Origin of the sequence: Micromonospora sp. NPDC092111 (assembly GCF_044755745.1) — a bacterium.
GTDB lineage: Bacteria > Actinomycetota > Actinomycetes > Mycobacteriales > Micromonosporaceae > Micromonospora.
On the sequence record NZ_JBIVRQ010000021.1, the window covers coordinates 1 to 54,556 of the forward strand.

The 54,556-nt window shown below is 74.0% G+C and carries 59 protein-coding genes, 1 tRNA gene and 1 pseudogene; 40 read left to right on the top strand and 21 right to left on the bottom strand.

The window, feature by feature from the left end; translation table 11 throughout:
* Window positions 1–423: 423 nt before the first annotated feature.
* Window positions 424–1,857, bottom strand: a complete 1,434-nt coding sequence (locus ACIQG9_RS27045) for a hypothetical protein (protein ID WP_400407719.1) — start codon at window positions 1,855–1,857, stop codon at window positions 424–426.
* A 145-nt stretch (window positions 1,858–2,002) separates the two neighbouring features.
* On the opposite strand from ACIQG9_RS27045, the gene ACIQG9_RS27050 reads away from it, so the two are divergent.
* Window positions 2,003–2,380, top strand: coding sequence for an NADH-quinone oxidoreductase subunit A (locus ACIQG9_RS27050; protein WP_400407721.1), 378 nt, complete (start codon window positions 2,003–2,005; stop codon window positions 2,378–2,380).
* Window positions 2,381–2,433: 53 nt separating this feature from the next.
* On the opposite strand, the gene folP is transcribed toward ACIQG9_RS27050, so the two are convergent.
* On the bottom strand, window positions 2,434–3,303 hold the full coding sequence (folP, locus tag ACIQG9_RS27055; protein ID WP_400407723.1) for a dihydropteroate synthase: 870 nt from the start codon (window positions 3,301–3,303) through the stop codon (window positions 2,434–2,436).
* Window positions 3,304–3,460: 157 nt separating this feature from the next.
* Between folP and ACIQG9_RS27060 the strand changes: the two genes are divergently transcribed.
* The 4 genes from ACIQG9_RS27060 to ACIQG9_RS27075 are packed head-to-tail and all read left to right on the top strand — an operon-like array spanning window position 3,461 to window position 5,855.
* The gene (locus ACIQG9_RS27060) at window positions 3,461–4,138 is read left to right on the top strand and encodes a DivIVA domain-containing protein (RefSeq protein WP_400407725.1); all 678 of its coding nucleotides are present in this window, start codon (window positions 3,461–3,463) and stop codon (window positions 4,136–4,138) included.
* Window positions 4,135–4,632, top strand: a complete 498-nt coding sequence (locus ACIQG9_RS27065; RefSeq protein ID WP_400407727.1) for an SRPBCC family protein — start codon at window positions 4,135–4,137, stop codon at window positions 4,630–4,632. Before ACIQG9_RS27060 ends, ACIQG9_RS27065 begins: the two co-directional genes overlap by 4 nt.
* Window positions 4,633–4,677: 45 nt before the next feature.
* A complete protein-coding gene (locus ACIQG9_RS27070; RefSeq protein WP_400407729.1) occupies window positions 4,678–5,274 on the top strand; it encodes a DNA-3-methyladenine glycosylase I in 597 nt (198 codons plus the stop codon).
* A complete protein-coding gene (locus ACIQG9_RS27075) occupies window positions 5,271–5,855 on the top strand; it encodes a hypothetical protein (protein ID WP_400407731.1) in 585 nt (194 codons plus the stop codon). The genes ACIQG9_RS27070 and ACIQG9_RS27075 overlap by 4 nt, the downstream gene beginning before the upstream one ends.
* Before the next feature lie 68 nt (window positions 5,856–5,923).
* On the opposite strand, the gene ACIQG9_RS27080 is transcribed toward ACIQG9_RS27075, so the two are convergent.
* Together ACIQG9_RS27080 and ACIQG9_RS27085 are read right to left on the bottom strand one after the other, a co-directional pair.
* Entirely contained in the window at window positions 5,924–6,715 is a 792-nt protein-coding gene (locus tag ACIQG9_RS27080) for an enoyl-CoA hydratase/isomerase family protein (RefSeq protein WP_400407734.1), read from the bottom strand.
* A 4-nt stretch (window positions 6,716–6,719) separates the two neighbouring features.
* On the bottom strand, window positions 6,720–7,538 hold the full coding sequence (locus tag ACIQG9_RS27085) for a PaaX family transcriptional regulator C-terminal domain-containing protein (protein ID WP_400407737.1): 819 nt from the start codon (window positions 7,536–7,538) through the stop codon (window positions 6,720–6,722).
* A gap of 189 nt (window positions 7,539–7,727) precedes the next feature.
* Here ACIQG9_RS27085 and ACIQG9_RS27090 point away from each other — a divergent pair, with 189 nt between their 5' ends.
* Window positions 7,728–7,895, top strand: a complete 168-nt coding sequence (locus tag ACIQG9_RS27090; RefSeq protein WP_007455245.1) for a DUF3117 domain-containing protein — start codon at window positions 7,728–7,730, stop codon at window positions 7,893–7,895.
* A gap of 144 nt (window positions 7,896–8,039) precedes the next feature.
* Window positions 8,040–9,509 (top strand): leucyl aminopeptidase family protein, encoded by a 1,470-nt coding sequence (locus ACIQG9_RS27095; RefSeq protein WP_400407739.1) that lies wholly within the window; start codon window positions 8,040–8,042, stop codon window positions 9,507–9,509.
* Window positions 9,510–9,554: 45 nt separating this feature from the next.
* Here the strand turns inward: ACIQG9_RS27095 and ACIQG9_RS27100 are convergent, their stop codons facing one another.
* Complete coding sequence (locus tag ACIQG9_RS27100) at window positions 9,555–10,163, bottom strand: O-methyltransferase (protein ID WP_400407742.1); 609 nt, start codon at window positions 10,161–10,163, stop codon at window positions 9,555–9,557.
* 272 nt (window positions 10,164–10,435) lie between these two features.
* On the opposite strand from ACIQG9_RS27100, the gene ACIQG9_RS27105 reads away from it, so the two are divergent.
* Entirely contained in the window at window positions 10,436–11,761 is a 1,326-nt protein-coding gene (locus ACIQG9_RS27105; protein ID WP_400407744.1) for a S1C family serine protease, read from the top strand.
* A gap of 73 nt (window positions 11,762–11,834) precedes the next feature.
* Window positions 11,835–12,254, top strand: a complete 420-nt coding sequence (locus tag ACIQG9_RS27110; protein WP_400407746.1) for a preprotein translocase subunit TatB — start codon at window positions 11,835–11,837, stop codon at window positions 12,252–12,254.
* A gap of 190 nt (window positions 12,255–12,444) precedes the next feature.
* On the opposite strand, the gene ACIQG9_RS27115 is transcribed toward ACIQG9_RS27110, so the two are convergent.
* From ACIQG9_RS27115 to ACIQG9_RS27125, 3 genes are all read right to left on the bottom strand, one after another.
* Window positions 12,445–13,593, bottom strand: coding sequence for an Mrp/NBP35 family ATP-binding protein (locus tag ACIQG9_RS27115; RefSeq protein WP_400407749.1), 1,149 nt, complete (start codon window positions 13,591–13,593; stop codon window positions 12,445–12,447).
* 254 nt (window positions 13,594–13,847) lie between these two features.
* Complete coding sequence (locus tag ACIQG9_RS27120) at window positions 13,848–14,462, bottom strand: DUF1003 domain-containing protein (RefSeq protein WP_400407751.1); 615 nt, start codon at window positions 14,460–14,462, stop codon at window positions 13,848–13,850.
* Window positions 14,455–15,741 carry a magnesium transporter MgtE N-terminal domain-containing protein gene (locus ACIQG9_RS27125; RefSeq protein ID WP_400407753.1) on the bottom strand — a complete coding sequence of 429 codons (1,287 nt, stop codon included), beginning with the start codon at window positions 15,739–15,741 and terminating at the stop codon, window positions 14,455–14,457. Before ACIQG9_RS27125 ends, ACIQG9_RS27120 begins: the two co-directional genes overlap by 8 nt.
* A 33-nt stretch (window positions 15,742–15,774) precedes the next feature.
* Between ACIQG9_RS27125 and ACIQG9_RS27130 the strand changes: the two genes are divergently transcribed.
* Both ACIQG9_RS27130 and ACIQG9_RS27135 read left to right on the top strand, forming a co-directional pair.
* Window positions 15,775–16,644, top strand: coding sequence for a PhzF family phenazine biosynthesis protein (locus ACIQG9_RS27130; protein WP_400407756.1), 870 nt, complete (start codon window positions 15,775–15,777; stop codon window positions 16,642–16,644).
* A gap of 101 nt (window positions 16,645–16,745) precedes the next feature.
* The gene (locus ACIQG9_RS27135; protein WP_400407860.1) at window positions 16,746–17,210 is read left to right on the top strand and encodes a hypothetical protein; all 465 of its coding nucleotides are present in this window, start codon (window positions 16,746–16,748) and stop codon (window positions 17,208–17,210) included.
* Between the two features lie 16 nt (window positions 17,211–17,226).
* Here ACIQG9_RS27135 and ACIQG9_RS27140 read toward each other — a convergent pair whose 3' ends face one another.
* Window positions 17,227–17,925 (bottom strand): HAD family hydrolase, encoded by a 699-nt coding sequence (locus ACIQG9_RS27140; RefSeq protein ID WP_400407759.1) that lies wholly within the window; start codon window positions 17,923–17,925, stop codon window positions 17,227–17,229.
* Between the two features lie 96 nt (window positions 17,926–18,021).
* Here ACIQG9_RS27140 and ACIQG9_RS27145 point away from each other — a divergent pair, with 96 nt between their 5' ends.
* Entirely contained in the window at window positions 18,022–18,987 is a 966-nt protein-coding gene (locus ACIQG9_RS27145; protein WP_400407762.1) for a DMT family transporter, read from the top strand.
* Between the two features lie 79 nt (window positions 18,988–19,066).
* Window positions 19,067–21,286, top strand: coding sequence for an amino acid permease (locus ACIQG9_RS27150; RefSeq protein WP_400407765.1), 2,220 nt, complete (start codon window positions 19,067–19,069; stop codon window positions 21,284–21,286).
* 229 nt (window positions 21,287–21,515) lie between these two features.
* On the opposite strand, the gene ACIQG9_RS27155 is transcribed toward ACIQG9_RS27150, so the two are convergent.
* Window positions 21,516–22,340, bottom strand: coding sequence for an SDR family NAD(P)-dependent oxidoreductase (locus ACIQG9_RS27155; RefSeq protein ID WP_400407767.1), 825 nt, complete (start codon window positions 22,338–22,340; stop codon window positions 21,516–21,518).
* 125 nt (window positions 22,341–22,465) lie between these two features.
* Here ACIQG9_RS27155 and ACIQG9_RS27160 point away from each other — a divergent pair, with 125 nt between their 5' ends.
* On the top strand, window positions 22,466–23,422 hold the full coding sequence (locus ACIQG9_RS27160; RefSeq protein ID WP_400407770.1) for an HpcH/HpaI aldolase/citrate lyase family protein: 957 nt from the start codon (window positions 22,466–22,468) through the stop codon (window positions 23,420–23,422).
* A gap of 42 nt (window positions 23,423–23,464) precedes the next feature.
* Here ACIQG9_RS27160 and ACIQG9_RS27165 read toward each other — a convergent pair whose 3' ends face one another.
* A complete protein-coding gene (locus tag ACIQG9_RS27165) occupies window positions 23,465–23,992 on the bottom strand; it encodes a DUF4190 domain-containing protein (protein WP_400407772.1) in 528 nt (175 codons plus the stop codon).
* A gap of 184 nt (window positions 23,993–24,176) precedes the next feature.
* Between ACIQG9_RS27165 and ACIQG9_RS27170 the strand changes: the two genes are divergently transcribed.
* On the top strand, window positions 24,177–25,013 hold the full coding sequence (locus ACIQG9_RS27170; protein WP_400407862.1) for an SDR family NAD(P)-dependent oxidoreductase: 837 nt from the start codon (window positions 24,177–24,179) through the stop codon (window positions 25,011–25,013).
* Here ACIQG9_RS27170 and ACIQG9_RS27175 read toward each other — a convergent pair whose 3' ends face one another.
* Window positions 25,014–25,586 carry a DUF4190 domain-containing protein gene (locus ACIQG9_RS27175; RefSeq protein WP_400407774.1) on the bottom strand — a complete coding sequence of 191 codons (573 nt, stop codon included), beginning with the start codon at window positions 25,584–25,586 and terminating at the stop codon, window positions 25,014–25,016.
* Window positions 25,587–25,764: 178 nt separating this feature from the next.
* Here ACIQG9_RS27175 and ACIQG9_RS27180 point away from each other — a divergent pair, with 178 nt between their 5' ends.
* The gene (locus tag ACIQG9_RS27180; RefSeq protein ID WP_400407776.1) at window positions 25,765–26,961 is read left to right on the top strand and encodes an acyl-CoA dehydrogenase family protein; all 1,197 of its coding nucleotides are present in this window, start codon (window positions 25,765–25,767) and stop codon (window positions 26,959–26,961) included.
* 51 nt (window positions 26,962–27,012) lie between these two features.
* Here ACIQG9_RS27180 and ACIQG9_RS27185 read toward each other — a convergent pair whose 3' ends face one another.
* The 3 genes from ACIQG9_RS27185 to trxA form a co-directional block, all read right to left on the bottom strand.
* The gene (locus ACIQG9_RS27185; RefSeq protein WP_400407778.1) at window positions 27,013–27,762 is read right to left on the bottom strand and encodes a hypothetical protein; all 750 of its coding nucleotides are present in this window, start codon (window positions 27,760–27,762) and stop codon (window positions 27,013–27,015) included.
* 68 nt (window positions 27,763–27,830) lie between these two features.
* A complete protein-coding gene (locus ACIQG9_RS27190; RefSeq protein ID WP_400407780.1) occupies window positions 27,831–28,238 on the bottom strand; it encodes a CoA-binding protein in 408 nt (135 codons plus the stop codon).
* Window positions 28,239–28,639: 401 nt separating this feature from the next.
* Window positions 28,640–29,002: a thioredoxin gene (trxA, locus tag ACIQG9_RS27195; protein ID WP_400407782.1), complete on the bottom strand. Its 363-nt coding sequence runs from the start codon at window positions 29,000–29,002 to the stop codon at window positions 28,640–28,642.
* 546 nt (window positions 29,003–29,548) lie between these two features.
* Between trxA and ACIQG9_RS27200 the strand changes: the two genes are divergently transcribed.
* The 11 genes from ACIQG9_RS27200 to ACIQG9_RS27250 all read left to right on the top strand — a co-directional run bounded on the left by ACIQG9_RS27200 (window position 29,549) and on the right by ACIQG9_RS27250 (window position 38,168).
* Window positions 29,549–30,064, top strand: a complete 516-nt coding sequence (locus tag ACIQG9_RS27200; protein WP_400407785.1) for a MaoC family dehydratase — start codon at window positions 29,549–29,551, stop codon at window positions 30,062–30,064.
* Between the two features lie 229 nt (window positions 30,065–30,293).
* Window positions 30,294–30,809 carry a hypothetical protein gene (locus ACIQG9_RS27205; RefSeq protein ID WP_400407787.1) on the top strand — a complete coding sequence of 172 codons (516 nt, stop codon included), beginning with the start codon at window positions 30,294–30,296 and terminating at the stop codon, window positions 30,807–30,809.
* Between the two features lie 35 nt (window positions 30,810–30,844).
* Window positions 30,845–31,468: a TrmH family RNA methyltransferase gene (locus ACIQG9_RS27210; protein WP_400407789.1), complete on the top strand. Its 624-nt coding sequence runs from the start codon at window positions 30,845–30,847 to the stop codon at window positions 31,466–31,468.
* Window positions 31,469–31,602: 134 nt separating this feature from the next.
* Window positions 31,603–32,325: a DUF6758 family protein gene (locus ACIQG9_RS27215; RefSeq protein WP_400407791.1), complete on the top strand. Its 723-nt coding sequence runs from the start codon at window positions 31,603–31,605 to the stop codon at window positions 32,323–32,325.
* A gap of 117 nt (window positions 32,326–32,442) precedes the next feature.
* Entirely contained in the window at window positions 32,443–32,601 is a 159-nt protein-coding gene (locus ACIQG9_RS27220) for a hypothetical protein (protein ID WP_007455302.1), read from the top strand.
* 6 nt (window positions 32,602–32,607) lie between these two features.
* Window positions 32,608–33,483, top strand: a complete 876-nt coding sequence (locus tag ACIQG9_RS27225) for a PH domain-containing protein (RefSeq protein WP_400407793.1) — start codon at window positions 32,608–32,610, stop codon at window positions 33,481–33,483.
* Window positions 33,484–33,586: 103 nt separating this feature from the next.
* A complete protein-coding gene (locus ACIQG9_RS27230) occupies window positions 33,587–34,408 on the top strand; it encodes a SigE family RNA polymerase sigma factor (protein ID WP_400407796.1) in 822 nt (273 codons plus the stop codon).
* Window positions 34,405–35,649 (top strand): hypothetical protein, encoded by a 1,245-nt coding sequence (locus tag ACIQG9_RS27235; protein ID WP_400407799.1) that lies wholly within the window; start codon window positions 34,405–34,407, stop codon window positions 35,647–35,649. Before ACIQG9_RS27230 ends, ACIQG9_RS27235 begins: the two co-directional genes overlap by 4 nt.
* 44 nt (window positions 35,650–35,693) lie before the next feature.
* Window positions 35,694–36,560, top strand: coding sequence for a PHP domain-containing protein (locus tag ACIQG9_RS27240; protein WP_400407801.1), 867 nt, complete (start codon window positions 35,694–35,696; stop codon window positions 36,558–36,560).
* A gap of 40 nt (window positions 36,561–36,600) precedes the next feature.
* Complete coding sequence (locus ACIQG9_RS27245) at window positions 36,601–37,215, top strand: MarC family protein (protein WP_400407804.1); 615 nt, start codon at window positions 36,601–36,603, stop codon at window positions 37,213–37,215.
* Window positions 37,216–37,340: 125 nt separating this feature from the next.
* A complete protein-coding gene (locus ACIQG9_RS27250) occupies window positions 37,341–38,168 on the top strand; it encodes a RecB family exonuclease (protein ID WP_400407863.1) in 828 nt (275 codons plus the stop codon).
* Window positions 38,169–38,492: 324 nt separating this feature from the next.
* Here the strand turns inward: ACIQG9_RS27250 and ACIQG9_RS27255 are convergent, their stop codons facing one another.
* Together ACIQG9_RS27255 and ACIQG9_RS27260 are read right to left on the bottom strand one after the other, a co-directional pair.
* A complete protein-coding gene (locus tag ACIQG9_RS27255) occupies window positions 38,493–39,362 on the bottom strand; it encodes an oxygenase MpaB family protein (protein WP_400407806.1) in 870 nt (289 codons plus the stop codon).
* Window positions 39,363–39,533: 171 nt separating this feature from the next.
* Window positions 39,534–39,962, bottom strand: coding sequence for a Fur family transcriptional regulator (locus ACIQG9_RS27260; protein WP_400407808.1), 429 nt, complete (start codon window positions 39,960–39,962; stop codon window positions 39,534–39,536).
* A 212-nt stretch (window positions 39,963–40,174) separates the two neighbouring features.
* Between ACIQG9_RS27260 and ACIQG9_RS27265 the strand changes: the two genes are divergently transcribed.
* Window positions 40,175–40,657, top strand: coding sequence for a DUF2231 domain-containing protein (locus ACIQG9_RS27265; RefSeq protein WP_400407864.1), 483 nt, complete (start codon window positions 40,175–40,177; stop codon window positions 40,655–40,657).
* 255 nt (window positions 40,658–40,912) lie between these two features.
* Here ACIQG9_RS27265 and ACIQG9_RS27270 read toward each other — a convergent pair whose 3' ends face one another.
* Window positions 40,913–41,065: a hypothetical protein gene (locus tag ACIQG9_RS27270; RefSeq protein ID WP_400407810.1), complete on the bottom strand. Its 153-nt coding sequence runs from the start codon at window positions 41,063–41,065 to the stop codon at window positions 40,913–40,915.
* 942 nt (window positions 41,066–42,007) lie between these two features.
* On the opposite strand from ACIQG9_RS27270, the gene ACIQG9_RS27275 reads away from it, so the two are divergent.
* Window positions 42,008–42,271 carry a hypothetical protein gene (locus ACIQG9_RS27275; RefSeq protein ID WP_400407872.1) on the top strand — a complete coding sequence of 88 codons (264 nt, stop codon included), beginning with the start codon at window positions 42,008–42,010 and terminating at the stop codon, window positions 42,269–42,271.
* Window positions 42,272–42,399: 128 nt separating this feature from the next.
* On the opposite strand, the gene ACIQG9_RS27280 is transcribed toward ACIQG9_RS27275, so the two are convergent.
* Window positions 42,400–43,074 carry a flagellar biosynthesis protein FlgA gene (locus tag ACIQG9_RS27280; RefSeq protein WP_400407813.1) on the bottom strand — a complete coding sequence of 225 codons (675 nt, stop codon included), beginning with the start codon at window positions 43,072–43,074 and terminating at the stop codon, window positions 42,400–42,402.
* A gap of 400 nt (window positions 43,075–43,474) precedes the next feature.
* Here ACIQG9_RS27280 and ACIQG9_RS27285 point away from each other — a divergent pair, with 400 nt between their 5' ends.
* Entirely contained in the window at window positions 43,475–43,735 is a 261-nt protein-coding gene (locus ACIQG9_RS27285) for a hypothetical protein (RefSeq protein ID WP_400407873.1), read from the top strand.
* Between the two features lie 62 nt (window positions 43,736–43,797).
* Here ACIQG9_RS27285 and ACIQG9_RS27290 read toward each other — a convergent pair.
* Window positions 43,798–43,995, bottom strand: a pseudogene (locus ACIQG9_RS27290) (FmdB family zinc ribbon protein); the annotation flags it as partial.
* Window positions 43,952–44,617: a 5-formyltetrahydrofolate cyclo-ligase gene (locus ACIQG9_RS27295; protein WP_400407815.1), complete on the bottom strand. Its 666-nt coding sequence runs from the start codon at window positions 44,615–44,617 to the stop codon at window positions 43,952–43,954. The gene ACIQG9_RS27295 and the pseudogene ACIQG9_RS27290, both read right to left, overlap by 44 nt.
* 84 nt (window positions 44,618–44,701) lie before the next feature.
* Between ACIQG9_RS27295 and ACIQG9_RS27300 the strand changes: the two genes are divergently transcribed.
* The 10 genes from ACIQG9_RS27300 to ACIQG9_RS27345 all read left to right on the top strand — a co-directional run bounded on the left by ACIQG9_RS27300 (window position 44,702) and on the right by ACIQG9_RS27345 (window position 54,543).
* The gene (locus ACIQG9_RS27300; RefSeq protein ID WP_400407865.1) at window positions 44,702–46,894 is read left to right on the top strand and encodes a diguanylate cyclase; all 2,193 of its coding nucleotides are present in this window, start codon (window positions 44,702–44,704) and stop codon (window positions 46,892–46,894) included.
* Between the two features lie 9 nt (window positions 46,895–46,903).
* Window positions 46,904–47,905, top strand: coding sequence for a UTP--glucose-1-phosphate uridylyltransferase (locus ACIQG9_RS27305; RefSeq protein WP_400407818.1), 1,002 nt, complete (start codon window positions 46,904–46,906; stop codon window positions 47,903–47,905).
* Window positions 47,902–49,194, top strand: a complete 1,293-nt coding sequence (gene glp, locus ACIQG9_RS27310) for a gephyrin-like molybdotransferase Glp (protein WP_400407820.1) — start codon at window positions 47,902–47,904, stop codon at window positions 49,192–49,194. Before ACIQG9_RS27305 ends, glp begins: the two co-directional genes overlap by 4 nt.
* Window positions 49,195–49,285: 91 nt before the next feature.
* Window positions 49,286–49,888 carry a GNAT family N-acetyltransferase gene (locus tag ACIQG9_RS27315; protein WP_400407867.1) on the top strand — a complete coding sequence of 201 codons (603 nt, stop codon included), beginning with the start codon at window positions 49,286–49,288 and terminating at the stop codon, window positions 49,886–49,888.
* Between the two features lie 178 nt (window positions 49,889–50,066).
* The gene (locus ACIQG9_RS27320; protein WP_400407822.1) at window positions 50,067–50,864 is read left to right on the top strand and encodes a hypothetical protein; all 798 of its coding nucleotides are present in this window, start codon (window positions 50,067–50,069) and stop codon (window positions 50,862–50,864) included.
* 191 nt (window positions 50,865–51,055) lie between these two features.
* Window positions 51,056–51,129, top strand: a tRNA-Ala gene (locus ACIQG9_RS27325).
* A 121-nt stretch (window positions 51,130–51,250) separates the two neighbouring features.
* On the top strand, window positions 51,251–51,397 hold the full coding sequence (locus ACIQG9_RS27330; protein ID WP_400407825.1) for a hypothetical protein: 147 nt from the start codon (window positions 51,251–51,253) through the stop codon (window positions 51,395–51,397).
* A 988-nt stretch (window positions 51,398–52,385) separates the two neighbouring features.
* Entirely contained in the window at window positions 52,386–53,582 is a 1,197-nt protein-coding gene (locus ACIQG9_RS27335) for a multiprotein-bridging factor 1 family protein (RefSeq protein ID WP_400407827.1), read from the top strand.
* A gap of 281 nt (window positions 53,583–53,863) precedes the next feature.
* Entirely contained in the window at window positions 53,864–54,250 is a 387-nt protein-coding gene (locus tag ACIQG9_RS27340; protein ID WP_400407869.1) for a hypothetical protein, read from the top strand.
* Window positions 54,247–54,543: a hypothetical protein gene (locus ACIQG9_RS27345; RefSeq protein ID WP_400407829.1), complete on the top strand. Its 297-nt coding sequence runs from the start codon at window positions 54,247–54,249 to the stop codon at window positions 54,541–54,543. The genes ACIQG9_RS27340 and ACIQG9_RS27345 overlap by 4 nt, the downstream gene beginning before the upstream one ends.
* The last annotated feature ends 13 nt before the right edge of the window (window positions 54,544–54,556 follow it).

A 54,556-nucleotide genomic window follows, 5' to 3' on the forward strand; every position in this document is an offset into this window, starting at 1 on the left:
TACCCAACTGCGCCGTCTCCGACGTGAACCGATCACCGGTCAACTGCATACCATCGCCCGAATCACCAGCAAACCGGATCACCACCCGGTCCAGTTGACGGATCTGCTTGGTCACGCCTGCACCTCGCTTCGCTCAGCCCCGCCGCGCGCGCGGCTGAACATGATGGTGACCCCGCCTTGCCCGGCCACGCGACCTCCCTGGTGCGCCGCTGCGCCCGGTCCACCGGTTGGCTGGCCCGGTTCGCTGTCGTCTCTCCTCAAAGCCTACGTCCCGCGGTTAGGGCATCCTTGGTGGAGGTCCGACACCTGGGAACCGAATCGGCAGGCTTCTGTCCGGTTATGCGCCGTTTTGCGGTGGCCGCCGTAATTGAGATCACCGGATCGGGTCGCCCGGTGGATCACCTGGGCGTCCCCGCAAGGCGGTCAGTCCGTCGCGGGCGGGTCCGCCGCCGGCCCGCTCATCCGCCGCCGCAGCGAGGCGGTGGCCAGCGCGAGCGCCAGCACCACCAGCAGCCCGGAGACCGCGATCAGGACGACCGCGATCCGCTGCGCCGAGGACATCTCCCCGCCGCGGGCGGCGCGGCCGTCCGCCGCGATCACCCCCTGCGACCCGGTGGGCTGGGGGTTGCCCACCGGCGGGGTGGCCAGCGCGGCGGCGGCGGTGATCCGGAAGCTCATCTGCACCTGGCGGGCCCGTCCGCGCTCCGGGGCCAGCCGGCCCACCAGCGCCCCGGCCAGCGGTGCCTCGCGCTGGGCGTCCGGAGTGGCGGCCACCGTGAGCCGCAGTGTCTCGGTCTGCCCGGCCGGCACCGTGTCCAGGTCGCAGCGGGTGCGGGTCGGCGAGAGGGACACGCAGCCGGCCGGCGGGTTCAGCACGCTGACCCCGGCGGGCAGGACCACCTCGACCCGCCCGGCGGCGTCCACCTTGCCGGTGTTGCCCAACTGGGCCGCCAGTTCGGCGGGGCCGCCGCTGATGTCGAAGGCCACCCCGTCGGCGTCGAGCAGTATGCCCGGGACCGGCGGGCCGGGCGGGAAGAGGACCGCGAAGCCCTCGTTGTCCTGCGCGGTGTCACCGGCGTCCGGCCCGGTGGCGGTGACCCGGACCGAGCCGCTCAGCGGCATCTGCCGCCAGGCGGTGCCGTGGACCCGTACCCGGATCAGGCTGGTGAACCGCGCGCCCGGCTCGGTGGTCCACTCCCCGCAGTGCCAGCCGCCGCCGCCCGCCGCCGCGCAGCCCGGCGTCCCGGCGTCGGTGAGCCCGGCCGGCAGGGTGTACGCCAGGCGCAGCCGTTCCGGCACCGCGCCGGTGTTGGTGACGGTGACCCGCAGCGTGGTGACCGTGCTCTGGGTGCCCCAGTACCCGTCGTCGAGCGTGACGTCCCCGGTGGTGACCTGGACACCCACCCGGTCGCCGCCCTGCTGGCCGGGGTGCGGCCCGGGCGGCGGTGCCGGCCGGGTGGGCAGGGACGGCTGCGGGGCCGGGACGGTCGTCGGTGCGGTGGTGGCGACCGTCGGACCCGGTGCGCCCGGGGTGGTGCTCTGCGGTGCCGTACTGGTCGGGTCGGGCGTGGCGGTGCTCGGCGTCGGGTCCGGCGGCAGGGTCGGCGGCGCGGTGGTCGGGGCCGGCTCGGTCGCCGTCGGCGGCGTGGTCTCGTCCGTCGGATCGCCGCCCGGGTTGGTCACGTCGGTCGGGTCGGTGACCGCGGGTGCCGACCGGTTGACGGTGGGTGCCGCCGTCGCCAGTCCGGGGGCGACCCCGAGCGCGACCGCCAGCCCGGCCGCGAGTGACGCCGCGACCAGGACAGGGGTACGCCGGTCGAGGGCCCGCCGAACGGGCCGCACGTCCACGCGGGGCATCGGTCCTCCGTGACACTGGGTGAGGGTTCATTATTCGGTAACAGTTGCCAGGTGGCACTAGTCGCACCGGGAAACAAATCCGTAACGTGTTCGGCCCCCGCCCGCGCCGCCCGGACCGGCCCGGTGCCCGGTAGGCTGACCCACCGTGACCGGTTACCTGGGCTCGTACGCGACGCTCGGGCTCCTGCTGCTCGCCGCCGTGCTCTTCTTCGTCGCGGCGTTCTCGGCCAACCGGGTGTTACGCCCCAGACGACCGGCCGAGCCGTCCGGCAAGCGGGCCAGCTACGAGTGCGGTCTCGACCCGGTCGGCGGTGACTGGGCGCAGATGCAGATCCGCTACTACGTCTACGCCTACCTGTACGTGCTCTTCGCCGTCGAGGCGGTCTTCCTGTTCCCCTGGGCGGTGGTCTTCGACCGGCCCGGCTTCGGCGCGGTGACCGTCGCCGAGATGGGCGTCTTCGTGGCGATCGTGGCGCTCGGCATCCTCTACGCCTGGCGCAAGCGCATCCTCCGCTGGACCTGACCGCCAGACCAGGCCAGCCCGCGTCAGGCCAGTCCGCGTCAGGCCAGTCCGCGTCAGGCCAGCCCGCGTCGGGTCAGGGCCGGCGGCCGGTCGCCCCGCAGCGAGGCCACCATGTCGAGCACCCGGCGGGTGGGCAGCACCTGGTGGGCCCGGAACACCCGGGCGCCCAGCCAGGCCGACACCGCCGTCGCGGCCAGGGTGCCCTCCAGCCGTTCCCGCACCGGCAGGTCCAGCGTCTCGCCGATGAAGTCCTTGTTCGACAGCGCCACCAGCAGCGGCCAGCCGGTCCCGGAGAGCTCGTCCAACCGGCGGGTGATCTCCAACGAATGCCGGGTGTTCTTGCCGAAGTCGTGCGCCGGGTCGATCAGGATGCCGTCCGGGCGTACCCCCAGGGTCACCGCGCGGTCGGCGAGCCCGGTCACCGTCGCGACCACGTCGGCTACCACGTCGGTGAAGGCCGCCCGGTGCGGCCGGGTCCGGGGCGTCAGGCCGCCGGCGTGCGAGCAGACCAGCCCGGCGCCGGTCGCGGCGGCGACCCGGGCGAGCGCCGGGTCGGCCCCGGACCAGGTGTCGTTGAGCAGGTCCGCGCCGGCCGCCACCGCCTCCACGGCCACCTCGGCCCGCCAGGTGTCGATCGAGATGACCACCTCGGGGAAGGCGGCGCGGACCGCGGCGATGGTGTCCACCGTCCGGCGGATCTCCTCGGCCACGTCGACCTCGTCGCCCGGCCCGGCCTTCACCCCGCCGATGTCGATGATCTCCGCACCCTCGGCGACCGCCCGCTCCACCGCCCGCAGGGCGCTGTCCTGGGCGAAGGTGGCGCCCCGGTCGAAGAACGAGTCCGGCGTCCGGTTGACGATCGCCATCACCACCAGCTCGTCCGGGGCGAACGTCCGCCCACCGAGCCGCAGCGCGCCGGCCAATTCCGCCTCCCGCAGGTCACCGACCGGATCGCCCGGCCGGTGACGACGCTATCCGGTCGCCGGGCACCCGCCGGGGCCGGGACGGCCACCGAAAGATCGGTGACGATGCCGGTGGTTGGGGTCGCTCCGGGGGCGGTCCCCGTGCCACGATCTCTTCATGGGTCAGGTTCTGCTCGTTCTGGTCATCGCGTTGACCGTGGCCGCCGTCGTGTTCGGCGTGACGGTGCTGATCTCCGGGCGTGACGCCCTGGCGTCGGCCGAGCCGGACGGGACGGCCGTCCCGTTGCCCGGCAGCCGGCCGTTGCGGGAGTCGGACGTCGGCGCGGTCCGCTTCGACACCGGCCTGCGCGGTTACCGGATGGCCCAGGTCGACCAGGCGATGCGCCGGGCCGCCTACGACATCGGCTACAAGGCCGAGCTGATCGGGGTGCTGGAGGCGGAGGTCGCCGCGCTGCGGGAGGGGCGGACGGAGGACGCCGACGCGCTGCGCCGGACCCGCGAGGAGGCCGCCGGTGCCGCGTCCGCCGCGACGCCCGACGGCTCCCCGGTGGCTCCCGACGCCGACGGGTCGGGTCCGGCCGACACCGACCTGACGCCGGCCGAACCGGTCGGCACCGTCCGGCCGGCCGTGACCGAGCCCGCCGGGCACCCGACCGGGCCGGCCCCGCTCACCGGGACCGGCTCCGGCCCCACCGGGACGGTCTCCGCACCGACCGACGGGACGGCCGGCGCACCCACCGACGGCACCGCCGAGGCGCGGACCGACGACCCGACCGAGGCGGACCAGGAGGGCGGACGCCCCGGCAACGCGGTGGTCCGGTCGGAGTCGGTATGACCGGCCCGGACCGCGCGGAGGGGCTGGGCGAGGCGGCCCAGCGCGGTGCCGGCGAGTTCACCGCCACGGTGATCGTCGACGCCCCCGCCGAGCGGGTCTTCGCCGCGCTGACCGACTGGGAGCGGCAGTCCGACTGGATCCCGCTGACCCGGGTCCGGGTGGTCGAGGGTGACGGCGGGGAGGGCAGCCTGGTCGAGGCGGTCACCGCGCTGGGTCCGGCGGCGGTACGCGACGAGATGCGGGTGGTCCGGGTCGACGCGCCGTACGAGGTGGGCGTGGTGCACTGCGGCAGCCTGCTGCGCGGCCCCGGGGTGCTGCGCTGCACCCCGCTGGCCGACGACCGTACCCAGGTGGTCTGGCACGAGTGGTTCCACCTGCCCGGCGGGACGGCCGGCCGGGTCGCCTGGCCGCTGCTCTGGCCGGGTTCCAAGGCGAGCCTGACGCTGGCCCTGAAGCGGTTCGCCCGCCTGGTCGAGCAGGGCCGGCTGCCCTGACCCGCGCGGCGGCCGTTGTCAGCCCCCTGCCCTAGCCTGTACCGGGTGACTGACCTGGTGACCGGCCCTGACGGCCTGCCCCGCTGCGGCTGGGGCGCGAGCACCCCGGACTACGCGGCCTACCACGACACCGAGTGGGGCCGCCCGCTGCGCGGCGACGACGCGCTCTTCGAACGGCTCACCCTGGAGGCGTTCCAGTCCGGCCTGTCCTGGTTGACCATCCTCCGCAAGCGGCCGGCGTTCCGGCTGGCCTTCGACGACTTCCGGATCGAGCGGGTCGCCCGCTACGACGAGGCGGACGTGACCCGGCTGCTCGCCGACGCGGGGATCGTCCGCAACCGCGCCAAGATCGAGGCGGCGGTCGCCAACGCCCGCGCCGCCCTGGCGCTGCCCGACGGGCTCTCCGCGCTGCTCTGGTCGTACGCGCCGCCGCCCCGGCCGGCCCGGCCCGGGTCGTTCGCCCAGGTGCCCGCGTTGACCCCGGAGTCCACCGCGCTGGCCAAGGCGCTCAAGAAGCAGGGCTTCCGCTTCGTCGGCCCCACCACGGCGTACGCGCTGATGCAGGCCACCGGGATGGTCGACGACCATGTCGCGGGCTGCCACGTCGCCGCCGCCGGGGCCCGTGATGGGATGGGGGCATGACCGCGACCGACCACCGCAGCACCGGCAGCGTCGACGTCGACGGCGGGCGGGACGACGGGGCCTGGGCGGTGCTGCTCCCGGCCGGTCGGCACGACGCCGAACGCCTCGTCCACCACGACACCCTGGAGCTGGCCGCCCCGGCCGGTGCGACCGGGCCGCGCCCCGGCGACCCGGTGGCGGTGCTGGCGGATGCCCCGCCCCGGCTGGTGGCGTTGGGCCGGGTCGCCCGGCACGACGGCGGGTCGCTGCTGGTGGCGTACACCCGGCGGTCGTTCGACGCGCCGGTGCCGGTCGACCAGGTGGCGCTCACCGGGCCGGTGACCGCCCTGGACGCCGGGGTCTACCGGGAGCTGGCCGACCGGCTCGGCCCGCCGCCGCTGCGCCGTACCTGGCTGGTCAGCCTCGACCTGCCGATCGAGGCCGAGTCGCCGGCCGAGGCGGTCCGGCTCTTCTGGTCGTACGTGCAGGAGCTGGGCCCGGCCGAGCTGCCCGCGTTCGTCTCGCCCAGCGGCGACGAGCTGGCCATGCAGGCGTTCGTGCTGGGCGCCGAGGCCAACCAGGACCCGGAGGAGGACGACTAGCCGGAAGCTGACCGGGTAACCGCCGGCAGCCGGTCGGGACGGGTCGACCAGGAGCTTCCGGGCCGGGTTCAGTGCCCCTCGAAGACCGGCTTCTGCTTGGTGACGAAGGCGGCGGTGGCGGCCCGGTGGTCGGTGGTGGCCCCGCAGATCGCCTGGGCCTGCGCCTCGGCCGCGAGGGCGTCGGCGAGGGTGCCCGCGTCGGCGATGGAGAGCTGCCGCTTGATCGCCCCGTACGCGACGGTCGGTCCGGCGGCGAGCCGGGCGGCCAGTTCGTGCGCGGCCGGCAGCACCTTCTCGTCGTCGTCGACCAGCGTGTTGAGCAGGCCCAGCCGGCACGCCTCGTCGGCACCCACCGGCTCGGCGAGCATCAGCAACTCGACGGCCTTGGCGTGGCCGACCAGCCGGGGCAGCGTCCAGGAGGCACCGGTGTCGGCGGCCAGGCCCACCCCGGCGAACGCCATCAGGAACCTCGTCCTCGGCCCGCCGACCCGGAAGTCGGCGAGGAAGGCCAGCGAGGCCCCCGCTCCGGCGGCCATCCCCCGCACCGCGGCGACCACCGGCTTGGGCAGGTTGGCCAGCCGGGCGGCGATCGGGTTGTAGTGCGCCCGGACGGTGTCCAGCGGGTTCGTGGCGCCCGACTCCAGGGTCTGCACGTGCTCGCGGAGGTCCTGCCCGGCGCTGAACGAGCCGCCCGCGCCGGCCAGCACCACGGCCCGGCAGGACCGGTCGGTCTCCAACTCGGCCAGGGTGTCCCGGAGCGCCTCCTTGAGCGCCACGTCGAGGGCGTTCATCGCCGTGGGGCGGTTCAGGGTCAGGGTGACCACGGCGTCGGTGCGGTCGACGAGCAGGGGCTCGGTCACGTCTCTAACGACCCTTCTGTCGGACGGTGCGGTTGCCGGCGTCGAGGCACTGCTCGACGTACCGGTCGGCGGCCGGTCGGAGCCGGCTCGCGTGCCGGTCGAAGAAGCCGGCGGCGGCGGTGCCGGGCCAGCGTTCGGGGAGCAGCGCCGGAGGTAGCTGCGGGTCCCGGAAGAGGAAGGTACGCCACGCGTGCACCAGCCGGAACCGGGCCGCGTACGCCTCCTCGTCGCCGCTGCGCACGGTGACCCCGGCCAGCATCGGGCGCTGCTGGGCCACGAACCGCTCGTACGCCCGCCCGATCGCGCCGAGGTCCCAGGCCCGCCGGACCACGGCCATCGCCCCGGGTGTGCCGGCGGCGTGCGCGGCGGTGAACCGCTCGTAGCGCACCCCGGCCTCCTCCAGCAGCACGTCGACGTCCTCGCTGGTCCGGGTCGCCACCCAGGTGTGCTCGTCGAGGGTGCCGTAACCGAGGAAACTGAGGTTGGCGGCGAGCCGCTGCCGGTCCCGGCGGGCCGTCGGCGTGGTCAGGACCAGCAGATCGAACCGTCCGTCCCAGGTGATCCGCCCGGTGCGGTAGATCCGGGCGCCGGCCTCGTCGAGCCGCCGGGCCGCCTTCGGTGTGATCGAATATCCCGGGCCGGTGGCGAGCCGCAGCGGGTCGAGCCAGCCCTGGCGGACCATCCGGGAGACGGCGGTCCGCACCGCCGGGGGTGCGACGCCGAGGGGTGCCAGCAACCTCACCAGGGCGGCGACCGGCGCGCGCCCACCCCTCGACCGGAGGTAGTCGCCGTACAGGTCGAAGAGTGCCGACCGTGCCTGCATGACCGCACATTGTGACAGGCCTTCTCAAGATAAGCTAGATGCTGTTACATCAATGCTGCTCCGGTTTGGGTCCGGCGGTGTTCATCAGGGAAAATCGTGGTCGACGCCCCCGCGTACCTTGCGGGTGGTCATCACGAAGTGGCTGTGGGGCAACCCACCGACCCTGATGTAGGTCTGAGGGGAGACAACATGGCGGCGATGAAGCCGCGGACGGGCGACGGTCCGCTGGAAGTCACCAAGGAGGGTCGGGGCATCGTCATGCGAGTCCCGCTGGAGGGCGGTGGCCGGCTCGTCGTCGAGATGACTCCCGACGAGGCCAACGCGCTCGGTGACGCGCTCAAGGCGGCCGCCGGCTGATCGATCGACGATCCGCGCGGCGCCGCGCGGGCGGTCCGTCATGTCCCTGAGCCACCGGCGACGCCGGTGGCTCAGGGACTTCGTCTGTCACACGCGGGATGTCGAGGTCCCGCACCACGATCCTTCCCGGAGGTACGGTCCAGCGTGCTCGCCATCAGTCTCGCCGCCACCGTCGATCGGCCGGACGTCCTCGTCCTGCCCGTCCGCGCCGCCACCGAACCGGTCGGTGCCGCGCCGATGCTGGTCACCACCGCGCCACCGCTGATCGACGAGGTGCGGACCGAGGCGGCGGCGCTGCTGCCGGCCGGCCGGCTGACCGGCCGCGCCGGTGAGGCCCTGGCCCAGCTACGTCCCGGTCGTACCCCCGGCCGGCTGCTGCTGCTCGGCGTGGGCGACGGCGGCGACCGGGCCTGGCGGACGGCCGGTGCCGCCCTGGCCCGCGCCGCCGCGGATGAGACACATGTCACGCTGGCGCTGCCGGCCGACGCGACCGCCGGCCCCGTCCGGGCCCTCGTCGAGGGGCTGCTGCTCGCCTCGTACCGGTTCCGGGCGACCGACGCCGGAGAGGCTCCCGCGCTCACCGGGGTGACCCTGCTGGCCGCCGACCCGGACGCGCACCGGGACGCGGTCGAGGTCGCCCGCACCACCGCCCGGATGACCCGGCTGGCCCGGGACCTGACCAACACCCCCTCCTCGGTGAAGAACCCGCAGTGGTTCGCCGCCCAGGTCGAGTCGGCCGCCGCCGGCCAGCCCGACCTGCACCTGCGGGTACGCGGGCCGGAGGAGCTGGCGGCCGAGGGCTTCGGCGGCATCCTCGCCGTCGGCGGCGGCTCGGCCAGCGCACCCCGCCTGGTCGAACTGGACTGGCGTCCCGCCGACGCCCGCGCCCACGTCGTCCTGGTCGGCAAGGGGATCACCTTCGACACCGGCGGCATCTCGATCAAGCCGGTGCCGGCGATGAAGCTGATGCGCAAGGACATGGCCGGCGCGGCGGCGGTCGTCGCGGCCACCCTCGGCGCGGCGGCGCTGCGGCTGCCCGTCCGGGTCACCACCCTCGCCCCGCTGGCCGAGAACATGGTCAGCGGCTCCGCGTTCCGCCCCGGCGACGTCATCCGGCACTACGACGGTACGACCAGCGAGTCCACCAACTCCGACGCCGAGGGCCGGCTGGTGCTCGCCGACGCCCTGGCGTACGCCGCCCGCGAACTCCGGCCCGACCTGCTGGTCGACCTGGCCACCCTGACCGGGGCCAACGCGGTGGCGCTGGGCAAGCGGACCGGCGCGCTCTACAGCGACAACGACCAACTCGCCGCCGACCTGCTCGCCGCGGTGGACGCCGCCGGCGAGGCCGCCTGGCGGATGCCGCTCCCCGCCGACTACCTCGAACACCTCGGCAGCGACCTGGCCGACCGGCACAGCTCCCCGGACCGGGGCGCGGGCTCGGTGATGGCCGCCCTCTACCTGCGCGAGTTCACCGGCGAGCTGCGGGACCGCTGGCTGCACATCGACATGTCCGCGCCGTCCTGGGCCGACGGCGACGACGCCGAGCTGACTCGGGGCGCGACCGGCTGGGGCGTACGCGGGCTGCTGCGCTGGCTGGCGACGCTGGACTGAGCCGGCCCGTCGGGTCGGGTCGGCGGGGCGGGCGGCCTCAGCGGGTCAGCACTTCACCACGGCCAGCAGGCCGTGGCCGACCGGCAGCAGCGCCGGGATCCAGTGCTCGGACTCCCGGATCGCCTTGACGGTCTCCCGCACGGTCACCGTCTCCGCGTCCCGGGCGGCCGGGTCACCGATCCGCCCACCCGCGAAGGCGCCGTTGAGGGCGAGCACCCCGCCGGGGCGCAGCAGCCGCAGGGCGGCGTCGACGTACGCGGCGAAGCCGGTCGCCTCCGCGTCGACGAAGACCAGGTCGTACGCGCCGTCGGCGAGCCGGGGGAGCACGTCCAGCGCCCGGCCGGTGATGATCCGGGTACGCCCGGACGGGAAGCCCGCCTCGACGAAGATCCGCCGGGCGATCCGCTGGTGCTCGATCTCCAGGTCGATGGTGGTGAGCACCCCGTCGGCGCGCATGCCGCGCAGCAGCCACACCCCGCTGACGCCGGTGCCGGTGCCGATCTCCACCACCGCGCGGGCGTTGCCGGCGGCGGCGAGCAGGCGCAGGGCCGCCCCGGCTCCGGGGGTCACCGCGTCGAGGCCCACCTCCCGGGCGAGGCTGCGGGCGGTCCGCAGCACGACGTCCTCGCCGACGTACGACTCGGCGAACTGCAACGACTGCGCCGTCGGACTGCCGGAACTGGCGACCGTGGCGATGGGACACCTCCGGGCGGGTGGCGATGGTGCGAGGGGCGGGTTGGCGGTATGAGCCTAGAGGCGAGGCTCCTTCGGCGCAGCCGCGAGTCCACCCGTGGCGATCACGGCAGGGCAAGAGCTGACTCCGTCCGCCGCATCCGTGCAATCCTGGATGCGGTACCCCGTCCGCCGCGACCGCCACCCCCGGCCGCGGCTCGGGGATGCCGGGGGACGGACTGGGAGGCACCGACGTGACCGACGGCTGGGACTGGCGACGGCCCGGCGGGACTCCGGCACCGGCGGGACCGCCGGCCGGCCCGCCCCGCACGGGTCCGCCGACGGCGTCGTACGGCGCCGGGGGCGCACCGGCGTCACCCTGGTGGTCAGACGCGCTCGCCGACCCCTGGCGGGACCCGTACGCGCCGGCCGCGGTGATCCTGCCGACGATGCCCGCCGCCGGGACCGCACCCGAACCGGTCACCGACCCGGACGCGCCGGGCCGGCCGAAGCTGCGCCAGCTACTGCTCATCCCACTGGTCACCGCGCTGCTCGCCGGCACCCTGGGCGGTGCCCTCGGCTACGCCTTCGCGGTGCGCGGCGGGGTCGGGGGCGGGGTGACGCTGGGCGCGGGTCCGGCCGAGCCGCCGGCGCTGGCCCAGCGTCGACCCGACTCGCTGGCCGGGGTCGCCGAGAAGGTCCTGCCCAGCGTGGTGACCGTGCGGGTGGCCAGCCTGGGCGGCACCAGTGAGGGTTCCGGCTTCATCGTCAGCACCGACGGCTACCTGGTGACCAACGACCACGTGGTCGCCGGCGGCACCGGCCGGGCGTCGGTGACCTTCAACGACGGCAGCACCGCCCCGGCCACCGTCGTCGGCCAGGACCCGGAGTCCGACATCGCGGTGGTCAAGGTGAACCGCAAGGGGCTGCGCCCGGTCGAGTTCGGCGACTCCGAGGCGCTCGCGGTGGGCGACCCGGTGCTCGCGGTCGGCTCGCCGCTGTCCCTGGCGAACACGGTCACCGCCGGCATCATCAGTGCCCTGGACCGCACCATGCAGGCCGGGGAGCCCGGCGGCCCGGTCCGCTACTACGCCGCGATCCAGACCGACGCGGCGGTCAACCACGGCAACTCGGGTGGCCCGCTGGTCGACTCGGCCGGCCGGGTGATCGGCGTGAACTCGACGATCAAGTCGCTGGTGGCGGAGGGGCACGAGGCCGGCAACATCGGCCTCGCCTTCGCCATCCCGATCAACCAGGCGAAACGGATCACCCAGGACATCATCGGCACCGGCAGGGCCCGCCGTACGGTGATCGGCGCCGGGTTCGCCGGCACCGGCACCGCCACCACGCCCGGTGCCGGCGTACGCCTGGCGGCGGTGGAGCCGTCCGGCCCGGCCGCCGGGGCGGGGCTGCGGGCCGGGGACGTGATCCTCAAGCTCAACGGCCGGCCGATCAACGAGCCGACCGACCTGACCGCGCTGGTGCGCAAGTTCGCCCCGGGTTCGGTGGTGGCGGTGGAGTACCGGCGGGGCTCGACCCGGCGGACCGCCTCGGTGACGCTCGCCGCGGACGCGAAGTGAGGACCGGTCACCCCCTCCCGGATCGGGGCCTGACGTGCGTAGTCTTGGCCCGACGCGACGAGGAGGCCCAGCAGTGCTCGACAACCTGAACTGGTGGGAGATCGGCGTGCTGCTGCTCCTGGCACTGCTGATCTTCGGCGACCGGTTGCCCAATGTCATCACCGACGGCATGCGGATGGTGCGTAACCTGCGCAACATGGCCCGCAACGCGACCGGTGACCTGAGTCGTGAGCTGGGCACCGACATCCAGTTGGAGGACCTGCACCCGAAGGCGTTCATCCGCAAGCACCTGCTCAGCGAGGAGGACGAGCAGGCGATCCGGAAGCCGCTCCAGGGCGTGTACGACAACCTGCGCGCGGACGTGACCGGTGTGCACGAGGACCTCAAGGAGGTCGCCAACTCCGCCGACCCGCGCGCCGTCGCCCGCCAGGGCACCGCGACGGGCAGCGCGCCCGCCCCGGCCCCCCGGCCGAGCTACGACGACGCCACCTGACCGGCCCGGCCCAGCCCAGCCCGACCCGGCCCAGCCTGGTCCGGTCCCGGCCTGATCAACTCCGTTCGCGGCCGGTGGTGGTATCAGCCCAGGGCGGACACCACCGTTTGCCGGAAACGGAGTCGATCATCGTCGGCCGCGTTCCTCGTGGCGGGGTCGGCACGGCCGGCGGCCGGGAACGTCGGGGCGGTCAGCGGCCGGCGGGCTTGAGGCCCAGCGGCTTGCCGAGCAGCGACTCGCGGCGTACGGCCAGCCGGTCGGCGACCTGGTGCAGCGCCCTCGCGGCGGGGGCCTCCGGCTCGGACAGCACGATCGGGGTGCCGGCGTCGCCGCCCTCGCGCACCCGGGTGTCCATCGGGATCTGGCCCAGCAGCGGCACCTGCGCGCCGATCGTCCGGCTCAGCGACTCGGCCACCGCCTGGCCGCCACCGGCGCCGAAGACCTCCATCCGGGACCCGTCCGGCAGCTCCAGCCAGGACATGTTCTCGATGACGCCGACGACCCGCTGGTGGGTCTGCAGGGCGATCGCCCCGGCCCGCTCGGCGACCTCGGACGCCGCCGCCTGCGGCGTGGTCACCACCAGGATCTCCGCGTTGGGCAGCAGTTGGGCGACCGAGATGGCGATGTCGCCGGTGCCCGGCGGCAGGTCGAGCAGGAGGACGTCCAGCTCGCCCCAGTAGACGTCGCCGAGGAACTGCTGCAACGCCCGGTGCAGCATCGGGCCGCGCCACACCACGGCGGCGTTCCCGGGGGTGAACATGCCGATCGAGATGACCTTCACGCCGTGCGACTGCGGCGGCATGATCATGTCTTCCACCCGGGTCGGCTTGCCGTCCGCGCCGAGCATCCGGGGCACCGAGTGGCCGTAGATGTCGGCGTCGACCACGCCGACGGAGAGCCCCCGGGCGGCCAGCGCGGCGGCCAGGTTGACCGTGACGCTGGACTTGCCGACGCCGCCCTTGCCGCTGGCCACCGCGTACACCCGGGTCCGGGTGCCCGGCTGGGCGAACGGGATCACCGGCTCGTTCGCGGCGGCACCCCCGCGCAGCCTGGTCTGCAACTCCTGCCGCTGCTCCTGGCTCATCACCCCGAACTCGATCTCGACGCCCGTCACGCCGGGCACCGCGCCGACGGCGGCGGTGATATCGGTGCGCAGCTTGTCCTTCAGCGGACAGCCGGCGACGGTGAGCAGCAGCTCGACCCGGACCACGCCGTCCTCGCCGATCTCGGCGGAGCGGACCATGCCGAGGTCCGTGATGGGCCGGCGGATCTCCGGGTCGTTGACGGTGGCCAGGGCGGCCTGGATCGCGTCGGAGATGGTGCTGACGGGAGCTGACATGCGGGCAATGCTACGTCGGTGCCGGTCGGCCGCCGCCGGTGGCGGGGCCGGGTGTGAGCGAATCGATGACCCCCTCCGGGGCGTGCGCCCCGCCAGGCGAAGCCGGACGATCGGGTACGAAAAACCGCCCCGACCGCCTCGGCTTCCGGACGGCCGCCCCGACCGCCTCGGCTTCCGGACGGCCGTCCCGACCGGCTCAGCTTCCGGACGGCCACTCCGACCGGCTCAGCGTCCGGACGGCCGTCCCGATCGGCTCAGCCCTCCGGACGGCTGTCCCGGGCGGCGAAGTCGCCGTCCAGTTCGTCCCGGGGCTCGTCGAGCGGTGGTTCCCCGCCACCGGGGCGCGCGGCCTCCCGCTCCTGCTGCCGGCGCTCCAGCCGATGCCGGCGCTGCGCCGCCTCGTCCAGCTCCTCGGCGAGCCGGGCCAGCTCGGAGCGGAGGAAGTCCCGGGTGGCCACCTCGCCCATCGCGATCCGCAGCGCGGCGATCTCCCGGGCCAGGTACTCGGTGTCGGCCTTCTGCATGGTGGCCCGTCGGCGGTCCTCCTCCAGCGCCACCCGGTCCCGGTCGGCCTGCCGGTTCTGGGCCAGCAGGATCAGCGGGGCCGCGTACGACGCCTGCAACGACAGCACCAGGGTCAGGAACGTGAAGGTGTACGGGTCGAAGCGCAGGTCCGTCGGGGCCAACGTGTTCCAGGCGAACCAGAGCGTGATCACCAGGGTCATGTAGACGATGAACATCGCCGTGCCCATGCCCCGGGCGATCCCCTCGGACCACCGGCCGAACGCCTCCTGGTCGAGCCGGGGCAGCTTGACGCCCCGGGGCTCGCGCGGCTGGTCCAGCCGCTCGGCCCGCCGCTGCTCAGTCATCGGCGCCGTCCAGGCCCCCGGTGGTGGCGGCCGGGGTCGGTACGGCGTCCCGGTCCCGCCAGTCCCGGGGCAGCGAGTGGTCGAGCACGTCGTCCACGGTGACCGCCCCGACCAGCCGGTTGTTGCGGTCCACCACCGGCATCGCCACCAGGTCGTAGGTGGCCATCCGGCGGGTGATCTCCGGGAGCGGGGTGGCCGGCCGCAGCGGGTCGATGTCGTTGACCACCACCCCGCCGAGCAGGTCGGCCGGGGGCTCGCGGAGCAGCCGTTGGAAGTGCACCATGCCCAGGTAGCGGCCGGTGGGGGTGGTCATCGGGGCGCGGGTCACGAAGACCTGCGCGGCCACCGCCGGGGAGAGCTGCTCCTCCCGGATCCGGGCGAGGGCCTCGGCGACGGTGGCGTCCGGCGGCAGGATCACCGGCTCGGACGTCATCACGCTGCCCGCCGTGCCGGAGGTGTACTTCAGCAGTTGGCGGACCGGGTCGGCCTCGTCCGGCTCCATCAGGTCCAGCAGCACGTCCTGCTCCGGTGGGGGCAGCTCGTTGAGCAGGTCGGCGGCGTCGTCCGGGTCCATCTCCTCCAGCACGTCGGCGGCCCGCTCCCGGTCCAGCGCGGCGAGGATCTCCACCTGGTCGTGCTCGGGCAGTTCGCTGAGCACGTCGGCGAGGCGTTCGTCGTCCAGCGCCGCCGCCACCTCGTTGCGCCGGGCGTCGGGCAGGTCCTGGAGGGCGTTGGCCAGGTCGGCGGGGCGCATGTCCTCCAGCACGGCGAGCAGGTTGGCCGTACCCCGGTTGTCGGCGATGCCGCTGAGCCCGCGCACCCGGTCCCACTCGACCTGGTGCAGGTGGCCGCGGCGGGTCAGCCGGCTGGCCTGTTCGCGGACGGCGACCCGGGCCAGCGACCACTCGCCGCCCCGGCTGCGTTCCATGGCCACGTCGACCACCGTGCCGGGCTGGCCGGCCGGTTCGAGCTGCACCCGCCGGTCCAGCAGTTCCTGGAGGACGAGCAGCTCGTTGGGGCGTTTCTCGAACCGGCGCAGGTTGAGCGTGCCGCTGCCGAGGACGACCGCGTCCGCCTCGATGGAGGTGATCCGGTTGATGGACAGGAAGATCCGCCGCCGCATGGCCATCTCGGCCACCAGCCCCACCACCTCGGGCGGACGCTGGGTCGGCCGGAGCCGGGCCACCGCGTCGCGGACCCGCCCCACCTGGTCGCCGTTGGGGTCGAAGACGGCGACTCCGGCGAGTCGAGCGATGTAGACCCGGTTCGGCGTACTCACGGGCACCAGCCTAAGCGCCTAGTGTCTAACAACATGTCGACCTTGGCCTACGAGATCGTGGACGTCTTCACCGACCGACCGTTCGCCGGCAACCCGCTGGCCGTGGTGTTCGGCGCCGAGGCGCTGGCCACCGAACAGATGCAGGCGCTGGCGCTGGAGTTCAACCTGTCGGAGACGGTGTTCGTGCTGCCGCCGACCCAGGTCGGCGTCACCTACCGGGCCCGGATCTTCACCCCGGCCGAGGAGTTGCCCTTCGCCGGTCACCCCAGCGTGGGTGCCGCGGTGACGGCGAGCCGGCGGGGGATGTTCGATGCCGGGCCGGTCACCCAGGAGTGCCATGCCGGGGTGCTCCCGATCGAGGTGACCGGGAACGCGGCCACCCTGACCGGCGGCACCCCCACCCTCGGGCCGGAACTCGACCCCGAGCCGCTGCTGGAGATGGCCGGGCTCACCGCCGCCGACCACGCCGGCCCGGCGCCCCGGGTGGCCGGCTGCGGGCTGGAGTTCCCCTACCTGCCGGTGCACCCGGACGCGGTGGCCCGCGCCCGGGTCAACGCGGCGGCGGCACATCGGTACGGCGTGGAGCATGTCAGCGTCTTCTCCTGGGACGCCGACGCGCAAACCGCGCACGCCCGGGTCTTCGTGCCGGGGATGGGGGTGCCCGAGGACCCGGCCACCGGTTCGGCGGCCCTGGGGCTGGGTGTCTGGCTGGTCGCCAGCGGCCTGCTCCCCGGCGAGGGCCGTTCGACGTACGCCGTCCGGCAGGGCGCCGAGATCCGCCGCCCGTCCGCGCTGGCCTGCACAGTGACCGCCGAGGGCGGGGCGGCGGTCGGGGCGACCGTGGCCGGTCAGGTGATGCCGGTGGCACGGGGCGAGATCATGATCCCGCCTTTCGTCGGCTGAACCCCGGCGTCGGGGTGCCCACCGACCGGCGGGTACGAGAGGATGCCGGTGTGACGGACGAGGTGGACGCTGCCCGGTCGACGCCGCTGGTCGACGAGGCGATGAAGAAGGCCGCGGTGGCCTGGGTGAGCGTCGGCGACGGGCCGGCGACCGCGCTGTGGTGCGTACCCCTGGAGGGGGCGCTGTTCGTGGTCAGCGGGCCGGGCGAGCAGTCCGCGCCGGGGCTGGCCGAGGCCACCGGCGCGCGGGTCACCCTGCGCGGCGACCACGGCGGGCGGATCGTGACCTGGCCGGCCCGGGTGACCCGGGTGACGCCGGGCACGCCGGCGTGGGAGACCTCGGCGCCGCTGGTGGCGGCCAAGCGGCTGAACGCCTCCGGCCCCACCGCCGACCTGGTGGCCCGCTGGGCGGCCGACGGCTGTGCGCTGACCCGGCTCGTCCCGGACGGCACCCCGGCCGCCGGCGCGGAGCTGCCCGACGGCTCGCTCGCCGAGGTGCCCCGCGACGCCCCCGTGGTGCGGACCACCCGCAAGCCGTTCCGCCTGCACCGGGTCCGCCGCCGCTGACTCCGCCGGCCCCTGGTCAACAGCCGGCCGGCACCGCGTCCACCAGCTCGACCACCTCGCTGAGCGTACGCACCACCGGCCCCTCCCAGCCCTCGTCGGCGGCGAAGACCAGGTGCCCGGCCAGGTCCGGGGCGGCGAGCCGGACGGCGGTCATCCCGGCCCGCTGCGCGCCGGTCAGCTCGTGGCTGCCGCCGTCGCCGACGTACAGACAGTCCGCCGGCCCGACCGCGAGGCGGCGGCACGCGTCGAGGTAGAGCGCCGGGTCGGGCTTGCACCGCCCCACCTGGACGGAGAAGACCCGGACGTCGAGCAGCGGCGCGACCGCGAGCTGCGGCAGGAAGGCCGGCAGTTCGTGGGTGCAGTCGCTGATCAGTCCGGTACGGACCCCCCGGCCACGGAGCGCGGCGAGGGCGGGCACCGCGTCGTCGCGCAGCCGGGTGTCGGCGCGGACCGCCCGGTGCCGGGAGGCCACCGCGGCCCGGACCGCCGTGTCGGACGGGTACAGGCCGGCCTGCGCGCACACCCACCGCAGGGTCGCCTCGGCGCTGCCGTGCTCGCCGCTGGCCCGTTCGTAGAAGGTCCGGTCGAGCACGGCGGCGAGGGTGTCCGCCGGGCAGCCGAGCAGGTCGGCAGTGGTCTGGTGGGCCGAGCCGCGTTGCACACGGCGGGTCAGGGTGCCGAAGAAGTCGAACAGCACGGCCTGGTACCTGGGCATGGGGGAGTGCCTCCGGATGTCGAGGGGAGTCGACGGCGAGGGAGCCATGATCGTAACGGAGCGCTGACGTTCCGTGGTTCCGGGGCTGTGTGAGGATTGCTCTCCGTGTCCTCCACCCCGCACCGTCCACCGGCGGACCCGCTGACCGTCGGCGTCCTGGCGCTCGCCGTCGCCGCGGTCTCGTCCTCGGCACCCCTGATCGCCTTCGCGGCGGCCCCGGCGCTGGCCGTCGCGTTCTGGCGCAACCTGCTCGCGGTCGCCGTGCTCGGCCCGTTCTCGCTGGCCCGCCGCCGCGCCGAACTCCGGTCGCTGACCGTGGGGGCGGGCCGGCGGGAGGGCTGGTACTGCGTGCTGTCCGGGGTGGCGCTCGCCGCCCACTTCGCCACCTGGATGCCGAGCGCCCAGCTCACCTCGGTCGCGGCGGCCACCGCGCTGGGCGCCACCCAGCCGGTCTGGCAGGGGCTGATCGCCCGCTGGCAGGGCCGGCACCTGCCGTACGCCGTCTGGGCCGGCATCGCGGTGGCGGTGACCGGCGCGGTCCTGGCGACCGGCGCGGACGTCGCCGTCTCCGGCCGGGCCTTCGCCGGTGACCTGCTCGCGGTGACCGGCGGGATGTTCGCCGCCGTCTACACCGCGTTCGGCGAGCGCGCCCGCGCCACCATCAGCACCACCACCTACACCACCATCTGCTACGGGGTGTGCGCGGCGATCCTGCTGGTGGTCTGCCTGGTCGGCGGGGTGCGGCTGCACGGGTACGACTCCGACACCTGGCTGGCCATCCTGGGTCTGGTCGCCGGTGCCCAACTGCTCGGCCACTCGATGTTCAACCACGCGCTGCGCCGGGTGTCGGCGACCACGATCAGCGTGCTGGTCCTGCTGGAGGCGCCGGGCGCCGCGGTGATCGCCTGGGCCTGGCTGGGCCAGCTACCCCGCCCGCTCGCCCTGCCCGGGTTGGCGCTGCTGCTCGCCGGGGTGGCCGTGGTGGTGCTCGGCGGCGCCCGGGCCGGCCGCCGCCCCGTACCGGCCCCGGTGCCCGCCGACGCCGCCCCGCCGGCACCCTGACCGGCGGTTCGCCGCGAGTCCTCCCAAACCACCACCACGAGGCCCGCCCGCACGTGAGAGTGCGGGGGGAGGTGTGGCGATGTCGGGGCGGAACCAGGACGAGGACCGGGCCGGTGGTGGCACCGTGGTCACCCCGTCGGCCGAGTTCCCGCCGCTCGACCCGGCCGAGGTGGCCACCCTGCGCCGGATCGGCGAGCACTGGCGGACGGGCGTCCCGCGCGACCTGCCGGTGGACCCCACGCTGGGTCGGTACCGGGCCCGGCCCGCCCCGGGCCGGTTCAGCCGGCTGGCCCCGATCGCCCTGTTCCGGCCGGACCAGCCGGACGAACTGGTCGCCGCCGAACCGGCCAACCGGCCCGACTCCCGCCTCGGCCGGGGATTGAGCCGGGCCCGCCGGGCGGCGCTCGGCCCGCCGTTGACCAGCGCGGCCGTGTTCTACGAGCGGATGCGCAAACTGGTGGCCCTGCCGGTGCTCTCCTCGGACCTGCTCAGCTCGGTGGCGTACGGACCGGAGGCGCTGCTCACCGTGCTGGTGCTCGCCGGCAGCGGGGCGCTGGGCCTGACCCTGCCGCTCTCGGCCGGGCTGGTCCTGCTGATGGTGGCCGTCGGGATCTCGTACCGGCAGACCATCCCCGCGTACCCGCACGGTGCCGGGTCGTACCTGGTGGCGGGCGACAACCTGGGCGTCGGCGCGGGGCTGACCGCCGCCGCCGGGCTGATGCTGGACTACGTGCTGACCGTGTCGGTGTCGATCGCGGCCGGCGTGCACGCGATCACCTCGGCGCTGCCGGGGCTGACGCCGTGGACCGTGCCGATCGGGGTGCTGGTGATCCTGCTGCTGCTCGCCGGCAACCTGCGCGGGGTACGGACCGCGGGCAACATCTTCGTGCTGCCCACGTACGCCTTCGTGGCCGCCATCGTGGGGCTGCTGGCGGTGGGTTACCTGCGGGCGGCGGGCCGGGGGTTCGCGCCGGTGGCCCCGCCGGCCGTACCGGCGGCGGAGGGGCTGGGGCTGCTGCTGGTGCTGCGCGCGTTCGCCTCCGGCGCGGTGTCGATGACCGGCATCGAGGCGGTCTCCAACGCGGTGCCGGCGTTCCGCCCGACGGAGTGGCGCAACGCCCGGACCACGCTGGCCTGGATGGTGGGCATGCTGGTGGTGCTCTTCGCCGGGCTGACCCTGCTGATCCACCTGGACGGGTTGGTGCCCCGGGCGGGGGAGACGCTGCTGTCCCAGCTCGCCCGGGTCACCTTCCCGACCGGCCCCTGGTACGCCGTGGTGCAGACGACCACCGCGCTGATCCTGCTGCTGGCGGCGAACACCGCCTTCAACGACTTCCCCCGGCTGTTGTTCTTCATGGCCCGGGCCGGCCACGCGCCGCGCCGCTTCCTGCACCTGGGCGACCGGCTGGCGTTCAGCAACGGTCTGGTGGCGCTGGCCGGGACGGCGATCCTGGTGTTCGTCGCGTTCGGCGGGCACACCGAGAAGCTGATCCCGCTCTACGCGGTGGGGGTGTTCCTCGCCTTCACCCTGTCGCAGAGCGGCATGGTGGTGCACTGGCGGCGGCACCGTGGCTCCGGGTGGCGGCGGCGGGCGCTGGTCAACGGGGTGGGTGCGGTCCTGTCCGGCCTGGTGCTGCTGACCGCGGCGGTCGCGAAGTTCACCGAGGGGGCCTGGGTGGTGGTGATCGCGGTGCCGCTGCTGGTGCTGCTCTTCCAGCGGGTGCACCGGCACTACCGGACCCTGCACGCCGCGCTGGCCCTGCAACCGCCGCCCACCGGCCACGAACCCGGTGCCGGGCCGCCGCCCGCCGCTTCGGAGGCCGGTGCCGGGCCGCCGGCTGCCGGCCGGGCTGCCGGGGTCGGCCCGGCCGAGGGGGAGGAGCTGCCCCAGGAGGTACGGCACCTGGTGGTGGTGCCGGTGGTCCGGCTCAACCGGGCCTCGCTGCGCGCCCTGGCGTACGCGGTGTCGCTGGGCCGGCCGACGCTGGCGGTGCACCTCGCGCCGGAGGACTCGGAGGCGGACCGGTTCCGTGAGCAGTGGCGGGCCTGGGGCGACCATGTCCGGCTGGAGACGATCGTCTCGCCGTACCGGGCGGTGATCGGACCGTTGGCGCACTACCTGGAGGCGTTGCACGCCGCCGCGCCGGAACTGGTGTTGACCGTGGTGGTGCCGGAGGTGGTGCTGCGCCGACGCTGGCACCGCCCGCTGCACAGCCGTACCGAGCAGCGGCTGCGCAAGGCCCTGCGGGCGTTGCCCGGGGTGGTGGTGACCAGCGTCCCGGTGCACCTCCCCGGCTGACCATGCCGGTACCACTCACGCCGGAAGGAGAGGACCAGGCCGCGATCGTCACCGGCGGACTCTCCATGATCGACTCAGGGTGGGGGATGTTGCGGTATCCGCTTGCTCCGATACCGCTGGATCGGCGATGTTGCGGAGCCCAGCCGGGCTGCCCCCGCCCCGCCCACGCCTAGCTGGGGCGGACTCGCGACGGTGCGGGGTGGTCGTTCTGGTCGGCCTGACCGGGTGGTCAGGCCGGGAGGCCGACCGCCTCGGCGCTGGCCGTCCAGAGCCGGGTGGCGAGCTGCCGGTCGGCCGCCTTCGGCAGCGGTCGACGCGGCTGCCGGTCGGCGTAGTAGCCGCCGTCGACCAGCCGGGACGGGTCGGAGTTGGCGAGCCAGACCAGCGTCTCGGCGCCCTTCTGCGGGCTGCGGAACGGCAGGACCCGCATGCCGAGCGCGACCAGCCGGCTGTCGGCACCGAACCGGGTCCGCACCACGCCCGGGTGGAACGAGTACGCCGACACGTCCGGCCAGCGCCGGGCCGCCTCGGCGGCGAACAGGATGTTCGCCTGCTTGCTGGTGCCGTACGCGCGCATCGGCCAGTAGTGGCGCAGCGTGGCGTTGAGGTCGTCCGGGTCGAGGACCCCGCTGCGGTGCGCGCCGGAGGCGGTCACCACCATCCGGCCGATCCGGTCGGCCAGCAGGTTGCTCAGCAGGAACGGGGCCAGGTGGTTGGCCTGGATCGACAGCTCGAAGCCGTCGACCGTGGTGAGCGGCTCCAGCACGATCGCCCCGGCGTTGTTGGCCAGCACGTCGATCCGGTCGTACGCCGCCCGCAGCCGCTCGGCGAGCCCGCGTACGTCGTCCAGCACGGCGAAGTCGGCGCGGAACAGCTCCGGCCGCTCGCCGGCGGCCTCGCGTACCCGGTCACCGGCGGCCTGGAGGCGGGCCGGGTCCCGGCCGACCAGCACCACCCGGTCGCCCCGCCGGGCCAGATCCAGGGCGGCGGCCAGTCCGATGCCGGAGCTGGCCCCGGTCACCACCACGGTCCGCCGTCCAGTGAGATCTTCCACAGGTCCATTCACCCCGGTCACGGCACGAGGTTACCGTGGCGTCACAAAGCCCTTTGGGATCGTTAAGTTCCCGTCTTGTCCCGGTGGCGTCGGCGTGCCCGCCGGGCGCCGGAAGGAGCGCATCCATGGCCGCTGTCGGTCGTCCCCGCCGGTCCTGCCTCGCCGTGCCGGGCTCCAGCGTGAAGATGCTCGGCAAGGCCCAGGGCCTACCGGCGGACCAGGTCTTCCTCGACCTGGAGGACGCGGTCGCGCCGCTGGCCAAGCCGGACGCCCGGAAGAACATCGTGGCCGCGCTCAACGAGGGCGACTGGGCCGGCAAGACCCGGGTGGTCCGGGTCAACGACCTGACCACCCCGTGGACCTACCGGGACGTCATCGAGGTGGTCGAGGGGGCCGGCGCCAACCTCGACTGCGTCATGCTGCCGAAGGTGCAGGACGCCGCCCAGGTGCAGTGGCTCGACCTGCTGCTCACCCAGATCGAGCGGACCCTCGGGCTGGAGGTCGGCCGGATCGGCATCGAGGCGCAGATCGAGAACGCCGCCGGCCTGGTCAACGTGGACGCGATCGCCGCCGCCTCGCCCCGGGTGGAGACCATCATCTTCGGCCCGGCCGACTTCATGGCCTCGATCAACATGAAGTCCCTGGTGGTCGGCGCGCTCATCCCGGACTACCCGGGCGACCCGTACCACTACATCCTGATGCGCATCCTGATGGCCGCCCGGATGCACGACAAGCAGGCCATCGACGGTCCGTTCCTCCAGATCCGGGACACCGACGCGTTCCGCGAGGTGGCCAAGCGTTCGGCGGCGCTCGGCTTCGACGGCAAGTGGGTGCTGCACCCGGGCCAGATCGACGCGGCCAACGAGGTCTACTCCCCGGCCCAGGCCGACTACGACCACGCCGAGCTGATCCTCGACGCGTACCAGCACTACACCTCGGAGGCCGGCGGCAGGCTGGGTGCGGTGATGCTCGGCGACGAGATGATCGACGAGGCGTCCCGGAAGATGGCCCTGGTGATCGCCGCCAAGGGGCGGGCGGCCGGGATGACCCGTACGTCGCGGTTCACCCCACCGGCGCAGTGAGCGACCGGGCCGCCCCGGGCGACCCGGGGCGGCCCGCCGGGCTCAGTACGTGGTGCTGTCGTAGCTGGACGGGTCCTGGTTGGCCAGCCAGACGAAGAAGACCACGAGGACGATGGTGGCCAGCACCGCGATCGCGGTGGCGATCCAGCCGACGATGATGCCGGCGGTGGCGAAGCCGGCCCCGCCCTCACCGCGCTCCTTGATCTGCTTGCGGGACACGTGGCCGAGGATCGCGCCGACGATGCCGATGTAGCCGCCGAGCCCGTAGCCGCAGAGGCCCAGCGCGCCGATGATCGACACGATCATCGCGGCGATGGCGAGGCCGTTCTGCGGCGGCGCGGGCGGGTAGCCGTACCCGGGGTAGCCGGCCGGCGGCGGGTAGCCGGCCGCGGCGGCGTACGGGTCGGCCGGCACCGCCTGGGCGGGGATGACCGGCGCGCCCGCGTACGGGTCGGCCGGGGCGTACGGGTCCTTGCCGGTGGGCTGGGCGGGAACCGGCAGTGTCGGGTCGGGCTGCTGGCCCGACCACGCCGGGTCCTGCCAGCCACCGGAGGGCGGGGGATAGGTCATCTGATCTTCTCCGTCGCATGTAGGTGCGCCGTCAGGGTAGCCAGGCTCGGACAGCGGCGAGGCCCGCCGGTGGTGCGTCGTTGCCCGGGCCCGGTCGAGCGGGCAGGATCGCGGCATGGCAATCGACGCACGTGGGGCCGACCGATCCGGCAGCCGACCGAGGCGGGACGTGAGCCGCCCGGGACTGGCCCGGCGCACCCGCGCCACCGGCGGTGGCGGCCCGACCGGCCAGGACGAGCCGGTCCCGGTGGCCGATCCGGTGACCATGCGGCTGGACGGCCGGGTCGCCCTGGTCACCGGCGCGGGCAGCCCGGACGGCATCGGGTACGCGACCGCCCGCCGGCTGGCCGACCTGGGGGCCCGGGTGGCGATCGTCTCCACCACCCGGCGGATCCACGAGCGGGCCGGCGAGCTGGGCGTGATCGGCTTCGTCGCCGACCTGACCGACGAGTCGGAGGTCGGCGCGCTCGCCGACGCGGTCGCCGAGCAGCTCGGCGACGTCGAGGTGCTGGTCAACAACGCCGGGCTGGCGAGCCGGGCCAGCCCCGAGGTGCTGCGCCCGGTGGCCCAGCTCAGCTACGACGAGTGGCGCGGCGAGATCGACCGGAACCTGACCACCGCGTTCCTGTGCAGCCGGGCCTTCATCAGTGGGATGGCCGAGCGGGGCTGGGGGCGGATCGTCAACCTCTCGGCGACCGCCGGGCCGGTCAACGCGCTGCCCACCGAGGCGGCGTACGCGGCGGCCAAGGCCGGGGTGGTCGGGCTGACCCGGGCACTGGCGATGGAGATGATCGCCGACGGGGTGACGGTGAACGCGGTGGCCCCGGGCACGATCTACACAGCGGCCTCCACGATGGCAGAGATCAAGCAGGGGCTGGGCACTCCGGTCGGCCGGCCGGGCACCCCGGACGAGGTGGCCGCCGCGATCGCCTTCCTCTGTTCGCCGGCGGCGTCGTACATCACCGGGCAGATGCTGGTGGTGGACGGCGGCAACAGCGTCCGGGAGGCGCAGTTCCGCTGATCAGTAGGTGCTGCCGTGGTCGGCGCCGGCCCAGAGGGCGAAGGCCAGCCAGCCGCAGCAGGCGACCAGCCCGAACACGGTGAACACGTAGCTGAGCACCAGGCCCCAGGTGGCGAGCTGGTCGCCCTCCTCGCCGGTGCGCCGGATCTGCTGCCGGGCGAGGTGGCCGAGGACGATTCCGGCCGGGGCGAAGACGAAGGCGAAGACCAGGGACAGGATCGCCAGTACGTTGGTCCCGCCACCACTGCCGGGCGGCGGCCCGTACGGCCCGTACGGCCCCTGCGGCGGGTGCGGCGGCTGCTGCCCCCACTGCTGGCCGCCCGGCGGTTGCGGCTGCCCCCACTGCGCCTGGTCCGGCGGCTGCCCCCACGGCGGCTGCTCGGGCGGCTGCCCCCACTGCGGCTGCTCGGCCGGTCGGCCGGGTGCCGCCCCGGGCGGCTGGCCCCACTGCGGCTGGTCGGGCGGTGGCGGACCCCATGGTTGCTGCGCGGTCCCCGGCTGCTCGCCCGGCGGGCGGTACGGCGACTCGTACGGCGAGGGTGGCTGCTCGGGCTCACCCGGTGGCGTACTCACTCTCGCTCACCCCTCCGCCGCAGGTCAGTGGCGCTCTCTCTTGCGGACGCTACCCGTAGCGGTGAACCTTTTCACAGCGGTTGTGTGGACTGGTCACCTTGGCGCGGCAGGTCGGGAGCCCGATACTGACCGAGCGTTCAGTTACCTACGAGTAGTGCGCCGATCCCCGGAGGCTGAGATGGCCCGACTCGCCCAGACGCCCGGCCTGACCGACGTGCAGCGGTCGATCCTGGAAACCGTCCGGGAGTTCGCGAACAAGGAGATCATCCCGCACGCGCAGCGGCTGGAGCACGCCGACGAGTACCCGACCGACATCCTCGACGGGATGCGCGAGATGGGGCTGTTCGGTCTCACCATCGACGAGGAGTTCGGCGGGCTGGGCGAGTCCCTGCTGACCTACGCGCTGGTGGTCGAGGAGCTGTCCCGGGGCTGGATGTCGATCTCCGGCATCGTCAACACCCACTTCATCGTGGCGTACCTGATCTCCCAGCACGGCTCGGCCGAGCAGCAGGCCCGGCTGTTGCCGAGGATGGCCACCGGCGAGGTGCGGGGCGCGTTCTCGATGTCGGAACCGGAGTGCGGCTCCGACGTCTCGGCGATCACCTCGAAGGCCGTCCGTGCCGGCGACAACTACGTGCTCAACGGCCAGAAGATGTGGCTGACCAACGGGGCGTACTCCTCGGTGGTGGCCACCCTGGTCAAGACCGACACCGGCGCCGACTCGGTCTACGGCAACATGAGCACCTTCCTGTTGGAGAAGGAGCCCGGCTTCGGCGAGACCGCGCCCGGCCTGACCATCCCCGGCAAGATCGACAAGATGGGCTACAAGGGCGTCGAGACCACCGAGATGGTCCTCGACGGGGTGACCGTCCCCGCCTCGGCCGTGCTCGGCGGCGCGGAGCAGGTCGGCCGTGGCTTCTACCAGATGATGGACGGCATCGAGGTGGGTCGGGTCAACGTCGCCGCCCGCGCCTGCGGCATCTCGCTGCGCGCCTTCGAGCTGGCCGTGGCGTACGCCCAACAGCGGAAGACCTTCGGCCAGCCCCTCGCCCGGCACCAGGCCATCGCCTTCAAGCTCGCCGAGATGGGCACCAAGATCGAGGCGGCCCACTCGCTCATGGTCAACGCCGCCCGGCTCAAGGACGCCGGCCAGCGCAACGACGTCGAGGCCGGGATGGCCAAGCTGCTCGCCTCCGAGTACTGCGCCGAGGTCGTCCAGGAGGCGTTCCGCATCCACGGCGGCTACGGCTACTCCAAGGAGTACGAGATCGAGCGGCTGATGCGGGAGGCCCCGTTCCTGCTCATCGGCGAGGGCACCTCGGAGATCCAGAAGACGATCATCTCGCGTGGCCTGCTCAAGGAGTACAAGCTCTGACCCGTTACCGGTTGCCGTTGGAGCCGTACCAGGCGGGGATCCACAGCCCGGTCACCCGCCGGTCGACTCCGTGGTCGGCTCCGGCGCGCTGACCGGGCCGCCGGCCAGCACGTGCGGGCGTAACCGATACTCCTCGATCGCCGCCACCAGCCGCGCTTCCGGCACCGCCGTGTCCCGTCCGCCGATCACCGGTGCCGGCTCCAGGGGCTGCCACGTCGTCGGCCGCAGCCGTACCCCGTCGACCCGGCCGTCCCTCCTGTGCGCCACCGCCCGGTCGATGTCCGCCCAGGCGTGGAGCCGGCGGCCGTACCGCACCCCGCTGGCGGTGAGCGCCACCCGTCCGGTGAACCGCACCTCGTGGTAGCAGACCCGGCCAAGTGCCGCCGCCAGTACCACGATCAGCACCCGGCGGACGGGCAGGCCCCAATCCTGGTCGTCGGGGACGAACGCGATCCCCGCCAGCGCCGGCCCGCCGATCCAGATGACATCGGCGGCGAGGTCCACCCAGCCAGCCAGCGACCGACGGGCCGCGAGCCCGGGCTCGACGGCGTCCCGGCCGGCGATCCGCGCCAACCAGACCAGTCGGCCGGCTGGACGGGGCCACCAGTGCCGTACCAACTGGCGGGCGCCGAACGCCAGCCAGACCAGGCAGGCAAGCCCGTCGAACTCGAAGCGGGGATGCCTCAGCAGGGGCGTCGCCACCGCCCCGGCCGCCGCTGCCGCCACCGCGAGGCCCAGCAGCCGTCGCCCCCACAACCCGTCACCGATCGGGGGCATCCGAACCGTCGGCAGGACAGGCATGCGCGCAGGGTACGACCACCCGGCCAGCCGTCACCGTCCCGGCCGCGGGTCCGGGCCCGGTCCGGCGGTCAGCCGAGGCGGGTGAGGCCGGCGGCGGCCCGTTCGACGATCAGGCAGCGGTCCTCGACGTACTCCATCCCGGCCTCCCCGGCGATCCGCCGCGCCTCGGCCGAGACGATGCCGAGCTGGAGCCAGACCGCCGGGACGCCGATCGCCGCCGCCTGCCGTACCACCTCTACCGCGTCCTCGGCCGGTCGGAAGACGTCCACCAGGTCCACCGGGTGCGGAATGTCGGCCAGTGAGGCGTACGCCTGCTCGCCGAACAACTCGTCGACGGTCGGGTTGACCGGGATGATCCGCCAGCCGTACCGCTGCATCTGCGCCGGCACGCTGTGCGCGGCCTTGCGCGGGTCGCGGGACGCGCCCACGACGGCGATCACGGCGGAGTCGGCGAGGATCTGCTGTGCGGTCCGCATCCGCCGAGCCTAGCCCCGACGCTCAGGCCCCACCGCCGAGCGCGCCGTGCAACCGGGCCTGTTCGGCGGGCTCGGGTCGCTGGCCTGCCCGTGCCGGTACTCGTCGTGCCGATCGCCGGCTGGGCCGCCGGGTCGGCCAGGTGTTACCGGAGCGCGCCGACGAGCAGCGCGGGCGCGCCGTCCAGCCCGCCGCACCGGTGCGGCGGATCGCGCTGGGCAGCGCCAGCGGCAGGGGTGGCGTCGCTGGCGCTGCCCGATCGGGATGCCTCGTCCGGGGGAGCGGAGAGGTCTTCCCAGCGCTGACCTTCATTCGAACACGTGTACGAGTGTAGGGCAAGTGGCATGACGAAGGCCGGGCCCCGTGGACCCGGCCTTCGTCGGCGGTGTTCAGTCTGCGGTGCTCAGTGCTTGTGGTCGGCGAGCTGCTTGCGTACGTCGTCCATGTCGAGGGCCTGGACCTGCTCGATCAGGTTCTCCAGGGCCGACTCCGGCAGGGCGCCGGGCTGGGAGAAGACGATCACGCCGTCCCGGATCGCCATGATCGTCGGGATCGAGCGGATGTCGAACTTGGCGCCCAGCTCCTGCTGCGCCTCGGTGTCGACCTTGCCGAAGGTGATCTCCGGGTGCTTCTCCGACGAGCGCTCGTACACCGGGGCGAACCGCTTGCACGGGCCACACCACTCGGCCCAGAAGTCGACCAGCACGACGCCGTCGCTCGCGGTCACCTCGTCGAAGTTGGCCGTGGTCAGCTCAACCGTTGCCATTGCACTCTCCGATCAGCGCGGATTGTTTTTCGTCCGGTAGAACCAGGCGGGACCCCGTCGAATTCCCGGGCCGGGCCTGCCGAAACCGGACCGGGCCGGTCTGTCCGGATCATGCCCATCGATACGCATCTGTCGAGCGGGGCGTGCGGATCGCACTTGCATGACCCATTTGCGTGACCAGTAGTGATGGGAGCGTTTCCAGGGAGATCACCGTGCGCACGCACTACGAAACGGTAACTTCCACGCTGAAGAGCAGCTATCCCACCTGGGAAGATCGCTGCCGAGCCGAGGTTCAGTTACCGCGAGTAGTGTTACAAAAAGATAAATGTGACCTCCGTCTCTGTCCGTCCGCCGTCGGGCTGGGGCAGAATCTTGGGCATCAGAGCGTGGGCGGCGGGTGCCGGGGAGGGCCCCGCCGCTCATTGCGTCTCCCCTCGGGTGACGCCGGTGTGACGTTTCCTCACCACCCGCGCCCCTGTCATCTCCTTAACAAGCGGTAAGGCATGCTGTGCCGAACTCCATCGCCACCCGTCGAAGGGGACAAGGATGCAGTTCGGCCGCTACTACGAGGAGTTCGAGGTCGGCGCGGTCTACCGGCACTGGCCCGGCAAGACGGTCACCGAGTACGACGACCACCTCTTCTGCCTGCTCACCATGAACCACCACCCGCTGCACCTCGACGCGCACTACGCCGGGTCGGCGACCCACTTCAAGCGCAACGTGGTGGTCGGCAACTACATCTACTCGCTGCTGCTCGGCATGTCGGTGCCGGACGTCAGCGGCAAGGCGATCGCCAACCTGGAGGTCGAGTCGCTGCGACACGTCGCGCCGACCTTCCACGGCGACACCATCTACGGCGAGACCACCGTGCTGGACAAGCGGGAGTCCGGGTCGAAGCCCGATCGTGGCGTGGTCGCGGTGGAGACCCGCGGCTACAACCAGGACGGCACCATGGTCTGCGTCTTCCGCCGCAAGGTCATGGTGCCCAAGCGCGAGTACGCCGCCGCGGCGGTGCCCGAGGGCGTCGACCCGGAGCGGCCGAGCTTCCCCGAGCCGCGCTGAGCTTCGCGGTGCCCGTCGGACGGCGCTGAACCCGTCCGCCGCCGGACCCGCCGCGCGGAACCAGCCGGACCCGGCGTGCGGATCCGCCCCCGCCCGGCGTGCGGATCCGCCCGACCCGCCGCGCGGATCCGCCCGACCCGGCCCGACGACGCGGGGCATCCGGTGGCGGCCCGGCAGGCCCCGCCACCGGGTTCCCCGGGGACGGGGCCGGTCACCCGTTCCGGGGCATATGCTGGCGCCGGAGGTCCTGATGAGCCACTCCCTCGCCGGAGAGCCGCCCTCTGCCGGACGTCGTGCCGCACCGTTGACCACCGCCGTCTACTCCGCAGCCGAGTGGGACCTGCTCACCACCCTGCCGGGTCGGGTGCTCGTCGCCACCGCCTCGCCCGGCCCGGGCCGCCCGGCGCGGGGCGTTTCCGCCGGGCTCGCCGGGTTGGACGCGGTCGCCGCCGGCCGGGCCTCCGACAGCGACCTGGTGCGTGCCGTGGTCGCCGCGATCTACGCCCGGCACGACGGCTCGACCACCCCGACCGGAGGGCTCGCCGATCTGGTCGACCTGCTGGCCGCCTGCCGGGCCGCCGTCCGGCTGCTGCGACGCAGGGCCGACCCGGCCGACGCCGCCGCGTACCGGCAGTGGGTCGAGTCGGTGGCGGTCCGGGTCTGCGGGGCCGGCGGCGGCGTCCCGGCATCCCCGGCCGACCAGCGGATCCTGGACCGGCTCGGTGCCGCCCTGGGGCTGCGCTGACCGGGGCGGCCGGCGGGCCGTACCCTCTGGAGACCGTGACCGAGGACCAGCTCGACGTGGGTGTCGGACCGTGGCCCGGCGACCCGCCGGACGACCCGCGCTACGACCCCGAGCTGCTCGCCGACGGCGACCGGCGCAACGTGGTGGACCGCTACCGGTACTGGCGGCGGGAAGCCGTCGTGGCCGACCTGGACCGGCGTCGGCACGACTTCCACGTGGCGATCGAGAACTGGCAGCACGACTTCAACATCGGCACCGTCGTGCGCAACGCCAACGCCTTCCTCGCCGCCGAGGTGCACATCGTCGGGCTGCGGCGGTGGAACCGGCGCGGGGCCATGGTCACCGACCGGTACCAGCACGTCCGGCACCACCCGACGATCGAGGGGTTCGTCGACTGGGCCGCCGGCCTCGACCTGCCGGTGGTCGGCATCGACAACCTGCCCGGCTCCCGGCCGCTGGAGACCACCAGCCTGCCCCGGCGCTGCGTGCTGCTCTTCGGCCAGGAGGGTCCGGGTCTCTCCGACGCCGCCCGGACCGCCTGCGACCAACTCATCTCGATCGCCCAGTACGGCTCGACCCGGTCGATCAACGCCGGCGTGGCCAGCGGCATCGCCATGCACGCCTGGATCCGGACGCACGCCGGCCCGCCGCCGGCCTGAGCCGCCGGCTGCCCGCCCGTGCCGGCGCCGGGGTGAGTCGTCGGCCGATCCCGGCCCGGGAGTGGCCGGAGACCCGCCGGCCGGGTATCGGCGTGCCGGGGGAGGAAACCGGCGCTCCGCTTGACGGACCTCCGATGTGGGGCCACGGTGGGGATGTGAGTGTCGTGGTGAGTTGTCCGAGGTGTGCGGGTCAGGTGCGACCGCCGGATCTGATGCACCGGGAATCGCGGTGTGTCCGCTGCGGGCCGGTCGCCCCGCTGCACGTACCCGAGCACATCGACGCCGGGATCGTGGCCAGCGTGGTGGACCGGGTCGCCGGCGACACCGGGTCGGAGCGACCCGTGCTGCCGCTGTGGTGCCCGTGGCCGCTGCCCGCCGGCTGGACCGTCACCGGGGTCGCCTGGGCCGGCGACGAGCCCGGTGGGGTCCGGGCCACGGCCGTGGCGTGCGCCGGGCCGGCACCGCTCGGCGGGGGACCGGCCGAACTGGTCCTGGTGGCCGAGGAGCCCGGCGTCGGGCTGGGCACCCGGTTCGCCGGAGTGGCCGGCCCCGATCCCGGTCCGGAGTTGACGGAGGTGCTGGCCGGGCCCGGTCCGGGCCCCGGGCATCCCGAGCACGTCGAGCCGGCGCGGATCCGGGTGGGCGGCCATCCGACTCCACTGTGGTTGGTCAATTCGGCGACGGATCGAAGTGCGTACGCCGGCGAGGCTCGGGGAATGTGGCTCCATGCGATAGCCTGGCCGGCGAGCGCGGGTCACCTCCTCGCGGAAGATGTCGTCCTGCACGACCTCACCGAGTGGACTCCGCCCGAGCTCGTGTACGGCGCACCGTCCCCGTACCTGCACGGAAGGGCCTGAGAAACCCGCCGGGTCGGACAGGGATGGGACGCAGATATTCACTCTACGACATCATGCTGATACTCTGGGTGCCGCTGCGGTAAACGGACCCGGCGCCGCGCGAGAGGATGGCCCGCTATGGTCAAGAAGGTCCTCACCTGGGCCGGTATCGCATTCTTGATCTTCTTCGTTGCCTACCGGCCGAACTCCGCCGCGGACGTCTTCAAGTCGCTCGGCGGCGGCATCATGGACATCGCCCAGGGCTTCGGCGACTTCTTCACGAGCCTCGTCGCCTAGCCAGCGATGGGCAGCCCCTCCGGACCCCCCTTCGACCCGGACGATCCCGATCGGGAACGCCGGGAGCGAGACACCGAGCCGATCCCGAGGTACCGACCCGACGACGGGCCGGGCTTCGGGTCCGGCGCGGGGCTCTCCGACGGACCGTCCCTATCGGACGACGCCGGCTACGGCGACGGCCCGGGATACGCCGGTGAGGGGCGCTCGGGGCGGGCCTGGATCCGCGACCCGGAGGCGGGCTACCAGCAGCCGGTCATCTCCGAGGAGGAGCTGGCCGGGCTGCGCGTCGACTCGCAGGGCATGGTCCCCCGCCGGGTGCTCCCGCTGGAGGACGAGCCCAGCTCGCTGGTCGCCCGCTACCTCTTCCCCACCGAGCGTTACCGGGGCGAGTGGAAGCGGCACTGGATCCACCTCGCCACGCCGATCATCGTCGGCGTCGCGGCCACCTTCGTCCTCGGCTACCTGTCCGGCTTCCTCGCCGGGCGGGACGTCGGCGCGCTCACCACGATCGCGGTGCTGCTCTGGTTCGCGGTGATGGGCTGGGTCGCCTGGCGGGTCGCCGACTGGTGGTACGACCGGTTCATCCTGACCAACAAACGGGTCATGGTGGTCAACGGCATCATCACCCGCAGGGTCGCCATGATGCCGCTGGTCCGGGTCACCGACATGAAGTACGAGCAGAGCCCGACCGGCCGGGCGCTCAACTACGGCACCTTTGTGCTGGAGTCGGCCGGCCAGGAACAGGCGCTGCGCGAGGTCAAGAATCTGCCCAACCCGAACGAGCTCTACCTGCGGGTGGTCGAGGAGATGTACGAGCCGCAGGCGGTGGAGGCCCGGTTGGGCAAGGAGGCCGACGAGGCCAAGGCCGACGACGGCGCGTGAAAGTTTTCGTCCGTCCGTCGGACGAACTGCACACCTTCCGCCGTCGACCGGGTGCTCCCCGGCGTGGCAGCCTGCCAGGCAGGCCGGGGAGCGGAGGTGAGCGGTGGCCGACCGGGATCCACTGGAGGAGGAGTTCCGCGACTTCGTCGCGGCACGCTCCGGTGCCCTGCTGCGCACCGCGTACCTGCTCGCCGGTGACTGGGCGACCGCCGAGGACCTGCTCCAGACCGCGTTGACGAAGACGTACCTGGCCTGGCGGCGGTTGGGCGGGATCGACGCGGTCGAGCCGTACGCCCGGCGGGTGCTGGTCAACACGGCCACCAGCTGGTGGCGGCGACGCTGGCACGGTGAACGCCCCACCGAGGTGCTGCCCGAGCGGGCCGGCGTGGACGAGATCGAGCAGCAACTCGACCGGGACGCGCTCTGGCGGCACCTCCGGGCGCTGCCCGCCCGGCAGCGGGCGGTGCTGGTGCTCCGCTACTACGAGGACCTGTCGGAGGCGCAGACGGCCGCCCTGCTGGAGATCTCCCCCGGGACGGTGAAGAGCCAGACCTCCCGTGCCCTGGCCACGCTGCGCCGCCGGATGGGCGGCGAGGCGCTGCTCGACCTCACGACCGAGGCGGACGCCCGCCCGGCAGCCCTCCGCCGCCCGCAGACGCCCGGTCGGGCCGCACCCCAGCCGGCACCCGGTCGGGCCACCCCCCGGGCGACCCCCGAACGGGCCACCCCCCGACCGACGACCCCCGAACGGGCCACCCCACACCCGCCCACGCCTGGACGGGCAGCGCCGGTACGCCCCGGCCCGACGCCGGCCCGCGCCGTACCCGCGGGACGGATCGGGACCGGCGACGGCCCGGCACCGGCCCGGCCGGTCGGCACGGGTGCGCGCCCGGCCACGACGCCGGTCGCCGCGGAGACCCGATGAACCCCTCACCGATCCGGCCGGACAACCAGACCGGCGGTCCGGAGCGTCCATTAGCTGTGACGCAGGACGACGAGCTGGAGCAGGCGCTGCGGGAGACGTTCTCCCGCCGGGTCGCCGCGCTGCCCCGGCTGCCCGTCGACCCGGCCGGGCTGGCGCTCGGGCGGGCCCGGCGGCTGCGTCGACGGCGTACGGTCGCCGGGCTGGCGCTGGCCGGCGTCGCCACCGCCCTGGCCACCGGCGGGATGACGCAGCTCGGCGGGCAGGCCGGACGCCCCACCACCCCGACCGTGGTGCTCGGCGACCCGCGCGGGGTGGCCACCCTCTCCGCCTGGCCGGTCGCGCCCGCCCCGCCGGCCCGGCCGGCCGACGGCGGGGTGGACCTGGTCGTGGCCGGCGTCCTGGTCACTGCCGAGGGACAGCGGTACGAACTGGGCGTCGGGCCGGTCGAACGGGCGCAGCGGCTGCCCGACAACGGCGGCTGGCTGCTGACCGGCGCCGTCACCGCCGCCGGCCGTACCCTCTGGATCGTGCCCTCCGGCCGCGCCCCGCAGGCGCTGCTCGCCGGGGCCGAGGAGATCACACTGGCCCCGGACGGCCGGCAGGTGGCCTGGCGTGACGACGGCCGGCTCTTCGCCGCCGGCATCGTCGCCAGCCAGCTCGTCGCCACCGTGTCCACACCGGCTCCGGCCGGCGCGCTACCGGTCCGTTTCGTCGGCGACCAGGTCCTGGTGGACCTCCCGCAGGGCGGGCACCTGCTCTGGCGTCCGTCCCCGAGTACGCAGCCCGGCGCCGTCGCCCGGGACGTCCTCGACGTCTACGGGGTACGACCGGACGGCCGGCTGGTCGCCCGGGTCCGCTCCGGCGACCAGAGCTGCCTGGCCCTGCTCGGTGTCGACCTCACCCCGCTCACCACCCGCTGCGACCCGGCTCCCGCCGCCGACGGCCAGGGCGCGGTCTCCCCCGACGGACGCTGGCTGCTGGTCAACGGTCGGGTCGGCGGGGCGGACGGCGCACTGCTGGTCGACCTGGCCGGCGCGACCCCGTCGGCGCGGGCGGCCGGGCCGGTGATCGTCGGGGAGGTGGCGTGGACGGACGCGCAGCACGCGGCGTACGTCGACCGGGGTGGCGCCCTGGCCCGGCTGCGGCCCGACCGGGTGCTGGCCGGGGAACTGGCCTCCTCGACCCTGCTGTCCGGGGTCGAGGACGGCGTCCGGCCGGTGGTGGTGGGTGGTCCGGAGTGATCTCGCGGAGATCGTCGCGCCCCGACGCCCGGTAGCGTCGGGGCATGCTTCCCCGCCCGGCGATCGACCTGCACGCCCACTCCACCGCCAGTGACGGCACGCTGACCCCCGCCGAGCTGGTCCGGGCCGCCGCCGACGCCGGGTTGGCCGTCGTCGCGATCACCGACCACGACACCACCGCCGGCTGGGGCCCGGCGGTCGACGCGCTGCCGCCCGGCCTGACCCTGGTCCGGGGCGCGGAGATCTCCTGCCGCTGGCACGGGGTCGAACCGGCCATCCCCCTGCACCTGCTGGCGTACCTGTTCGACCCAGACCACCCGGAGCTGGTCGCCGAGCTGGCCCGGGTACGGCGGGCCCGGGAGGCGCGCGGCGAACGGATCGTCGAACTGCTGCGCGCCGACGGCATCGACGTGCGGTGGACCGAGATCATGGCCGCCGCCGACGGCGGGACGGTCGGCCGCCCGCACATCGCCGCCGCGCTGATCCGGGCCGGTCTGGTCGCCACCACCACCGAGGCGTTCGGCCGGGACTGGCTGGGCGAGCGGTACCGGCTGCCCAAGGAGGACATCGACGTGTTCCGGGCCGTCGCCCTGGTCCGGGCGGCCGGCGGCGTGCCGGTGTTCGCCCACCCCCGGGCCAGCCGGCGCGGTCGGGTCGTCCCGGACGAACTGGTCGTCGAGTTGGCCGCGGCGGGCCTGGCCGGCCTGGAGGCCGACCACGAGGACCACTCGCCCGCCGAGGCGGCGCACGTCCGGCGGCTCGCCGCCGAGCTGGGCCTGCTGGTCACCGGCTCGTCGGACTTCCACGGCACGCACAAGACCGTCCGGCTCGGCGCGCACACCACTGCGCCGGAGACGTACGAGCGGATCGTCGCGGCGGCCTCCGGAGTGACCGGCGTCGCTTCCGGCTGATCCGAGCGCCGCTCGCCAGCGGCACCGCTACCGTTGTCCGGTGGATCTCAAGCTCTTCGGGGAGGTCTTCGTGACCCTGCTGGTCATCGTCGACCCGCCGGGCATGATGCCGATCTTCCTCGCCCTGACCGGCCCGCTGCCAGCCCGTGACCGTAACCGGGCCGCGTGGCAGGCGGTCGCGTTGGCGCTCGGCGTCATCGTGGTCTTCGCCGTCGCCGGTCAGACCCTCCTCGCCTACCTGCACGTGGACCTGCCGGCGTTGCAGGCCGCCGGTGGCCTGCTGCTGGTGCTGGTCGCGCTGGAGCTGCTCACCGGCAAGGCCGACGACCCCAGCCAGCAGGTCACCTCCAACATCGCCCTGGTGCCGCTGGGCACCCCGCTGCTGGCCGGGCCGGGCGCCATCGTGGCCACCATGCTCTTCGTGCAGCAGGCCGACGGGGTGGGCCAGTTCTCGTCGATCGCCGCCGCCATCGTCGCGGTGATGGTCGCCGTCTGGATCGTGCTCCGCTTCTCCGGTGGGATCGTCAAGATCCTGCGTCCCGGTGGCATCGAGGTGCTGACCCGGATCGCCGGCCTGCTGCTGGCCGCCATCGCGGTGCAGCTCATCGCCGACGCGGTGGCCGCCTTCGTCACCCAGTACGTCAACATGACCTGAGCCGGGGCGTGCCGGCGCCGATCTGTCGGACCGGGCTGGCAGGATCTACAGCCGTGCGACGAGCCTCCTCCGCCGGTACCCCCCGGCCCCGCTCCGGCCAGCCCGAGCAACTCGGCTTCGAGGGCATGCCCGAACGACTCTTCGTCTGCACCCCCAGCAAACTCGGCGCGTACGAGGACTGCCCCCGTCGCTACCGCTACTCGTACGTGGACCGACCCGCCCCGCCGAAGGGGCCGCCGTGGGCGCACAACTCGCTCGGCGCCAGCGTGCACACCGCCCTGAAGAACTGGTACGCGCTGCCCACCGACCGCCGCCGGCCCGAAACGCTGCCCGCCCTGCTCAAGGGCACCTGGGTACGCGAGGGCTACCGCGACGACGAGCAGGAGCGGGAGGCCTACCGGCGGGCGCTGGGCTGGCTGGAGGCGTACGTCGAGACCCTGGACCCGGGGGCCGATCCGCTGGGTGTGGAACGGGTGGTCGCCGTCAAGACGGCCGTGCTGGCCTTCAACGGCCGCGCCGACCGGATCGACTCCCGCCCCGGCCCGGACGGCCCCGAGCTGGTCATCGTCGACTACAAGACCGGCCGCACCGGGCTGGACGGCGACGACGCGCGCGGCTCGCAGGCGCTCGCCCTCTACGCGTACGCCGCCGAGCGGACCTTCCGCCGGCCCTGCCGCCGGGTCGAACTGCACCACCTGCCCACCGGCACGGTCGCCGGGCACGACCACACGGCCGAGTCGCTGGGCCGCCAGCTCAGCCGGGCCGAGGACACCGCGCGGGACGTCATGGCCGCCGAGCGGGCGGTGGCCGACGGGGCCGACCCGGACGAGGCGTTCCCCACCGTGGCCGGGCCGCGCTGCGGCTGGTGCGACTACCGCCGTACCTGCCCGGTGGGCCAGCAGACGCCCGGCCGGGACCCGTGGTCGGCAATGGATCGCCCTGCCCCCAACTGATCCCTTTCCCGTTGCCCCTTCGTCCCTGCGTCCCCTCTTCGCTTCCTTTCCCTTCCTTTCTGCCTGCCTTCTGGGCCTGCCGCTGGGTGTGTCGCCCGGGTGCAGTTACGGATCTTGGAAGGGTCGGCCCCCTCGGCGGCCGTTTGCCACCAAGATCGGGCTGGCGGGTGAGAGCGCTGGCGGGTCATTTCGTTGGGGTGATAGCGCTGGCGGGTCAGAGCCTTTGGGGGTCATAACGCTGGCGGGTCATAACGCTGGCGGGTCATAACGCTGGCGGGTCATAACGCTGGCGGGTTATGACGCTGGGGTCAGAGCGTTGGCGGGTCAGGGCGGGGCGGGGCGGGCGGGGTGGGCGGGGTGGGTGGCGCGGGCTTTGGCGGCCTGCTGGAGGGGACCTTCCCGCCAGTCGCGGGGCAGCGCCGCCAGGGCCAGCCGCAGCGCCCGTACGCCCAGGTCTGCGGAGAGCGCGGTGGTGGGCAGCCCCAGGCCGCCGTACAGCCGCAGCGCCCACGGCGGCAGCAGCCCGAGCGCGGTCCCGGCGACCCCGAGGTACGCCCAGCGCGGCGGCCCCAGGCTCAGGCCGAGCCGGGCCGGCAGGCTGAGTTTCCACGGGATCGGCGGGGCGGTCAGGAACAGGGCGGTCTCCGCCGCCTCCTTCGTCATCCGCAGCTCGGGCCGTACCGTCTGGTAGTAGTCGGCCACCTCGGCGGCGCTGCCGGGCACCTCGGCCGGGTCCAGCCCGACCAGCGCGGCGGCCCGCCGCTGCTCGGCGTAGTAGCCGTCCACCTCGGCGTCGGTCAGCGACACGCCGGCCCGCCGGGCGGTGCTGACGAACGACTCGACCTCGGTGACGTGTACCCAGCGCAGCAGGTCCGGCTCGTCGATCCGGAACTCCTCGCCGGTGCGCGGGTCGGTGGCGCGCATCTGGGCGTGCCGGATGCGCAGCCGCCGGCCGGCCCGCTCGGCCTCGGTGGTGGTGCCGTAGACGACCGTACCGACGTAGGTGGCGGTGCGGACCAGCCGGCCCCAGGCGTCCGACCGGTAGTTGCTGTTCTGGGCCACCCCGGCCATCGCCCGGGGGTGCAGGGCCTGGAGGTAGAGCGAGCGTAGGCCGGCGACGATCAGGACCGGTTCGTCGTGCACCTTCCAGGTGACCGAGCCGGGACCGAAGAGGCCGAGGTCGTCGGAGTCCACCACCCAACAGTGCCACGCCCGGCGGTCCGTCCGCTCCCAGGCCGCACTGCTCCTGGCCCGCCTGCCCGGCTCGGCTCGGCCCGGCCCGGCCCGGTCCAGCGCTCCCGGTCCCGGCGTCCTCGGTCCGGCGGCCCGGCGCGGCGGGTCGGTCGGCGTCGGGTACGGGGGCGGTCAGCGGTCGGCGGAGCGGCGGGCCTGGCAGTTGGGGCAGAGACCCCAGAAGGTCACTTCCGCCTCGTCGACCTCGAAGCCGTGCCCGATGTTCGGGGCCAGGCAGGGGGCGCCGCCCACCGCGCAGTCGATGTCGGCGATCTCGCCGCAGCCCCGGCACACCACGTGGTGGTGGTTGTCGCCGACCCGGGCCTCGTACCGGGCGGGACTGCCGGCGGGCTCGATCCGGCGGGCCAGGCCGGCCCGGGAGAGCGCGCCGAGGACGTCGTAGACGGCCTGGGTGGAGACCGAGTCGAGGCGTTCCCGCGCCCGCCGGGTGATCTCGTCGACCTCCAGGTGCCCGCCGGCGGCGAGCACGTCCAGCACGGCGAGGCGCGGTCGGGTGACCCGCAGGCCCCTCGACCGGAGAAGTTCCTCACCGGTGGACATGAGGCAATGACAGCACGGTACCGGCGAGCCGACAAGCGAGCCCGGTGGCGCGGTGGCCCCGACCACAGGATCCACCACCGGGGCGAACCGGATCCGCGACCGGCGTGAACCGCGACGCCGACCACCGCGTGTACGCGTACGGAGGCGTGCCGCGACGAACGGATCGCCGTACGCTGACTGGCGCGGAAACGCATCCACTGTCGGAGGTGTCGGTGTTCAAGGAGATCAACGGTCTGCCGGGTCACGTCCTGGTGGTCCATGCCGTGGTGGTGTTCGTTCCGCTGCTCGCGCTGCTGGCCAGCGCGTACGGGCTGATGCCGCGCTGGCGGCCCCGGCTCGCCTGGGCGGTGGTGACCCTGGCCGTGGTGACCCCGGTGCTCGCCTGGGTGGCGACCGAGTCGGGGGAGGCGTTCGAGGAGGCGCTGGCGGCCAAGGGCTACCCGCCCAACCTGCTCGCCGAGATCCGCGAGCACGCCGACTACGGCGAGACGCTGCTCTGGTTCACCGTCGGGCTCGCCGTGGCGGCGCTGCTGCTGCTGGCGCTGACCAGCGGCCGGGTGCGTACCCCGAACCTGCCCGGCTGGACGACCTGGGCGCTGACCGCGGTGGTCGTGGTGTTGGCGGTCGTCGCGCTGGTCTACGTCTACCTGACCGGGGACAGCGGCGCCGCCTCGGTGTGGGGCAACACGTTGTGACGACGTCCGGTCCCGCCGGCCGCCCCGGCGGGACCGGACCTGCCGCCGCGCCGGGTGGTACGTGGCGTCGTCCCCGCCCGGTCGGTGCCGGGCGGATCGTCTCCCTGCCCGAGGTCGGTGCCGGGCGGCGCGCCTCCCTGCCCGGTGCGGGACGGTGCGTCGTCCTCGACCGACGAGGGTGCCGGGCGGAGCGTCGCCCTGGCCGAGGTCGGTGCGGGTCAGCGCGTCGTCCGCTGTTAGAGGCGTCGTCCGCTGCTAGAACAATGCCCGGGAGCAGAGCAGGCAGAGCAGCACCAGCAGCACCGCGCCGGCCACCGCGCCGACGCTCCAGGTGAGCCGCTGGGCCTGCTGCTCCGCCGCGTCCATCGCCTCCATGTCCTGCGCCGGCAGGGCGCGCGGTGGCGCCACCCTCAGGTGTACGGGAGGCCGCCAGCCCGGCGGCGGTGGCGTGGACGGCGGTGGCCCGGCGTAGCCGCCCGGCCCCGGCTGTCCCTGCACCGACCCGAGCGGCGGAGTGCTCGCCGTCGTCCCTGGGGTGGCCCAGGGCGACGGGGGCTGCCAGGTCGGCGGGGCGGGCGGCGGCGACCCGATGAACTTCCCGCTTCCGGGGTCACCGGCCGTCCCGGCCGGGCCCGGCGGCGGGTGTGGCTCGTCGATCGTCCCGGCCACCCTGCCGAGTCCGCCGGACGGCCCTGCGGGGTGGCCCTGCGATCCGGTTGGGCCTGCTGGTTCGGGGTTGGCGTGCGGTCCGGTGGTGCCTGCTGGTTCCGGGGCGGCTTGCGATCCGGTTGGGCCTGCTGGTTCGGGGTTGGCATGCGGTCCGGTGGTGCCTGCCGGTTTCGGGTCGGCCTGCGGATCGGGCCTGCCTTCCGCCTGCGGTTCACCCACCGGCCGGGGCTGACCGGTCGGGTTGCCGTCGCCGGCCGGGTCGGGGCGGTCCGCCGGGTTGGTGCCGTCCGCCGGGCTGGTGTCGCCGGCCGGGTTGGTGTCGCCTGCCTGGGCAACTTCGTCGGCCGGGGGCGCAAGCTCGGCGGCGGTGGGGGGCGGGCCCGGTCGCTCGGGTGGGCGTCGCCAGTACTCGTCCTCGGGGCTGGCACCGCTGGGCGTCGTCACGCCGTCCGACGCTACCAACGCCGCGACCCACTGGCCGGCCCGACGCGGCAGCGGGCGGGTCCGGCCGCCGCCGTGCGGGTGGGCGGCCCGGGACCAGGCCGCGCCATCCGCCGTGCCACGACGTGCCGCGGTGACCAGGTCGAGGTGTTTGTCGTCCACCGCAGCGGAGCCGAGCGGTGGACCGACCGGGGTCCGCCGCGGGTGGTCCGGGGTCCGCCGCGGGTAGTCTTGCCGCTCGTGAGCACCGAGGATCCGGCCCGGCAGGGCGTGCCCGGCGACGCCGACCGCGCCGTCGACTTCCGCGATGCCGACCGCGCCGTCGACTTCCGCGATGCCGACCGTGCCGTCGACCTCGGCGATGCCGACCGCGCCGTCGACCTCAGGGACGACTTCGTGGTGCTGCCCGAGCAGACCGTCGACGACACCGACTTCGGCTGGGGTGAGCACCGTGGCGGCAACGACGACTGGCTGCTCGCCGAACGTCCGCCGCACTGGGGCTGACCGCCGGCGGGCGGCGCGGGGAAGATCGACTCCGTGTCGGCGATGTGGCGGTATCGGGGGCTCTCGGATACCGCCACATCGCCGAACCGGAGATGATCACCAGCCTCGGCGGCCACAGCGGCGTGCCGTCAACCCCGGACGACGACGCTGAACCTGCTGCCCTCCGGCTGGCCGACGGTCCGGTGCGCCTGGTCGGGGCGGAGTGCCAGGTAGAGCGCGGCGGACCCGTCGACGCCGTCCCCGCCCACCACGTCGAGCACCAGCGCCCCGGGAGCCAGCAGGACCGCCTCGGTGGCCGTCCGGCCGGCCGGTACGACCAGCAGGTCGACCCGCGCGCCGGGCCGGAGTACCGCGAGGGCGGCGGGTTCGGCCAGGCGCACCGGGACTCCCACCGATCCGCTCGGCAGCGGCAGCGCCGGCGGGCCGCCCCCGGCGGCGGATCGGCCGCTGTCCTCCCCATCCGGTCGGGCGGCCTGGCCGGCGTCCGCCGCGCCCGGTCTGCCTGCCGGGTCGGCCGCCCCGGCGTCGGAACGTGCTGCCGGACCCGCTTCCCCGGCGGGGAGGACACCGGCCGGGTCGGTCTTCCCGGCGGCGGGACGCCCTGCCGGGCCGGGTGACCCGGATGCCGGACCGGCCGGCGGCGGGGTCGGGGTGGGGCAGCCAGCCGGGGTCTCCAGGACGACCACCGCCAGGCCGAGCAGGGCGGCGACCAGTGCTGCCCGCAGCAGGGTGCCCCCGCCGGGGCGTCGTGGCCAGCGCACCGGCCGCAGCGAACCCCCGTCGTCCGGCTCACCGACCGCCATGCCGCCCACCTCCACCGCCGCACCCGGATGCCGTGGCGGCATCCCGGGTCAGCAGGCTAGGTGGGCGGGGGCCGGCTCACCGACCCCCATCCACAGGCTGTGGACAACCGGTTGGGCTGTGGACAACGCCCGCCGGATCGGCCGATCTGCTACCGGTCACGGCCACCGGCACCGGAACTCCGGACGCCCGTGGCCCCACGGACGGGGGCAGGGGCGTCCGTGGTCACCGACACGGAGCGCGCGTCGCAGGTGGGAGTACCGGTCCGTGTGAGCCCCCTGCGGGCCGACGGATGGGGCAGGGGTCGCCGGTACCGGGACGCCCTGCGGGCCGACGGACCGGGGGAAGGGGTCGCTGGTACCGGAAACGCCCCCGCGACCCGGACGGGCGGCAGGGGCGTTCGTGGCCTGGGATCAGGAGGAGGTGCTGGAACCGGACGTGCTGGCGGCCGAGGCCTTGGTCGACCCGCCGCCGGACGAACCGCCCGACCCACCACCAGCCGAGCCGGACGACGACGTCGACGAGGACGAGGACGACGACGAGGAGGACGTCGAGGAGGACGACGACGAGTCGCCGCCGGAGGACGAGCCCTCCGCCTTGGCCGGCTTCGCCGTACCGCCGCCCTTGCCCTCGGCGCCAGCGGAGCGCGAGTCGGTGCGGTAGAAGCCGGAGCCCTTGAACACGACACCGACGGAGTTGAAGACCTTTCGCAGCCGCCCCTCGCACGCGGGGCACTCGGTCAGCGGCTCGTCAGAGAACGACTGCACCGCCTCGAGCTGGTGGCCGCACGCGGTGCAGGCGTACTGGTACGTGGGCACGTTCTCCTCCGGATCTGGCACGGCCGGTTGGCACTCGACGTATTCGAGTGCCAATGGTGCGTCATCGGACCCGGGTTCGTCCAGCCGACGTGTGAGGATCGACATCCGGCGCGTCGGGAAGCGTACGCAGGCCGCCGGACGGGGTGAGCACCGCGCGTACCGGCCGGTCGTGGGGCTGGGCGGGCAGCGCCTCCACCAGCTCGCCGTCGTGCAGCAGCGCCACGGTGAGGGTGGTGGCCGGCACCCGGGCCAGCGCCCGGTCGTACGAGCCGCCGCCGCGCCCCAGCCGCAGGCCGCGCCGGTCCACCGCCAGCCCGGGTACGACCACCAGCGCCGCGTCGGAGATCGCCGACCGGCCCAGCCGGGGTCCGTCCGGCTCGCGGATGCCCCGGCCGGCGGCGACCAGGGTGCCCGGCCCGGCGTACCCGGCCCAGTCCAGGTCGAGGTCGTCGCGGAGCACCGGGAGCAGCAGCTCCGCCCCGGCGGGCAGCGCGGCACGGAGCACGTCGGGCAGCTCCGGGCCGCCCGGTTCGGAGCCCACCGGCACGTACCCGGTCATCCGGGCCGGGCGCAGCCGGCGTACCAGCTCGGTCAGCCCGGCCTGGACGCGCGCCGCGGCGGCGGCCCGCTGCGGGGCGGTCAGCGCCCGGCGGCGGGCGAGCAGCGCGGTCCGCGTCTCACGTTTCGTCGGGTGCGTCCCTTCCGCTTCATCAGAAAAATCGGGCACGCAACACTCCTGACGCAACGCTTGTCTCCCGGTCGCTCTGTGTCAGCATCGCAGGTACGGGCCTGGAACTTCCGGGGGGAAGCGTTGACGCTACGCGGGCGGTTGACGGCGGCCTTCCTCACGGTGGTGCTCGGCCCGGTGCTGCTCGGCGCGGTCTTCGTCGGCACCACCGTGGCGGCGGTGGACCGCAGCCGGTCCGTCGATCGCCTCGGGCTGGCCGCGTCGGCCGTGCGCACCTCGGTCGACGCGCTCTGCCAGCAGCTCCGGGCCGCCGCCGACGCGGTCGCCCTGCGCCCCGACCCGGCCACCCGGGCGGGAGCGGCCGGCCAGGTGGTCAGCCGGGGGCTGGCCGCCGCCGTGCTGGTCACCGATCGCACCGGCGCCACCACGTACGCCACCCCGGGCGCGCCGCAAGCCCCCTGGCGGGACTGCGCCGGTGGGTGGGCCGACGGAGGTCCGGTGCGGGCGCTCAGCGCCCGGGTGGACCTGCGTGACCCGGCCGGCGCCCCGCTCGGCGCGGTGGCCGCCGCCCAGCTCGTCGACCCGGCGTTCGTGGCCCGGCTGGCCGCCGCGACCGGCGTCGCGGTCACCCTCCTCGACGACAGCGGCCCGTCCGGCCGGGTCACCCACACCACCGAGTCCCGCCGGGTACGCGAGGCGGTGCTCGCCGCCGCCGGCACGGTGGACGGCGACCGGGTCACCGAGACCCCCGGTGGCCGGTACGTCCGGCGGCTCGGGCCGGGTCCCGGGCAGCCCCTGCCGCTGGTCCTCTCCGTGGCCGGTGAACAGCCGCCCGGCCTGCCGGCCGCCCTGGTCGGCGCGGTGCTGCTGGCCGCCGTGCTGGCCGTGCTGACCGCGTGGCGGCTGGCCCGGGTCACCACCCGGCCGCTGGTGGAGCTGGCCGGCGCGGTGGACCGGGTGGCCCAGGGTGACCTGACCGCCCGGGTGCCGGTGCGCAGCCGGGACGAGATCGGCCGGCTGGCCGCCGCGTTCAACCGGATGACCCGGGAGACCGCCGGGTACGTGACCGCGCTGACCAGCAGCCGGGACCAGTTGCGCGGCCACCTCGGGGTGCTCGGCGACACCCTGGCCAGCACCCACGACCTGCAACGCATCCTGCGGGTGATCCTGCACAGCGCCATCGCGGCCACCGGCGCGCGGGCCGGCGCGGTGCTGCTGCTCGACGCCGGTGGCCTGCTGGTCGGGCAGTGCGCCGAAGGGCTGGCGGGGCGCTGCCCGGCCGGGACGGAGCCGGACGCGCTGCGGGTGCCGGTGGGCACCGGTGTGGTCGGCACCGTCGCCGCCACCGGGGAGCCGCAGCGCGGCCGGGTCATGCCGTCGGCGACGCCGACCGGCGAGCCGTGGTGCGAGTCGTACGTGGCGGTGCCGTTCACCGCGCCGGGCGGGGCCGGTGCGGACGCCGCCGGCCGGGAACCGGCGGTCGGCGTACTGGCCCTCTACGACCGGCTCGGAGCCGACGAGTTCGACGACGACGACCTGGCCACCCTGCGGACCTTCGCCGGGCACGCGGCGGTGGCGGTGGAGAACGTGCGGGTGCACGAGGAGGCCCAGCGGCTCTCGCTGACCGACCCGCTGACCGGGCTGTGGAACTACCGCTACCTGCGCGAGTCGCTGCGTCGTGAGGTGGAACGGGCCAGCCGGTTCGGCCGGATGCTCAGCATCCTCGTCCTCGACCTGGACCGGTTCAAGATCGTCAACGACACGTACGGGCACACCGCCGGGGACGCGGTGCTCGCCGAGTTCGCCCGCCGGGTACGCGGCGAGATCCGCGAGGTGGACCTCGCCTTCCGGCAGGGCGGCGAGGAGTTCGTGGTGCTGCTGCCGGAGACCGACGCCCGGGGTGCGGCGATCGTCGCCGAGCGGTTGGGCGCGGCCGTCCGGGACACCCCGATCACGGTGGACGGACACGCCGGCACGGTGGCGGCGATCACCGTGTCGGTGTCCATCGGCATCGCCGTCTACCCGGACCACGCCAGCACCGGCCAGGAGGTGCTGGACGCCGCCGACGAGGCGTTGTACGCGGCCAAGGGCGCCGGCCGCGACGGGTACCGGGTGACGACGGCGCGGCCCCGGCCGGCGGCGGCCGAGGAGATCGCCGTACCGGCGGGAGCGGCCAGCCCGGAGGACGGGCTGCCGAGGGCCGGGCCGCCCGCCGGACACGAGCCCGGTCGGCACGCCGTCAGCGCTCCCGGTGTGACGCAGCCGGGCGGCGCGTCTTCCGGTCCTCACCCGCCGCGGCAGAGCCGTGGCCGATAGTCTCGCGACATGTCGGAGCACTCAGCGAACCCCTCAGCGGCCGCCGCAACCGGCCGTCCCCGTGCGGTCAAGGCCGTGATCCCGGCCGCCGGCCTGGCCACCCGGTTCCTGCCGGCCACGAAGGCGGTGCCCAAGGAACTGCTGCCGGTGATCGACCGGCCGGTGCTCCAGTACATCGTCGAGGAGGCCGCCCAGGCCGGCATCGGCGACGTGCTGCTGATCACCGGCCGGGGCAAGACGTCGATGGTGGACCACTTCGACCGCCGTCCCGACCTGGAGGCCCGGCTGGAGGCGAAGGGCGACGCGGAGCGGCTTGCCGCGGTGAAGCGCCCCAGCGAGCTGGCCGAGATCTACACCTGCCGGCAGCCGGAGCAGCTCGGCCTCGGCCACGCCGTCGGGTTCGCCGAGTCGCACGTCGGCGACCAGCCCTTCGCGGTGCTGCTCGGCGACGAGTTCGTCAAGCCGTCCGAGCCGCTGCTGCCGGCCATGTTGGAACTCCAGGCCCGCACCGGCGGCGTGGTGCTGGCCTTCTTCGAGGTCGACCCGGCCGAGACCAAGCGGTACGGCATCGCCTCCGTCGAGCCGGCCGAGTCCGCGCTGACCGACATCGGCGAGGTTGTGAAGGTCACCGGCATGGTCGAGAAGCCGAAGCCCGAGGACGCCCCGAGCAACCTGGCCGTCCTCGGCCGGTACGTCCTGCCGGGGCGGATCTTCGACGCGATCCGCCGTACCGAGCCGGGCAGCGGCGGCGAGATCCAGCTCACCGACGCGATGGAGCTGCTGCGCGGCGAGGGCGTGCCGGTGCACGCGATCGTCTACCGGGGCACCCGCTACGACACCGGCATGCCGCTGGGCTACCTCCAGACAGTCGTGCAGATCGCCGCCGAGCGCGAGGATCTCGGCACCGAGTTCCGCACGTGGCTGACCGAGTTCGTCAACAACGGCGACGAGACCGTCACCGCGGCGATCCTCAACGGGGTACGCGACACGTCCGGCGGTGCCGATACATGACCTCGACGGCCGACGCCGAGGCGGCCGCGAACGAGTTGACGCCGCTCGCCGACTACCTGGGCAGCGTGCTGCGCAGGTTACGCGCGCTGCCTCCGCTCGACCTCGACCTCACCCAGGCGTACGGCAACGTCCTCGCCGAGGACGTCGTCGCGCCGCACTCGTTCCCCGCCTTCGACCAGGCGGCGGTGGACGGGTACGCCGCGCGCTGGGAGGACCTCGTCGGGTACGGCCCGGTCCCGTCCGCCGGGCCGGGCCGTCCGGTACGCCTCAACGTGGTCGGCGACCTGGGCGCGGCGAGCTGGCGTCCGGTCCGGCTCACCCCCGGCTCGTGCTTCTCGGTGGCTGCCGGGGCGCCGCTGCCGATCGCCGCCGACGTGGTGGTCCCGGTGGAGTGGACCGACCAGGGCATGGCCGCGGTGGAGATCTTCCGCACCCCCAAACGCGGGTACGGCGTCCGCCGCGCCGGTGAGGAGTTGCCCGCCGGTACGGTGCTCGCCCGGGCCGGCACCTACGTGGCCCCGGCGCTGGTCGCCGTCTTCGCCGCGACCGGCATCGGGCACGTGGTGGTGCGCCCCAGCCCCCGGGTGGTCATCGTGGCCACCGGCGATGAACTGGTCGACGTGGGCCGGGGCAGCCAGCCCGGTCAGGTGGTGGACGCCAACTCGCACGCGTTGACCGCCGCCGCCGCCGAGGTGGGCGCGCTGGCGTACCGGGTGGGTATCTGCGACGACGACCCGGAGGGGCTGCGCGGCCTGCTGGAGGACCAGACCCTGCGGGCCGATCTGATCATCACCACCGGCGGTACCGGCACCGGTCCCGGCGACATGGTCCGCCGGATCCTGTCCCGCCGGGAGGGCGGCCGGGCCGGGCCGGTCACCTTCACCGACGTGGCGCTGTACCCCGGCACCGCGCTCGGGTTCGGTACCGTCGGCGCCGAGGAGGTGCCGGTGGTGTGTCTTCCCGGTGAGCCGGGCGCGGCACTGATCGGTTTCGAGGTGCTGGCCCGGCCGGCGATCCAGTTGCTGGCCGGCGCGGAGCCGGTGTTCCGGCCGAGCGTGCGGGCGCACCTGCTGGAGACCATCAAGTCGCCGGGCGGGCTGCGGGAGTTCCGGCCGGCGCACGTCGCCGAGCGGCGCGGCGGCGGTTACACTGTGCAGCCGCTCAGCGGTGGGCCGTTCACCCTTTCCGGCCTGGCCGAGGCGAACGGCCTGATGGTGCTCGGCGAGCGGGTCACCACCGCCGCCGCCGGCTCCACCGTGGACGTCCTGCTGCTGGACCGGCGTCGGTGAGCCGGTGCGGGCCGGCCGCTGCCACGGTCGAGAGCGGGAGGCGGGCACGGTGAGCTGGTTCGGGCGGGCGCCGGGGTGGCCGGTGGTGCTGATGGACGGTCCGGTGGTGCTGCGGCCGTACCGGCGGTCGGATGCCGTCGCCTGGTCGGAGGTACGCCGGGCGAACCGGTCCTGGCTGGCCCCCTGGGAGTCGCACCTGCCCGGCGGCTGGGACGAGGTGAACTCGCCGGCCGCGTTCCGCTACGTGCACGCCGACCAGCGGCGCTCCGGGCGTACCGGCGAGGGGATGCCGTTCGCGGTCTGCCTGCGCGAGGACGGCCGGGAGCGGCTGGTCGGGCACCTGAACGTGGGCAGCATCGTCCGGCGGGCGTTCTGCTCCGGGTACGTCGGTTACTGGGTGGACTCCCGGGTGGCCGGTCGCGGGGTGATCCCCACCGCGATGGCGCTGGCCGTGGACCACGCGTTCGGCCCGGGTGGGCTGCACCGGGTGGAGGTGAACATCCGTCCGGAGAACAAGCCGTCCCGGCGGGTGGTGGAGAAGTTGGGCTTCCGCGAGGAGGCGTACCACGTGCGCTACATGCACATCGACGGGACCTGGCGGGACCACATCGGATACGCGATGACCAGCGAGGAGGTGGCCGCCGAGGGCGGTCTGCTGGCCCGCTGGCACCGGCTGCGCCACGGCGTCAGGTGAGCCGTCCCACGGACGGGATCGGCGCGGCGTGCCGGCATCCCGATCGGTGGCCCGTAACCTCAAGTAACTGCAAGCTGCGGCAAGCGCTGCCCGGCCGCAGGATCTGCGCCGAGGGCAACCCTTACGTGAAGATCCTGCCGTCGATCGGCGGTTGTCCCGAATTTCGGTGACGGGAGGGGTGAGGGTGCCGACCTCGGTGCTCCTCGCCGTCCTCGCCGCTGCCGGCCTGCTCGCCCTCGCGCCGGCACTGGTCCGCCGGTACGACGCCACCGAGCGGCTGGTGGCGGAGCGGGCGCAGTCGACGGCGCGGGTGCTCCAGCGTCGCCGACGACGTCGTACTGTCCCCGGCCGTCGCCCGGTCAACCAGTCCCGCGCCCTCGTCGTCACCCTCAGCGAGGATGCCGCCACCGGAAATCTCGGCGCCCCGGTCTCCGCGCCGCCGGCCCCCGCCCGCCGCTCCGGTCGGCTGCGCGCCGTGCCGCCCGCCCCCCGTCGGGCGCGTCGCCGGCCGCCCAAGCGCCGGCACCACACCCCCGCCGTCTACCGACGTCGCCGGGTGCTCGCCGCGCTGCTGCTGCTCAACCTCGTCGAACTGGTCGGCGTGATCGTGGTCAGCCCCGGCTTCTGGATCAGCTTCTCGGTCACCGCCGCCCTGCTCGTCGCGTACGTCGTCCACCTGCGGGGGCGGGCCCTGGCCGAGCGCCGCAAGCGGCGGCTGCGGGCCCGGGAGGCGGCCTGGCTCGCCACCCGGCAGGCCGAGGTGCGCCGCGAGCAGGCCCGCCGGGCGGCGGCCCGCCGGGAGGCGCAGCGCCGCCTGGCCGCCCAACGCGAGGCGGTACGCCGCAGCGCCATGGGCCTCGACCGGCCGACCGACCTGCCGGCGGCGGCCAGCGGGGGCGGCTCGGTGTCGTACCGCCGCTCCGGCGGCCTGCGTGGCCGCCCCTACCAGTCCGGCCGCGGCTCCCAGGGCGCCTGACCCCCTGGTCGCCCATGCGGCGCGCGTGGCGCGCGGCGATCTTGGAGGGAGATGGCTCCCCTGGGGGCCGAAATTCTCCAAGATCGCCACGTGCAGGGGGGTGATTCGCCCGGGGGGTGGGTGGGCTGTTAGTCTTGGCGCCGGCCCGCCCGGTGTAAGCCGGGTGGGACCGAGGCCGGTCCGCCGGCGGAGGGGCTGTGGCGCAGTCCGGTAGCGCACCTCGTTCGCATCGAGGGGGTCAGGGGTTCGAATCCCCTCAGCTCCACCCCAGTTCAAAGGCCGTTTCCGCTAGTCGGAGACGGCCTTTTTCGATCTTGCGCAGCAGTGATGCGAGCGAACTAGGCCCGGCCCGTCAGATGTCGAGGAACCGGCGCCGCGCTGGCCGTGTGGCCCGGTCGGCCGAGGTCGACGGTGTCCTCGTCGATGTCCCGCAGCATCTCCATCGCCAGCGGGAGTCGATCTCGGCGGGCCGGCGGCGGGCGATGACGGCCGAGCTGGCGGAACTGGCCGAGCTGGTGGGCTGCGCCGGCTGACTAGTACATCTCGTACCACCGTCGCCGCTGAGCCTGCTGTGGCTGGTGATGAGGTACCTGGTTCCTCGACCACCCAAGCCGCCACTCTGGGTGCTGGGCGCTCAAAGGGTCATCAAGCAGGACCGTTGCAGTAGCAAGATCAGCCCCCCACCTCTAGCGGTGGGGGTGCTTTTGTGTGCGGAGCCATACGACCAGGCCAAGGCAGGTTCAAGGGGAGAAATCTTGGACCTACTCGATTCGATCTTGCTGGCCGGCGCCTATGGTATCGCCGACTTGGTTGACGCAACCGAGCGGTGATCTGGCCATCGAAGGTCGCTACGCGGCGTGTAGATCAACCCGATTCCCAAGCTGGGGGTAGGCGCTATCTGCGATGATGTCCGTGCCTCACTGGTCTGAGACTGCGCGCGTCGCCGAGGAGCAGGGCGACTGGGACCAAGCAATCGCGGTGGTCGGTGCTGTTGCGGAGTGCTACAGCAGTGACCACGAGCGGCATGACGCACACCTGTGGCACATGGATCTGCTTGCTCGCGCCGGCCGTCATGTCGAGCTTGCGGCTCTCGCTCGATGTGATGCGCATGCTCGCAGGCGGCTGAACCGGCTGCTCTACGAGGAGGGCCGGTTGGAGGATCTGCGACAGCGAGCGCGATCCGGAGATGACGGAGCGCAGTACCTCCTCGGACGTCCAACCGGAGATCAGGATGGTTCGGGTGCCGAGTAGGTGGGTGACTAGCTGGGTGACGACGGGCACGAGCGGCTACGGACGTCCACGGACTCTGGCGGCGCCCTCACCTTCGCCCGTCGGCATCAGCCGGTGTGGTCCTGGCAGCAGTGGCGGCGCATCCGTCGCTGCGGAGCCGACCTGCCCTGTCGTAACGACGCGCCCAGAATCTACAAGCGAGGGGTCCTCGACGCGCGACGTGTCGGGGTACCGTCCGACGGGATGGCGGCCGGGTGAGGTCGCCTAAGCTCTTGAGCTTGGAGCGGCGCTATGGCCTCGTCCGTCGATCCGCGCTTCGGTGTAGCTCTGCGTGAGTTTCGGGAACGGCGGGGTTTGTCGCTTCGATCCCTTGGGCAGCTCGCCTATCGGAGTAAGAGCCATCTGCACGAGTTGGAGGCAGGGCTCAAGGCTCCAACACTCGACACGGCGCGTCACCTGGACCGGATTCTCGATGCGGGGGGCGTGCTTGCTCGGTTGGTGGATGCGCCGATCGACCACGCGGCCGAGGCCGGTGAGCTGCGGGCGAGAGTCGCCGCCAGTGATGTCAGCAAAGAGGTGCTCGATCGGATCGAGCGGGGCGTTGACGATCTTGCCAGTTCCTATCCGACGATGGCCCCGGCGGATCTTTTGCCGTTGGTGCGGCAGCACCTCGCCTATGTGGGGCGGTTGTTGGATGGACGGGTGACGCTTGCTCAACAGCGGCGGTTGTTGGTTGCCGGTGGTTGGTTGGCAGTGCTGCGGGCGACCGTTCACATCGACCTGCGGCAGCGGACTGCTGCGGTTGCCCACTTGCGAGCCGCTCGTGATCTTGCCGAACATGCTGAGCATGGCGAGATCCAGGCATGGTGTCTCGAAACCCGGGCCTGGGACGTGTTGACTCAAGGTGACTATCGGACGGCACTCGATCTTTCCCGTCAAGCTCAGCGGGTCGCCCCGAAGGGGAGTTCCGCCCGCATCCAGGCGACTGCTCAGGAGGCTCGTGCGTGGGCGCGAATCGGGGATGTCGGTGCGACCCGGCGAGCGTTGGACCGGGTGGAGCGGCTGACGGCGAACCTGCCCGTTCCTGAGCGAGCCGAGCACCACTATCGCTACGACCCGGCCAAGGCCGCCGCATACACGGCCACGACTTTGGCATGGGCGGGTGACCCCGGTGCCGAGCAGGTGGCGCGGGCGGTATTGGTCGATCTGGACCCGCGCGGCGATGGGGGAGCGCGGCCCCGCCGGTCCGCGTCGGCCCGTCTCGACCTTGGTCTCGCCCTGGTCGCCGCCGGCCAGCCGGATGAGGCGGCTGCGTTTGGGGCGCAGGCGGTGACGTCCGGGCGGGTGGTGCCGTCGAACTGGTGGCGGGCTGCGGAATTGCTGGCGAAGGTGGAGCAGTCGGGGGCACCAGAGGCGGCGACATTGCGTGACGCGTGCATCGAGTACGCACCGGGACGGCGACCACCAGCGGACAGCACACCTGGTTAGCGGACAGTCACCCTCTGGATCGGTGGCGTGCCCGGCATGACGCTGGACCTCACTGCACCCGGGCGCGGAACGAGGCACATCAGCAGGTGGCCCTCCGTGCCCTAAGGACGGAGGGCCGGACACGTGACGGTGACTACTGGACTCCTACGGCGAATCGTCAGCCGATACTTCCCGTCGCCGCCGGATGTCCCCGGCTTCGGAGTACGGATCCAGGCAGTGGAGCAAGAGGCCGCTCGACGGCGGTTGTTGGACCATGCGCGAGGCGCACAACAGCACCCGACATCGAGCGGGGATGCCTTGTCGTTGAAGCGGCGCGTTTCGTACGACGAGTATCTGTCGGCCACCGCCCTGACCTTCGCGCGCCGGCATCGGCCGGTCTGGTGTTGGCGGCGATGGCGGCGCGTCTGCCGGTGCGGAGCCGACCTGCCCTGTCATGCCCGGCACCGGGTCCCGATCAATCGTGGCCACTGGCCGCAGGAAGGCGAGCAGTGAACGGCAGCCAGGAACAGACGATCCTCGCGGTGCATGTCCGAGGGCTCGATGGCATGTGTGTCGGCTGCCACCGCTGGTGGTCACGGTTGGTCCCGTATCCGTGCTGGCAGGTGAACTGGGCGACCAGCCGTCAGGCCCGCACGATCACCGTCCAGTTTCTGGGTGGTGCGCGGTGAGCACCCACGGCCCGGTCCTGCCGATCTGGAGCTGTGGCGGCTGCGACCTGCCCTGGCCCTGCCTCACCCGTAAACGGGAGCTGCGGGCGGAGTACGCCGACGCCCCGGTGTCGCTGGCCCTCTACCTCGGCTCCTACCTCGTCCAAGCCGCCGAGGACATGCCCTGGGCACCGGCCGGCGCACTACACCACCGCTTCATCGGCTGGACCAGACAAACGACAGCAGCACAGCAGCGAAGCACCGCGACCGTGCCCGCCGGACCGTACCGGAACGAGCGCCAGCAGGCCGGATGACCCCGCACGACAC

Bases quoted from the DNA above. Each gene is read 5' to 3' on its own strand.
- ACIQG9_RS27315 (WP_400407867.1), top strand. From the start codon at position 49,286: ATGGACGGTCCGGTGGTGCTGCGGCCGTACCGGCGGTCGGATGCCGTC.
- ACIQG9_RS27165 (WP_400407772.1), bottom strand. From the start codon at position 23,992: ATGACCTATCCCCCGCCCTCCGGTGGCTGGCAGGACCCGGCGTGGTCG.
- ACIQG9_RS27160 (WP_400407770.1), top strand. From the start codon at position 22,466: ATGGCCGCTGTCGGTCGTCCCCGCCGGTCCTGCCTCGCCGTGCCGGGC.
- ACIQG9_RS27180 (WP_400407776.1), top strand. From the start codon at position 25,765: ATGGCCCGACTCGCCCAGACGCCCGGCCTGACCGACGTGCAGCGGTCG.
- ACIQG9_RS27120 (WP_400407751.1), bottom strand. From the start codon at position 14,462: ATGACTGAGCAGCGGCGGGCCGAGCGGCTGGACCAGCCGCGCGAGCCC.
- ACIQG9_RS27065 (WP_400407727.1), top strand. From the start codon at position 4,135: ATGACCGGCCCGGACCGCGCGGAGGGGCTGGGCGAGGCGGCCCAGCGC.
- ACIQG9_RS27205 (WP_400407787.1), top strand. From the start codon at position 30,294: ATGCTGGCGCCGGAGGTCCTGATGAGCCACTCCCTCGCCGGAGAGCCG.
- ACIQG9_RS27200 (WP_400407785.1), top strand. From the start codon at position 29,549: ATGCAGTTCGGCCGCTACTACGAGGAGTTCGAGGTCGGCGCGGTCTAC.
- ACIQG9_RS27140 (WP_400407759.1), bottom strand. From the start codon at position 17,925: ATGCCCAGGTACCAGGCCGTGCTGTTCGACTTCTTCGGCACCCTGACC.
- ACIQG9_RS27130 (WP_400407756.1), top strand. From the start codon at position 15,775: ATGTCGACCTTGGCCTACGAGATCGTGGACGTCTTCACCGACCGACCG.
- ACIQG9_RS27190 (WP_400407780.1), bottom strand. From the start codon at position 28,238: ATGCGGACCGCACAGCAGATCCTCGCCGACTCCGCCGTGATCGCCGTC.
- ACIQG9_RS27225 (WP_400407793.1), top strand. From the start codon at position 32,608: ATGGGCAGCCCCTCCGGACCCCCCTTCGACCCGGACGATCCCGATCGG.
- ACIQG9_RS27085 (WP_400407737.1), bottom strand. From the start codon at position 7,538: ATGCAGGCACGGTCGGCACTCTTCGACCTGTACGGCGACTACCTCCGG.
- trxA (WP_400407782.1), bottom strand. From the start codon at position 29,002: ATGGCAACGGTTGAGCTGACCACGGCCAACTTCGACGAGGTGACCGCG.
- ACIQG9_RS27260 (WP_400407808.1), bottom strand. From the start codon at position 39,962: ATGTCCACCGGTGAGGAACTTCTCCGGTCGAGGGGCCTGCGGGTCACC.
- ACIQG9_RS27135 (WP_400407860.1), top strand. From the start codon at position 16,746: ATGAAGAAGGCCGCGGTGGCCTGGGTGAGCGTCGGCGACGGGCCGGCG.
- ACIQG9_RS27045 (WP_400407719.1), bottom strand. From the start codon at position 1,857: ATGCCCCGCGTGGACGTGCGGCCCGTTCGGCGGGCCCTCGACCGGCGT.
- ACIQG9_RS27090 (WP_007455245.1), top strand. From the start codon at position 7,728: ATGGCGGCGATGAAGCCGCGGACGGGCGACGGTCCGCTGGAAGTCACC.
- ACIQG9_RS27240 (WP_400407801.1), top strand. From the start codon at position 35,694: ATGCTTCCCCGCCCGGCGATCGACCTGCACGCCCACTCCACCGCCAGT.
- ACIQG9_RS27115 (WP_400407749.1), bottom strand. From the start codon at position 13,593: ATGTCAGCTCCCGTCAGCACCATCTCCGACGCGATCCAGGCCGCCCTG.
- ACIQG9_RS27060 (WP_400407725.1), top strand. From the start codon at position 3,461: ATGGGTCAGGTTCTGCTCGTTCTGGTCATCGCGTTGACCGTGGCCGCC.
- ACIQG9_RS27075 (WP_400407731.1), top strand. From the start codon at position 5,271: ATGACCGCGACCGACCACCGCAGCACCGGCAGCGTCGACGTCGACGGC.
- ACIQG9_RS27185 (WP_400407778.1), bottom strand. From the start codon at position 27,762: ATGCCTGTCCTGCCGACGGTTCGGATGCCCCCGATCGGTGACGGGTTG.
- ACIQG9_RS27305 (WP_400407818.1), top strand. From the start codon at position 46,904: ATGTCGGAGCACTCAGCGAACCCCTCAGCGGCCGCCGCAACCGGCCGT.
- ACIQG9_RS27280 (WP_400407813.1), bottom strand. From the start codon at position 43,074: ATGGCGGTCGGTGAGCCGGACGACGGGGGTTCGCTGCGGCCGGTGCGC.
- ACIQG9_RS27235 (WP_400407799.1), top strand. From the start codon at position 34,405: ATGAACCCCTCACCGATCCGGCCGGACAACCAGACCGGCGGTCCGGAG.
- ACIQG9_RS27250 (WP_400407863.1), top strand. From the start codon at position 37,341: ATGCCCGAACGACTCTTCGTCTGCACCCCCAGCAAACTCGGCGCGTAC.
- ACIQG9_RS27215 (WP_400407791.1), top strand. From the start codon at position 31,603: ATGTGGGGCCACGGTGGGGATGTGAGTGTCGTGGTGAGTTGTCCGAGG.
- ACIQG9_RS27335 (WP_400407827.1), top strand. From the start codon at position 52,386: ATGGCCTCGTCCGTCGATCCGCGCTTCGGTGTAGCTCTGCGTGAGTTT.
- ACIQG9_RS27220 (WP_007455302.1), top strand. From the start codon at position 32,443: ATGGTCAAGAAGGTCCTCACCTGGGCCGGTATCGCATTCTTGATCTTC.
- ACIQG9_RS27150 (WP_400407765.1), top strand. From the start codon at position 19,067: ATGTCGGGGCGGAACCAGGACGAGGACCGGGCCGGTGGTGGCACCGTG.
- glp (WP_400407820.1), top strand. From the start codon at position 47,902: ATGACCTCGACGGCCGACGCCGAGGCGGCCGCGAACGAGTTGACGCCG.